A 52,992-nucleotide genomic window follows, 5' to 3' on the forward strand; every position below is an offset into this window, starting at 1 on the left:
CAAAAATCAAAACCCTGGGAGATGAATCTCCCAGACCCTCTCTTTTTTTTAAATAGTTGAATGGTTGGATGCCGCCGCTGCGTTCCGATGTGCGCGTTTATCCCGGTCCGGTTTCAGACGATGGGGCGCCCACCTGGACCCTCTGGGATCCCCTGCGCCAGAAATTTTTCCAGTTGGGCTGGATGGAACATACCATTGTCTCCTGCTGGTCCGCCGGGGATGCCGCGGCTGTCACCCAGGCGGCCCGCCGGCTGGCGGGAGACGCGGTGACCCGGGAACGGGTCGAAGCCGTGGCCCGTTTTCTGCTCGCCAACGAGTTGACCCAGGCCCGGGAACCCGCAGCCCTGCGCCATTTGCAGGCCAAAGCCGCGGCCCGCCGGGAATCCCCCCTGGTGTGGTTGTTCCATCGATACCTCTATTTGAAAATCCCCTTGTGGCGCCCCGATCGCTGGCTGGAACGCCATCTGCCCCTGGCCCGATGGTTCGCCAGCCGGTTTTTCCTGGGATTGTTGCTGATCGCCGGTGGCCTGGGCGTTCATCTGACTCTGCGCCAGTGGGACCGCTTTGTCCACGCCCTGCCGGATCACCCCACACCCGCCGCCGCGTTGACTCTGGCGGTGGCGGTATGGTGTTCCAAAACCCTGCATGAACTGGCACACGCGTTCGTGGCCCGCCACTACGGCTGCCGGGTTCCCGCCATGGGGGTGGCCTGGATCGTGCTTTGGCCGGTGCTGTACGCCGAAACCAGCGAAGTGTGGAAATTGACCTCCCGACGGGCCCGACTGATGGTGGGAGCCGCGGGGGTGGGGGCGGAACTGGCTTTGGCCCTGCTGGCGACCCTGGCTTGGCATTTCGTGGCGCCGGGTCCGTTGCAACAGGCGTTGGTGCTGCTGGCCTCGGTCACGTGGCTTGCCACCCTGGCGGTCAATCTCAACCCCTGCATGCGGTTTGACGGCTATTATCTGCTTTCCGACGCCCTGGCCATTCCCAATCTGGCCCCCCGGGCCTTTGCCCTGGCCAGTTGGCAATGGCGGGAATGGCTGTGCGCGCCGGGGGATCCCCCTCCGGAACCCTGGCCGTGGCGCCGGAAATGGGTGCTGCTGGTTTATGCCCAGGTTACCTGGGCCTATCGGCTGGTGGTGTTTTTGGGCATTGCGCTGCTGGTCTATCATGCCTTTTTCAAACTGGCGGGGATCGTGTTGATGGCGGCGGAGATCGGTTGGTTTCTGGTGCGGCCCGTGGTGGGATTTGTGCGCGCCATCCCCCTGGCGCGGGCGCGCAAAGGACGACTGGCCCTCACCCTGACGGTTGCGAGCGCCCTGGTGGGGGGGGCGGCCTATCCGTGGCAACAAAGCGTCGAGCTGCCGGCTTTGCTGGTGGCCCGGGAACATGCCCGCCTGTTTGCCCCGGAACCGGCACGGATCCGGGAGGTGCTGGTCGGCCCCGGCGCCACCGTGGAGCGGGGGGCGCCCCTGATGCTGCTGGACTCTCCGGAACTCGACCGGGCCGCAGCCGAGGCCGACTCCCGCATCACCCTCTTGCAACTGGAAATCGCCCAGAGCGGGTCGCGTCCTGCGGTGCTGGCCATGCGCTTTCCCCTGGAAGGACGACTGCTGGAAGCCCGGGACGCCAAACGGGGTGTCGAGGCCCGACGGGCCTTGTTGCGGATTGCGGCGCCGTTTGCCGGTCGTGTCACCATGCTGGGAGAGGGGGTGGCGCCGGGACGCTGGGTGGCCCGCAACACCCCGCTGGCGGAATTGATGGTGCCGGGCCATCCGGTGGTCGAGGCGTGGGTGCCGGAACGGGAACTGTCCCGACTGATCCCGGCAAGCACGGGCCGCTTCTATCCCACCCGGGGAGGGGGCGATCCGGTGGCCGTGGGCTTGGCCGCCGTGGACCGGGGGGCGGCCACGGTTCTGACCCGTCCCCATCTGGCCTCGGTGCATGGGGGGCCGATCCCGGTGCGGGCCGATCCCGCCGGTCGTCTGATCCCCGGCGAGGCGTGGTACGGGGCCATGTTCACCCCGTTGTCCCAGCAGGAATCCTCTTCCACGATGACCTCCCTCACCAACCTCCCGGGAACCGTGCGCCTGTCGGTCCGTCCGGAGGGGCTTTGGGAGCCGCTTTGGCAGACCGTGGTTTCGGTCTGGATCCGGGAAAGCGGCTTTTAGTCCCATTCGTTTCATCGGCACGATTTATGCTTTTTCAAGCTTTCAGCGTGAGATCCTTTTCACGGTGCGTCAATGGCTTGACATCAAGGAGCACGAGCATGGCCGATTTCGGTTTGTTGGGTAGCGATGGGGCTTTCAAGGCCAATCTGATGAATCTGAGGCAGCGGCGTCAGGAGATCATCGCCTCCAACATCGCCAATGTCGATACCCCCGGCTACAAGGCGCGGCGTCTGGAGTTTGAAGACGTGCTCCGGGACTCCATGCCCCTGGGAGACGAACTCCCCATGGCCCGCACCGCCCGTCATCATATGCCGGTCTCCATGCACATCCCGGTGGAAGGGGATCTTCAGGAGGTCGAAACCCCCATTCCCAAGGGCGACCAGAACAGCGTGGACATCGAACAGGAGATGGCCCGTCAGAGCGCCAATCAACTGCTTTACAACTACGCGGCCCAATCCATGAGCAGTCAGATCAGTCAGATGCGCATGGTCATTCAGGGTAATTCCCAATGATCGTGAGGGATGAGGGTGTGTTCCATCGTTTATTTCAGCAAGGAGAGCCATCATGGATGATTTCCTGACTTCGTTTCGCGTCACCTCCTCGGGATTATCGGCACAAAGGTTGCGTCTGAACATCATTGCCGAAAATCTTGCCAATGCCCAGACCACCCGTACCGCGGAAGGGGGGCCGTATCGGCGCAAGGATCCGGTCTTTTCGTCCAAGCCGTTCGACGAAATGCTCAGTCGGGAACAGATGGCCGCCACCACCGGTGTGGCCGTGGAACAGATCAAGGTGGACGAGCGGCCTCCCCGCATGCAGTACGACCCTTCCCATCCCGACGCCAACGCCGAAGGATATGTGGCCATGCCCAATGTGGATCCCATGGCGGAGATGGTCAACATGATGGCCGCCAGTCGCGCCTATGAATCCAATGTGACGGTTCTCAACGCCTCCAAGGCCATGGCCATGAAGGCGTTGGAGATCGGTCGATAATGAATTGAGGAGAACGCACCATGTCGATCAACCCGGTTGGACCCTCCCCCTTGCAGTCGCTCAATCTGTCCACTCCCGCCGTGATGGGTGGGGAAGGGGCGGGTGGCTGGGAGGATTTCTCCGTGACGCTGGCCCGCCAGATCAAGGAGACCGACAAAATGACCAAGGAAGCCAAGGATCTGAGCGACAAGGCTCTGCTCGGCAACGCCGGCGTGAGCATTCACGAAGCCCAGATCGCCGGTTCCAAGGCCGAACTGCATATGCGTCTGTTGATGCAGGTGCGCAACAAGGCTTTGGAAGTCTATCGGGAAATCATGAGCATGCCGGCGTAACCCGGAGCGTGGGGCCGGATGTGGCACGTTCTTGAAGTTGTCATTTTTTCTTGAGTAAGGAAACCTGATCATGGCAGAGGCGACGAGCGCGATGGCTGCCCGCTCCGAGGCACCAGCGGAAACATTTACGCGGTTTTTGGAACGCCTTCCCCTGGGAGGACGCAACGGCTTGATGCTTGCCGTAGCCGCCACGATCCTGGCGTTGACCGCCATCATTTGGTTTGCCACCCGGCCCAGTTACAAGGTGCTTTATTCCGGCCTGCCGGAACCGGAGGCGGGCAAGGTGGTGGCCCAGTTGACCCAGATGAACGTTCCCTATCAGTTGACCATGGGCGGTACCACCATCGAGGTGCCCTCCAACAGGCTGTACAACGTCCGTCTGGATCTGGCCAGCCAGGGCATTCCCAAACAGGGGACCGGCATCGGCTTCGAGATCTTCGACAAGACCAATCTGGTGGGCATGACCGACTTTCTGCAACGCATGAACTTTCAGCGTGGTCTGCAAGGAGAGTTGGCCCGCACCATCGAAAGTCTGGATGTGGTCAGCAAGGCCCGGGTGCATCTGGTGCTGCCCAAGCGCTCGCTGTTCGTCTCCGAAGAGAAAAAAGCCACCGCCTCGGTGGTGATGGAGATGTCCAGTCCGTTGAGCAGCAAACAGATTGAGGGCATCACCCATCTGGTGGCTTCGGCGGTGGAGGGGTTGGAGGAGTCGGATGTCACGTTGCTGGATCACAAGGGCAACCTGATCGCCGGCGGACGCACCCCCACGGCGGATGGTCGCATGCCCGCCGAAGAGAGCCTCTCTTTGCAAAGACAGGTGGAAAAAACCCTGGAAGATCGCGCCCAGGCCATGTTGGACAAGGTGGTGGGCGTCAACACCAGCGGCGTGAGCCGCAGCATTGTGCGCATCACGGCGGATCTGGATCTCAAGCGGGTGGAGCGCAACGAAGAGAAGTTCGATCCCGAAGGCCAGGTGGCCCGCAGCGAACAGACCGTCAACGAAAGCAGCAAGGGCAGCTTTGGCGAATCCGGCGTGCCCGGTGTGCGTCCCAACGACGCCAACGATCGCACCAAATCCTCCGGCAGCGGCTCGGAGCAGTCCCGCAGCGTGGAGCGGGAGACCATCAACTACGAAATCAGCAAGACGGTCAACAAGATCGTCCTGCCCGTGGGGACCATTCAACGGCTCTCCATCGCCGTGCTGGTGGATGGCCATTACGAGGCGGATCCCAACAACAAAGGCAAGGACATCTACAAAGAGCGCACCGCCGACGAGTTGGCCCAACTGCAAAAGATCATCGAGCAGGCGGTGGGTTTCCGCACGCAACGCGGCGATACCATTCAGGTGACCAGCGCGCCCTTCGAGCCGTTGACCGCCATGGCCGAACAGACGGTCAAGTTCTGGGAGCGTCCGGATTTCTATCTCCAGGCTGGTCTGGTCCTGGTGATCCTGCTGCTGCTCTTCCTGGTGCTCAAGCCCATGGTCAGCCGTCTGCTGCTGGGCGAAAAGGGTCCGGATTCCAGTGGCGTGCCGGCTGCGGTGGCGGAACTGGAAGCCCAGCTCATGGCCGAAGGGGTGGGAACCCTGCCCACCGAACAGCCCATGCGCATGCGTCTGCCGGATCGCAATATCAAGCTGACCCAGCAGATGATCACCGAACACGCCGACGAGGCACGGGAGATCCTGCGTTCCTGGCTGTTGCAGGATGACTGATCCTGGCATGTCGGACCTCATGACGCACGCATGACAAACGATTGGCGATTAGGATAGAGGGCACTTCCATGGCGGAAACGGCTGAAAATGAAGGTTGGATCGAGGGTGCGGGGGATGCGGTCCCCCGTCGCAAGATCAATTCCCGCACCCGGTTGTCCGGAAAAGAGAAGGCGGCGATTTTCATCCTCTCGTTGCCGGACGAGGATGTGAAAAAATTGCTGGATGGTCTGCCGGAGGAGGAGGTGCGGGAGTTGACCCGCAGCATCGCCCGCATCGGCAGCACGCCTCAGGATGTGGTGCGGGCCGTGCGTCAGGAGTTTTTGGATCGCTTCGAGCTGCAACAGTTCGACGTGCGCGGCGGCATGAACAAGGTCAAGGACATGATCACCAAGGCCCTGGGCAAGGAGAAGGCCCGCCAGTTCCTCAAGGAGCTGCAACAAGGCCCGAAGAATACCCCCTGGGAAATCCTCAACGCCATGGAGCCGACTCTGGTGGCCACCTTCCTGGCCAACGAGCATCCCCAGAGCATCGCGTTGATCCTTTCCCAATTGCAGGTGGAACAGGCCTCCTTCGTGATCGATTTTCTGGTCAGCGACGTGCAGCAGGAGGTGATGCTGCGCATGGCCAAATTGGGCAATCTGCCGCCGGGGGCCTTGGAAGATATCGAAGAGTCGCTGCTGACCGAACTGGAGGCTTTGGGCGCCACACGGGGTGGTTATGCCAAGGAGGGCGGTGGCGGGGTCAAGAAGGTGGCGGAACTCCTCAACATGATGAGCCGCGACCTCTCCGACAAGCTGCTGGCTTACCTGGACGAAGAGGACAACCCCCTGGCGGAGGAAGTGCGCAAGGAGATGTTCTTGTTCGAGGATCTGCTGCTCATGGACGACAAGAGCTTCCAGACCCTGCTGCGGGAGGTCAACAACGACGAGCTGCTTTCGGCCCTCAAGGGTTCCGACGACCGGCTCAAGGAGAAGTTCTTCCAGAACATGTCCGAACGGGCCGCCGAAATGCTGCGGGAGGACCTGGAGATGATGGGACCGGTGAAAGTCGCCGACGTGGAAGGGGCGCAACAGGCCATCCTCAAGGCGGCGCGTCGTCTGGAGGCCGAAGGCGCCATTGTCATCATGGGCAAGGGCACCGACGACGTGGTGCTGTAGTCTTTTTCATCAACGCATGACAAGGAAACCGTAAACCGTGTCCGAGACCATGGGTGAGATCATCAAGGCGGATGCCGCAGCCGGGGAGTTTCGTCGGGTGGGGATCCAGGAGCTGCTCGACGCTCCCCAGACCAGCAAGCGGGAACATTTCTTGCGTTTTCGTCCGGATGGTCGGCTGCCGGTGGTCACGCCTCCCAAAAAGGAGCCGGAAATCTCCCAGGAAGAGCTTCAGGCCCGTCGTCTGGAGCAGATGGAACGGGAGGTGTATCAACGGGTCTTCGCCGCCGCCGAGTCCGCCGGTCTGAAGGCCGGCGAGGAGCGCATGGAGCGGGAGATTCAGGCCATGCTGCCCCGGCTCGAAGGGGTGCTGGCCAACCTGGAACAACTGCATGTGCGGGTTCTGGCCTCCTCCGAACGTTATCTGGTGGAGACCGCCTTGATCGTGATCCGGGAGCTTTTGGCCACGGAACTGTCGATCCATCCCGAGGTGGTGGCTGCCCGGGTCAAGCGCATTCTCTCCCGCGCCGCCGGACGCAAACAGATCGTCATCCGGGTTTCGCCGGGCAATGCCCAGGTGTTGTCCCGTCTGAAAGGGTTCGCCAACCTGCGCATCGAGGCCGACGAACTGCTTTCTCCGGGCGCGGTCCACCTGGAAAGCGATTTCGGCGGCATGGAGGACAATCTGGAGCAGCAGCTCAAAGAGGTGGAGCTGTCCATGCGGGAATATCTGCAAGAGCGTCTGGACGCCATCGGTGTGGAGGAGATCTCCGCCCTGGCCCATGACGCGGCCACTGTCGCAGCGGCGCGCCAGCCACATCCCCTGGCGCCCGATCCGGGGAGCGAGCCCGTTCGGGTCGGGCGCGTCGCGCGACAGCCGGCCCCTTCTCCACCCCCCGTCCCCGCGCCGGAGTGGGAGGCCGGGAGCGATGACTCCTGGTCCACAACCGATGACGGGCATGACGGGGAGGAGATGGATTCTTCCCTGGAAGGCCTGTTGGGAGAGGTATCATGAATTTCTCCGTGGAACTGCCCTGGCGGGAGTATCAGGAGTCGGCCCTGCGGGGGGTGGGCATGCAGCGTACCGGCAAGGTCTCCCAGGTGCTGGGACTCCTGATCGAAGGATCCGGACCTTCGGCATCCATTGGCGATATGTGCGAGGTATTCCCGGATGACGGCTCTCCGGCCATCCGGGCCGAGGTGGTGGGATTTCGCAGCGACGCGCTGCTGCTGATGCCCCTGGGGGCCATCAAGGGGATTCATCCCGGCAGCCTGATCGTCTCCCGTGGTCGCACCGAAATGGTGCCCGTGGGGGATGGCCTGCTGGGTCGGGTACTCGGTCCCACCGGCGAGCCCATCGACAATGGACCCCCGTTGCACCTGTCCGAATTCACCGAGTTGCACGCCGAACCCATCAATCCGTTGCAAAGACGACGCATCACCGACACCCTGGATCTGGGGGTGCGGGTGATCAACGGTCTGTTGACCGTGGGACGGGGACAGCGCATCGGCATCTTTTCCGGTTCCGGCGTGGGCAAAAGTACTCTGCTGGGCATGATGGCCCGTTATACCGAAGCCGAGGTCAACGTCATTGGGCTGATCGGCGAACGTGGACGCGAGGTGGTGGAGTTTCTGGAAAAGGATCTTGGTCCGGAGGGCATGGCCCGTTCGGTGGTGGTGGTGGCCACATCGGATCAGCCGCCTTTGCTGCGTCTGCGGGCCGCCCATCTGGCCACGGCCATTGCCGAATATTTCCGCGCCCGCCAGAAACATGTCCTGCTGCTCATGGACTCTTTGACCCGTTTCGCCATGGCGCAACGGGAGGTGGGGCTGGCCCGGGGTGAACCCCCCACCAGTCGCGGTTATCCCCCGTCCACCTTCATGCTCCTGCCGCGCATTCTGGAGCGGGCCGGTCGGGACAGTGGCGTGGGCAGCATCACCGGACTGTATACCGTCTTGATGGAAGGCGACGACATTCAAGACCCCATCGTGGACGCGGTGCGTGGTATCCTCGACGGCCATATCGTGTTGTCCCGGGATCTGGCTTCGGCCAACCATTATCCGGCTGTGGACGTGTTGGGATCCTTGTCCCGTTTGATGTCGGATCTGGCGGGAGAAACCCAGAAAGCCTGGGCCGGTCAGTTGCGGGAATCTTTGGCTTCCTATACCCAGGCCGAGGACATGATCAACATCGGCGCTTACATCCAGGGCTCCAACCCCCGGATCGATCTGGCGTTGAAGCTGATCAAACCCATCCGCGATTATTTGCGTCAGCCGGTCTCCCAGGGGTGTTCCATGGAAGACAGCGTGCGTCAGTTGGGCCGCATCTTCGCCAACATCTCCCAATCCGCCCGGGCGGCTTGACGTTTCTTATTGCAGGGGTCCGGGGACCGGCACGGTCCCCGGCTAGAGGTTTGGAGACAGAGTCTCCAAAGATTTTGATTTTATCTTTATTCCGCGCAGCGAAAAAACGCCGTTACAGCATGCCCAACACCCCCGGCAGCCACAAGGAGAGGCCGGGCCAGTAGGTGACCAGAATCAGGAACGCCAACATGGCGATCATCCAGGGCAGACAGGCCACGGTCACTTCGGTGAGTCCCATGCGGGTGATGCCGCTGGCGATGTAGAGGTTCAGGCCCACCGGCGGGGTCACCATGCCGATTTCCATGTTGACGGTGAGGATGATGCCGAAATGGATCGGATGGATTCCCAGGCCCATGGCCACGGGAAACATCAATGGCGCCATGATGAGAATGATGGAGGACGGCTCCATGAAATCCCCGGCGATCAGCAGGATGATGTTCACGGCCAGCAGGAACAGCACCGGACCGAAACCCATACTCAGCATCCAGGCGCTCATGGCCTGGGGAATGTTTTCGTAGGTGAGCAGAAACGAGAACAGGATGGCGTTGGTGATGATGTACAGCAGCATGGCGCTCAAGTTGGCGGACTCCAGGAGCACCCGGGGGGTATCGGAGAGTTTCAGATCCCGATGGACGAACACCGCCACGAAAAACGAGTAGACCGCGCTCACCGCCGCCGCTTCGGTGGCGGTGAAGAGGCCGGAATAGATCCCCCCCATGACCACGAAGATCAGGGACAATCCCCACACGCTTTCCCGGAAGCTGGCCCAGCGCACGGCCCACGAAGCCTTGGGTTGACGGGGATAGCCGAAGCGTCGCGCCCGTTCCCATGTGACCGCCCCGAGCAGCAGGGCCAGCACTACGCCGGGGATCAGTCCGGCCATGAACAACGCCCCCACCGAGGTGCTGGTGGAGACGGCGTACATCACCATGACGATGGAGGGGGGAATCAGGATGCCCAGGGCGCCGGCGGTGGTGATGACGCCGGTACCGAATTCCACGGGAAAGCCGGCCCGGACCATGGCGGGGATCAGGATGGCGCCGATGGCCACCACCGTGGCCGGTGAGGAGCCGGAGATGGCGGCGAACAGGGCGCAGGAGAGCACACCCGCCAGACCCAGGCCGCCGTGCAGATGACCCACCATGGCGCTGGCGAAGCGGATCATGCGTCGCGCCACTCCCCCATGGGTCAGGAAGTTTCCCGCCAGGATGAAAAAGGGGATCGCCATGATCTCGAAGCGTTCGATGCCGGTGAACAGCTTGAGGGCCACCGCCTCGATGGGCACGTTGGTCAGGCCGAACAGGTAGATCAGCACCGTCAGCCCCAGGGCGATGGAGATGGGCATGCCGGTGGCCAGCAGCACGGCCAGCAGGCCGAAGATGATCATCGTGGTCATGGGCTGTCGGTCCGTTCGGGCAGTCCGGCCACGTGGACGTGGTCCGCATGGGGCAGGGTATGGGTAAGCTGAAAGCGGCGGGCCACCTGCAGGAAACGGAAGCACATCAGGTAGGATCCCAGAGGAATACAAAGATAGATCAGCCACATGGGAAGTTCCATGTCCGGGGAGGACTGATCGGTTTTGCTGATGGCCAGCACAAAATGGGCACCCAGTGTGCCGATGATGGCGGTGAACAGGGCACCGCTCCACAGTCCCAGCAGCACGATGCGGTGGTGCCAGGGTTCGGCCAGACGGTTGACCAGCACATCCACCCCCACGTGAACCCCGGTGCGTACCCCGTAGGCCGCGCCGAACTTGGCCATCCAGATGAACAGATAGATGCACAGTTCCTGGGCCCAACTGGTGCTGAACCCGGATAGAAAACCATGCAGGGCGGGGATCCCCATGGCATAACGATGCACCACCGCCACGAAGATGATCAACGTGGCGGCGGCCATCAGGACCATGATCAACCCTTCTTCCAGGTGATCCAGCAGGCGGGAGATGCTCAAGGTGCGAGGTCCGTTCAGGGGTGCGGATGAAGGGTCAGGTCATGGTTTGCCGGTATCGAAACCGGTCTCTTTCTGGATGGATTGGATCAGTTCTCCGCCGATGCGGCTGGCCATTTCCTGATGGACCTTGGCTAGTGACAGTTTCCAGGCGGTGCGTTGGGCGTTGGTCAAGGTGAGAATCTGGGTCTTGCCCGATTGACGTACCGCTTCCAGGGCTTTGTCGTTTTCCTGTTTGGCGATTTGGTTGGCGTAGACCGTGGCATCCGCCATGGCCCGGTCCAACTGGCTGCGGATGTCCGCCGGCAGGGCGTCCCAGAAGGGCTTGTTGACGATGACCGCGTAACCCAGATAACCATGATCCGTCAGGGTCATGAATTTTTGCACTTCATGCATTTTCTGGGTATAGAAGTTGGAGACCGGATTTTCCGTGCCATCCACCACGCCGGTTTGCAAGGCTTGATAGACTTCGGAGAAGGCCATGACCTGGGGGTTGGCCCCGAGGGCGCGCATCTGGGCATCCAGAACCTTGGAGGACTGGATGCGCATTTTGAGGCCATGCATGTCCGTCGGTTCTTTGAGGGATTTGTTGGCGCTCATTTGCTTGAAGCCATTGTCCCAGTAGGCCAGACCCAGAATCCCCTTGGCGGTGAGCTTGCCCAGCAGGGATTGACCGATGGGACCATAGGTCACCTTGTGCAACTGTTCGTAGTTGTCGAACAGGAACGGCAGATCGAAAACCTCGAACTCCTTCACCCCCAAAGGACCGAATTTGGCCAGGGAGGGGGCGAGCATTTGCACGGTACCCATTTGCAGGGCTTCCAGCTCTTCTTTGTCCTTGAAAAGTTGGCTGTTGGGATAGATTTCCACCTTGACCCGGTTGCCGGTGTAGCTGGCGGCCAGATCGCGGAATTTCTCGGCGGCCTTACCTTTGGGGGTGTCGATGGCCACCACGTGGCTGAATTTGATTTGAATCGGGTCAGCCGCCTGGGCCGGACCGCTGAACGCGACCCATGCCATGGCCATAACGCCGATGCCAATCTGCCATGCACGCATATTCAGGGTTCCTCTCGAAGGATATGTGGATGATGGGGCGAGATTATAAGTGCAGCATGCCGATAATCCGCACGTCCGTCAAGGTGATTACCAGGTCAATCGCATTTGGGATTTGTTTGACATAAAGGCAAAGGCTTGCCATAGGTCTCATGTTGTCAGATCAAGTCTTGATAAGTACACGGCATGGCACGCTTGATCGCTAGCGGTTGGCGGCGGAATGGTGTATCGAGCGACTTTGTCCGGCGTTTGATGCTGTCGGGCGGGTTTCCCACACTCGGAACCAAAATCTGTATTGTTGATTATGAACGGATACGTTATCTTTTCATTCCTGGTCGGAGGGGATGGCGTGGCCCCTTTCAATCACACCACGCGGAAATTCTATTCGGAGTCATAACAAGGCATGGACATTAAACAGATTCAGTTCCGAAAGCCGGTGTTTGATCGCCTGGTTCTGGAACCGTTGCTGCAGATGGATCCCATGTTGGTGCTCGTCTTTGCCGACAAGAAATATCTTATGGATCCCGCAGTCGTATCTGGGTTGAATGAAGCCTTTCTTGATGTGCCTTGTGTGGGTGTTTCGACCGCGGGTGAAATTTCCAATCAGGGGATGGGCAACGAATCGTGCGTGGTGACGGCCATGCGTTTTGCTCACGGCAGCGTGCGGGTGGCGACGGCGGAGGTCATGACTTTGGAGGAGTCCCGGCAGGCCGGCGTGACGGTTGGTAAAGGGGTGTCGGGGGCTGACTTGCGTGCGGTGCTGCTCTTTGCACCCGGATTGTCAGTCAATGGCTGCGCCCTGATCGACGGATTGTGCAGCATCGTGGGCGATGAGATGGAAATCGTCGGCGGATTGGCCTGCGAATCGGGCCTCATTCGACAAACCCTGGTGATGTCTTCGTCTGAGGTTTCCGCGCGGCGTGTGGTCGCCGTGGGACTGTACGGCGACCACTTGGCGATCCGTCGATGTTCCCAAGGCGGATGGGTTCCTTTTGGTCCCATGCGCAAAGTGACACGCTGCGAGGGTTCTGTGCTGCTGGAACTCGACGGAGAACCAGCACTGGATCTCTACAGTCGTTATCTGGGGGAATACGCCAGGGAATTGCCCGATTCCGGGTTGCGTTTCCCGTTCGAAATGCACCATGACAGACCCTGCTCCACGGATCCCGGCGTGATTCGTACGGTTCTCGACGTGGACCGATCCCGTGGCGGATTGATTCTGGGCGGGGATGTTGACCCGAACGGTTATGTGCGCCTCATGCATGTCACCAGCGCCAAAATGGTGAGCGGCGCCGGTCAGGCGGCAGATTGCGCGCAGGAGCCACAGATGATCAGGAGTCCTGGATTGGGCTTGTTGATCAGTTGCGTGGGTCGCAAACTCATCATGGGCGATCAAATTGTCGAGGAACTGGAGATGGTCCGTGACAGACTGGGTCGTCAGCATACCGTGACAGGATTCTATGCCCACAGTGAAATCGGTCCTTTGGGAGCCACCCGAACCTGTGCGCTGCATAACCTGACCATGACCATTGCCCTGATCACCGAGGATGTTTGAACGATGCATCGTCTTTTGCAACGGCAACTGCAAAAAGCCTTGGGATTGGATGATGATGGTGATGTCGATGCCTGGTTGGCACAAAGGACGGACTCGTACCAGGAAGACAGTCAGGCGCGGTTGTCGGGACTGGATGTCATGGGTTTCTTGCGCGGTGTCAACGCCACCTATGAACGTTATGAACGTGACATCGCCTTGTGTGACCGCAGCCTGAATCTCTCTTCGGAGGAGTTGCATCAACTCAACGAACGTCTGCATCGCGAGTTGTTGTCGCAATCCAAGGTGTTGGCATCGTTGCGTCAGACGGCCAACCAGTTGTTGATGGCCAGCGGACAGCCTCTGTTGGAAGAGGATTTCGGCGGGTTGGAATATCTCACCCAGTTGATGTCCCAAATGGTGCAACAAAGGGAGCAAACGCAAAAAGATCTGGAGGAGACCCTCTTCCAGATGAAACGTGTCATCATCGAGAAGGCGGCCAACGCCATTGTCACCATGGACGCCACCGGGAGGATACACTCTTTCAACGCTGCCGCGGAACGATTGTTCGGTTATGCCGCGGATCAGATCGTCGGACAAAGCGTCAAGCGGTTGATGCCCGCACACTATCATGCGGCCTACGATCAAAGCCTGACGAGCTACCTGGAGACCGGTATCCGTCACATCATCGGCGTGGCCACGGAGTTGGAAGGCTCCCGGTCCGATGGCAGCACGGTTCCCGTCGAGTTGACGGTCAGCGAGATGGTGGTGGGTGGTGCGCGCATGTTTGTGGGCATCATGATGGATATCACCTTGCGCAAACAATCCGAAAACCGTCTGCGTCACAGCGAAGCCACGGTCCGGGCGATTGTCGAAACCGCAGTCAATGGCATCATCACCATCGATGCGACGGGTACGGTACGTTTGTTCAATCCGGCGGCGGAAACCCTGTTCGGCTACCAAGCGGAAGAGGTCATCGGCCAGAACATCAAAATGCTCATGCCTTCCCCGTATCGAGAGTCCCATGACGGCTATTTGCGCCGCTATCTGGAAAGCGGCGCGCGCACCATCATCGGGGTCGGTCGGGAGGTGGAAGGGCGACGACGCGATGGGGCGACGTTTCCTTTGAATCTGGCGGTCAGTGAGTTGGGGATCGGCGATGAACGGATGTTCGTCGGCATCCTCACCGATTTGACCTCCCGCAAGGCGGTGGAACAGGCTCTGATCGATGCCAGGGAACTGGCGGATCAGGCCAATCGTCTCAAGGGAGATTTCCTGGCCAACATGAGCCATGAAATCCGCACACCGATGAATGCCATCATGGGGATGACCCATCTGGCCCTGCAAACCCATCTGACGGACAAACAGCGGGAATATCTGAGCAAGATTCAATACTCCGCCCGCAATCTGCTGGGCATTCTCAACGACATCCTCGACTTTTCCAAAATCGAGGCCGGCAAACTGACCATGGAGCATATCGAGTTCCGGCTGGATGAGGTGTTGGACAACCTGGTCAACATGATTGGCACCAAGGCGGAAGAAAAAGGATTGCTTCTGGAGGTCTCCCGTGCCGAGTCGGTTCCGGAGGTACTGGTGGGCGATCCGTTGCGTCTGGGACAGGTGCTGATCAATCTTGGCAACAATGCGGTCAAGTTCACCGAAACGGGTCACATCCGGCTCTCCGTGGCGCGCGTGGAAGACGCGCATGCACGGATTCGGCTGAGCTTCACCATTCAGGATACCGGGATCGGCATGAGCGAGGAGCAACGGGAAAAGCTGTTCCAGGCTTTCATCCAGGCGGACTCTTCCACGACGCGTCGATATGGGGGAACCGGTCTGGGGCTCTCCATCTGCAAACGGCTGGTTTCGCTGATGGGAGGTGAGATCCAGGTGGAGAGCCACCCCGGAAGCGGCAGTACCTTTCGTTTTACCGCGTTGTTCGATGGAGAGGGATTCGCCACGGGAAGCGCCGCCCGGGAAGCTGGACGATCCAGGCGTCACAAAAGTACCACCAAAAGATGGGACGGAGAGGCCATCCATGGCATTCTGGGTGCGCATGTGCTGCTGGTCGAAGACAACCGGATCAACCAGCAGGTCGCCACGGAGTTGCTGGAGTCCAACGGTCTGTTCGTGACCCTGGCCAGCAACGGCCTGGAGGCGCTGGAGTGGCTGGGCCGAAAATCGTTTGATCTGGTGTTGATGGATGTGCAGATGCCCAAAATGGATGGGTATGCGGTGGCACGGGAGATGCGCCGTGATCCCCGTTGGCACAACCTGCCCATTCTGGCCATGACCGCGCATGTCATGGCCGGGGATCGGGAAAAATGTCTGGCAGCGGGCATGGATGACCATATTGCCAAGCCGATTGATCCCGACCTGCTTTTCGAGGCGCTGGTGAGCTGGATTGCCGCAGGCAGGCGCGAGGGGCAACCCGGATGCCCTTCGCCCGACGCGGTGCCGGAAAAACGCTTGCCCAAGGGCCTGACAGCCATCGATATCACCGCCGGAGTCCGGAAAACCGGAGGGAAAGCAAGTTTCTTCAAGAAACTGCTACTGGAATTTTATAAGGATTATCATGATATTGCCTCTCGCATGCGGCATCTTGTGACTTGCGGGGATGGCGCCGGAGCGTTGCGACTGGCCCATACGCTCAAGGGGGTGGCCGGTTCCCTGGGGGCACTCCCTCTTGCCCAGGCGGCCATGGAATTGGAAACCTGTCTAAACACAGGACAATGCCATGCCGACGCGGCGGAACTGACCTTGCTGGAACAGCGGGCAACCGCGTTGTGGGCAGAACTCGCCCCTTGGGTACACGAACAGGTCTCCACTCCCGTCATCCCCACCCACCGCACGGAGACGATCCTTGTGAACATGGACGAGATGACCCACCGTGTTCAAGAGTTGGTCCGTCTGTTGCGTTCGGGTCATTCTAAAAGTAGCGCAAAACTGGCCGAATTGCGGGGCATGGCCGGTGATCCGACCGGCGGACCTCTGGTGGAGATGGCTGCCCGGATTGAAGAGTACGAATTTGACGCGGCGTTGGCATGTCTGTTGGATTGGGCCGGTTCCTTACAGATCAGAACCCCGGAAGGAGCGTGAATCATGGAAGAAAATCGCATGACCCTGCTGCTTGTCGATGACGAACCGTTCAATTTGCATCTGCTCCAGGAGTTGTTGGAACCGGATTATGATCTTTTGCTGGCCAAGAACGGCGAACAGGCCTTGCAGCGGGTGCGGGCCGTGCCGCCACCCGATCTGATCCTGCTGGACATCATGATGCCGGAGGTGGATGGCTATCAGGTCTTGGAACGGTTGCAGGCCGATCCGACCACACAAAAAATTCCGGTCATTTTCATCACAGCCATGGGAGATGTGGCGGACGAAGCCAAGGGGTTGTCGCTCGGAGCTGTCGATTACATCAGCAAGCCCATCTCCCTGGCGATTGTGGAGGCGCGGGTCAAGACCCATCTGGCCTTGCGGAAAAGCATGGTCGCTTTGCAAGAACTGAATGCCCAACTGGAGAGCAAAAACGACCAGCTTTCCAAATTGAACACCATTTTGCAGAACATGGCCATGCGGGATGGCCTGACCGGGATTCCCAATCGACGCCATTTTGATCAATATCTGGAGCAGGAGTGGAACCGTGCGTCGCGGGATCACGCTGACTTGTCATTGATCTTGATGGATATCGATTTTTTCAAACCATTCAATGACCACTATGGACATGCCGAGGGAGACGAGTGCCTCAAACAAGTGGCGCGGGCCCTGGCAGACGCCATGCCCAGGAGCGTGGATCTGCTGGCCCGTTATGGAGGCGAGGAGTTTGTGTGCGTGTTGCCTGACACCAATCTGGATGGCTTGATCGTGGTTGGCAACAAGCTGCGTGAGACCATCCATGCACTTGGTTTGCCCCACCATCATTCAAAAGTGGCCGATCATGTCACCATCAGCATGGGCGGTGTAAGTATGATCCCCTCCCGTGACCTCCCCCCCGCATCCCTGGTGAAAGCGGCTGACGACCGGTTGTATCAGGCCAAGGCGGCGGGACGGGACCGGTTGGTGTGCTGAGCGGAGGGCAACAGACTGCAAGGTATTGTAGGGCCTCCTCAAAAAGCCTCCGCCGCGATCATCGGCCTACCCTGTGGTAATCGCCGCCGATCCCCCATTTTTTGCACCAAAGCTTGCCAGGCGACCATTCGAGTCGGCAGGCTGGCGAATACCACGTTGAGAGATGGCCGATTCAGGGCAAAAAAGAACCTGACCAACAGGTTCAGGTTCATCACCAGGAAAACATCCAAACTGGCGCTCAATTTGGCACCAAATTCCACAGCCACACCTGCCTTGCCTCGGATATCCGACCGATCTTGGGCTGCTCAATGAGGCACGGGAGATCAGTGAACGTTTGATAGGGAGAAGGACTCCTTGATTTGGATGATCTCCGGCAAGATTGTGATAAATTTCAGAACCAGGTCAGGATCGAACACGGTGCCTGCGCCGCGCTGGATTTCGTTGATTGCCTCTTCCACACTCCAGGGTTGTTTGTAGGGACGCTGGGAGGTAAGGGCATCGAATACGTCGGTCACGCAACAGATGCGGCCCATGAGAGGAATCTTTGCGCCCGCCAAGCCATAGGGATAACCGTTACCATCCCATCTTTCGTGGTGGGTAACGGCAATAAGATGGGCGGTGTACAATAAAACGGAAGGCTCTTTGTCCAGAAGGTGCCCTCCCAGAACGGTGTGGGTTTTCATGATGGAAAACTCTTCGGCGGTCAGTTTTCCCGGTTTCAGAAGAATACTGTCCGGGATACCGATCTTGCCCACATCGTGCATGGGGGCGGCATTGAGCAATAGTTCCTGATCGTGGACGGACAGGCCTGCGGCCCGTCCCAGCAAGGCGGAATACTGGCTCATGCGTATGATGTGGTTTCCGGTTTCGTTGTCTCGGTATTCCGCAGCCTGACCGAGCCGCCGAATGATCTCCAACCGGGTGCGGAGCAGCTCCAGCTTGCTTTTCGTCAGTGCCTGGGCCGTGCGTGCACTGCGCAGGATATAGCGTGCCCGGTGGCCCAGCAGGCTCCAGTTGATGGGCTTGGTGATAAAATCGGTGGCCCCCAGCTGATAGGCCAGATCGATCGAGGTGACATCGTGCAGACTTGTGGCCATGACGATGGGCAGATGCTCCATGCCTTTGTGCTGACGGATGGTCTGACACAGGGCAAATCCATTCATTCGGGGCATCACCACATCGGAGATCACCAAGTCGGGATGATCGCTTTGCACCATCTCCCAGGCCTGCATGCCATCTTCGGCCTCTATCACGTTGAAGCCGTATTGCTCCAAGACCTCTCGCATAGGCAATCGTTGTACGTCCTCGTCATCGACGATCAATATGGAATGTTTTTTAATGCTAACTGTCGGTTCGCACACCGCATTCTCCTGTCCGTGTGGCTGCATAACAAGTTGTTCAAGGCATGCCTGGTTTCGGAAAAAACCGGACCGATTTGTTGCAAATGCCGATGCACCAGCGCCAGATTGCTATGGTGTTTTTCCATGTTCCATCCCAGTTCGGCCAACCGCGCCGCCCCCATGGTGAGGCTGGAGGATTTCAGGGTATGGGCCGTGGTTCTCACACTCTCCGGGTCGTTTCGTTCCAGAGCCTGTTCCAATGCGACCAGCAGTTTCGGTATGCTCGCCATGTAGTGTTTCACCATCTTGTGAAACAGTTGGTTATCTCTTTTCTGGACCAATTCCAGAATGCGCTCCAAAACAATTCGGTCCAAAATAGGAATGGCAGGTATGGCAGACCCATTGGTCGGGTTGTCGGGTTGCGGGGCAGACAGCAACGTCGCCTGTGGCGGCTTCGGATGTGGGTTGGAGGCTGATCTGGCGGTTGGCTTCTGCGTATTGGTGCCGTCGCGTGTCTGTGGCATCCAACGATGCAGGATGGCTCCCAGATCCGCTTGGCTAAAAGGTTTGCGTAAATAGTCGTCCATGCCGGCCTCCTTGCATTGCTGCCGACTCTGCTCCAACACGTGGGCGGTCAACGCAATGATGGGAGTGTGCGGATGCCCGGCATCGACTTCCCATTGACGCAGACGCCTGGTCGTCTCGAAACCATCCAGAATGGGCATTTCGCAATCCATGAAAATGGCATCGAAGTGGGGATCCGTCTCTCGCACGAGGTTGATGGCCCGTTGTCCATTGCTGACCACCATCACCTGGCAACCGAACAGTTCCAGGGTCGCCTGCGCCACCTCCTGGTTGACCAGGTTGTCCTCCACCAGGAGGACGCGACCTGTGAAATGGAGGTTGTCCGGGGTATACGGTTGTTGGATGGCATGCCAGCTTTCGATCTCCTGTCGATCACTCTGCTGCTGCTTGCCGAAACGGGCGGTAAACCAGAAGCACGAACCACGGCCAGGAACACTGTCCACCCCCAGTTCTCCATCCATCATGACTACCAGGCGCCGGGTGATGGCCAGTCCCAATCCGGTGCCACCAAATTTGCGTGAGATGGATGGCTCTTCCTGGGAAAATACCTGAAACAGATGCTGCTGGAACTCCGGAGAGATGCCGATGCCCGTATCGGTCACCTGGAATCGGAACAGGACATCCGCATCCCGTTCCTTCTCGACCTCCACCGACATGCTGACCGATCCATCTTCGGTGAACTTGATGGCATTACCCATCAGATTGAACAGGATCTGGCTAAGGCGGTAGGGATCCCCCAGCAGATGCGCAGGCAGACCGGTGAGTGGCTTGAGATGCAAGTCCAACCCCTTACTTTTGACCCGTTCCGCGAACATGTCGATGATGTCGTGGATCACTACGTCCAGGTCGAAGCGCAACAGTTCCAGAACCAATTGGCCCGCCTGGATTTTGGAGAGATCCAGGATGTCGTTGATGATGCGCAGCAAGGTGCGTCCGGAGCGATGGATGGTTTGCATATAATGATATTGTTGCTCCGTCAACGGGGTGGTTCTCAGGAGCAGGTCGGTCATTCCCAATATACCGTTCATGGGGGTGCGGATTTCGTGACTCATGGTGGAAAGAAAATCGCTTTTGGCCTGGGCGGCAACTTCCGCTCTCTGTCTGGCTTTGGATAATTCTTCTTCGATCTGTCTGCGCTTGGTGATGTCCCGGAAGGAGACGACCGCCCCGCGCACTTCTCCAGCTCGGTGGATGGGCGAGGCGATCATGGCCACCGGAAAGCTGTGGCCATCCTGATGCCAAAGCAACTCCTCCTCCGACGTGACCACCCGGCCTTGATGCAGCACTTCACGCAAAAAGCAGTCGGCCGGAGGATAGGGAGAACCATTGGCCCGCGTATGGTGAAACAGGGTATGGGAGGATTTTCCAAGCACCTCTGCCTCGCTCCACCCTAGGATCGTCAGGGCGGTGGGGTTGATGAAGGTGATCACTCCGGCCCAATCGACCACATACAGCCCTTCGCCCAGGGTGGCGGTGATTTCCCGCAACTTGTCCCGTTCCAGTTGCAGTTCGGATTGGATTTGCTCCCGTTCCTGGATTTCCCGGCTCAACAGGGCGTTGGTCTTCCGGAGGGATTCTTCCACTTCCATGCTTTTTCTGCGATTCCGGTAGCCTTCGATGATTTGCGCGCAGGCGGAAACGACCGGTCCCAGGTGCATCACCAGTTCTTGGTGATATCCTTGCGGCCGATTGGCCAACCCCAGCATCCCCACCAATTTTTCCCGGCGTTTGATGGGTATGCCCAAAAAGGCGTGGAACGTCGGATGGGCATCAAACAGAGCGGACCATTGTGGGTCTTTGGCCGGATCATTGATGATCAGTGGATGACCGTCCTGCACGCAGTCGCCATAAATCGCGCACATGCGGGTAAAAAGATCTTCCTCCCGGGGGTGGTTGGCCAAGCTCTGAAAGCAAATGGGGCCTTGCTCCTCCGACGTGATTTCAGCAATGCATCCGTGGGTGCTGCCGGTCAATTTCAGAATTTCCCGCAGGAGATCGTTAAACAGGGCATCAGGTTGCGATTCCTCGATGAACAGGTTCTGGATGCGGTTGATGCACTCCAGTTGGGTTTTGGCCGCCAGGAGTTCCAGAGCCATGGATCTTGGGGCGGTAATGTCTTGCATTTGCACCACGAAATGGCAGGTCTGATCCTCCCAATCCCGCACCAGAAAAACGCTCAACAGCACCTGCACGATGTGACCATCCTTGTGGAGATAGCGTATTTCCATGGGGTGTGGGGGGATGTCCTCTGTCAGTATTCGGTGCAAATATTTTTTGCCGAGGTGCAGATCTTCCTCATGGAGGATGCTTTGCATGTCGATGGACAGCAGTTCTTCATCCCGATAGCCGAGGATGGCACAAAGCGACTGATTCACTTCGAGAAAGCGGCCTTGTTCCGAGACGAGAGCCGTTCCCATGGTGGCTTTCTCGAAAAGCTCAAGAAAAATTTTATAGTTTAATGACGCACATCCATCATCATTCTTATAATTAATGTTTTGTATGCGAATGGACATTTTTCGTTAACTCCTTAGTCTAAAGTATAATAATCTACTTGTTGCAGCATGTTGAATAATTCGGACTTCTGAAATGGTTTGGAGAGATAGTGTGTGCTGCCGGCTTGCTGACTGCGCATTTTTTCTTCTTCCATGGCGTGGGCTGACAGTACGATGATCGGTATGGGATTTCGTCTTGAGGTCTGCTCCCATTGACGGATCTGCCGGGTGGCGGTGTGGCCGTCCATAATCGGCATCTGCACATCCATAAAGATCACATCGAAATGATCCTCCTTCACCCGATCGAGGGCCTCCTTGCCATTGTTCACCATGACCACCTGATGCGACGTTTGCATCAGATAGGCCTCGAACAGGACCTGATTTTCCTCGACATCTTCTGCCAGCAGGATGCGCAAGTTTTTTGTGTTGCTTGGCGGTAGGTGCGCCACAGACGTGACCGTGGCTACCGGAGAGGCCGCCCGTCGCATAGGCAGTGTGCAAAAGAATGTACTACCCTGATTGGGTTGGCTTTCCACCCAGATGCGTCCTCCCATCAGTTCCACCAGTCGCCGGCAGATCGCCAATCCCAAACCTGTTCCGCCATAGGAACGGCTGATCCGTGCGTTGGCTTGACTGAATTGGTCAAAGATGTGTGCCATTTGTTCCGGGGCAATGCCTATGCCGGTATCGACCACCTTGAACAACAGGCATTCGGGCTCCTGCGGATGGGGGAGCATGCTCACCGTCACGCCTCCCTGGTGGGTGAATTTGATCGCATTGCCCAGCAGATTGATCAAAACCTGACGTACCCGGCCATCATCCCCCAGAATGGTGTCCGGGATCTCCGCGCTCACCACCTCTTCCAGCGTCAACCCCTTGTCCATGGCGGGCATCCGCATCATTTGCATGGTTTCCTTCAACATTTGACGGGGGGAGAAGGGCGTGTCGACCAAAGCGATGCCTCCCGCCTCAATGCGTGAGAAATCCAGGATGTCGTTGATCACCACCAACAAGGCCTTGCCAGACTGATGCATGATCTTGGCAAAACGATGTTGTTGGGGGGTAAGTTTGGATTCCAGCAGCATTTCGGCCAAGCCCAGCACCACGTTCATGGGGGTACGGATTTCGTGGCTCATGGCGGCCAGGAAATCTCCTTTGGCGCGACTGGCCTCTTCGGCCTGTTGCTGGGCCTGAAGCAAGGCTTTTTCCATCAACCGACGCTCTGTGATGTTGGTAAAAATCCATACTCTGCCAACCATGCCGTTTTTGCACAGCAAGGGGGCGGAATAACGATCAAAAATTCGGCCATCCTTAAAGTGCAACGTGTCGCGATCGATGGTGTCGGACTGATTGATTTCCCGCACCCGATGCAGAAAAGCAGCCGGCTTTTCCACCTGCGAGAGCACACGTCTGAGCCATGCGTGATCCCGTGGTTTCGAGTCGGTATCGGCAAGCCGCCACATCTCCCGGAAACGGGTGTTGGCGCGCAAAATTTTGCCATTCGTGGATAGCATCAGCATGGCGTCGCGTGTGGATTCGAAGGCCGCTTTCATCAAATCTTTATTTTTGCATACTTTAATTTTATTTTTATCGTTTTTATGTGAATTTTGGATATTTCCGATCATGGGTGAGCAGTTCGGCAGATCCGTTCGCAAGGTCTTCATCCTCATCCTCCTCGGGTAAAACAAATTTTCTCTGTCATTTTTTGGGTTCGGTATTTGAGCTTCGTTAAATCAAGATATGCTGAAAAATGAAAACAAACAATCATAGGATCTATGATTTTCATGTAGAGGATATTCGATAAATATGTAGTACTTTATTCCGATATCCCCTCATTTTTTCGTTTTACGCGTAGATTTTTTTCAAGATGCCAATTTTGAGTCCCCCGGAAACAGTCGACTTTGGAGCATTTTTTGTCCTGCACGATGGCGGCGATTGTGGTGTTATCTATTCATAATTATATAATAAAAACAACGTTATATGCGCTGAATGTTCCGTTTGATGGACCGCCAAGTTCGTTTGGTTCAAACGCATTTCCGGATGCCGGATGAGCATCATCATCTTCCGCACGCAGGTGTTGCCAATGCTCCCAAAGGGTTATTTTTTCGAGCTATATTATGCCACACTGGGGCGTCCGAACACGCCGGGGCCATTCTGGTGCCGCATTCTGAGGCCGTGGGAGCGACCTTCGACGAAGTGACGACCAGATCATCAAGGCTCTTGGATTGAACAGGGGTCAGCAGTGGCAGGATTCGGCAGTTTTCCGCTCCAACATGGCTAATTTTGGCCTCATCAAAAAGCCCCTACCGCGATCATGGGCCTACCCTGTGGTAGCCGTGGCAGGCCCACAGTCACTTCGTTGAGCCGCCCAAGATCGGTCGGATAGCGAATGGTTTGTTCCGTCATCGATTGCGGGTTTATTCTCTTAATATTAATTGTATCTGTTATAGTATAATTTAAATTTTAATAAATTTGCATCCAAACTATAGATTGATACAAAGCCTTTAAAAATATTTATAAATATATTGACTTGATGTGTATTAAACAATAATTATATAGAGAAAGTGATTATTTTTTTGTTGATTCAATAATCGAGTACAGCTACTATTCTTCGTAAATATACAGAGAAATGAACAATTGCTCAGTAATTGACAGTTTTTTCTGTATTGTAATCTGTGAATTTGTAAATATTTACTCTGTCAATTGTAAGAAATTGTGTAACCGTTAAGCTCAGTAAAACGCTTCTGGCTGCTTGAATCTACTTGGGAAGTAGTGATGGGGCGGGTTGGCCTCGCAAATCCGCATCGACTGCTCAACAGGATAAGATATCCAACTCCGGCAACATCTCCCGCACCAAGTGGGCCGTGGCGGCGAAATGCCCCTGGTAAACCCGGAGATGGTGAAGCCAAAAAATATCAAATGTATATATTACTGATGATTGTTGTAATGTAGACATTGCAACTAACTATTAGTTTTTATTGTATGGAAATGAACAAAACTTAAATAAAATCGCAGAGGCTTGGAGGCAATATATGTTCAAAGTTTATTTAACTGACGATCATGCCATTCTGAGAGAAGGCTTGAAGGCTATGCTGAATGGTGATCCCGAACTCATGGTGACCAATGAAAGCGCAACCGGGAAAAAGACAATCCGCGATCTTTCCAAAGAAGAGTTCAATCTGCTGGTTTTGGACATCAAGTTGCCGGACATGGATGGCCTCGAAGTGTTGCAGCGGGTCATCCAGGCACAGCCCAAGCTGCGGGTGTTGTTTTTGACTTTGGTTGCCGACGAAACGTTGGCCATTCGGCTTGTGAGGGCGGGGGCTGCCGGTTATGCGACCAAGAAAATGCCACCAATGCAGATTGTGGATGCCATGCGGTTGGTGGCGCGCGGCGGACGCTTTCTGGCCCCGGAGCTGGCTGTCAAGGTTGTCGAGAAGATTTTCACGGGTCAGGAGGCGGATCTGCACGAACAGTTGACCAACCGTGAATACAGCATTTTTCTCAAGCTCGCCGCCGGTATGCAGATTACCACGATTGCCCGCGAGTTGAACCTCGCACCCAGTACAGTTAGCACCCACCGCATCCGTATTTTAGAAAAAATGAATCTGACCAACAACGCAGATCTGGTACGCTATGCCATCTTACGCAACCTGATGAATTGACTAAAATTCAATGGAGACTGCGCCATTGTTTGGGGAGCCGGTGCGACAAAAAGAGAAACAATGGGTGTGTAATAGGTAAGACTTGATCTGAGGTTTCTGGTAGGACGGATGGAAACCAACCCAAGGAGGAGATCAGCCATAAGAATCCGATCCTGAATTGTCGTTATTTGACCAATATCAATAAAATGTGTGAAAACTGAGCAGAAAGTCCGGACCAGAAAGTCCGGACCAGAAAGTCCCTGGTCCACAGGTATTGGAGAATTTAGGCCGAGAAAGAATAGAAACGCGGTTCTTAAGTGTGCGTGGGTCCGGGTTCAGATCAAAGAGAATTTCAAACCGGTCCCGCTAACCACTGGTAAAATAGAATTTTTCAGACGTAAAAAAGCTGCCCTTGAAGGCGGCCTTCATTTTGAGACTTTCTTGATAATTTTGATTGTTGTGTAATAGGCAAGACTTAATCTGACATTTCTGGTAAGATGGATGGAAACCAACCCTAAGGAGGATGTCAGAGATGAACGCGGAAGAGAAGATCATCAAGAACAAGGTCGGGCTGTTAAATTTGGCGGAGATGTTGGGGAGTGTGTCGCGGGCCTGCAAGGTAAGGGGCCTCTGGGGGCATTTCTGGGGGTAGGTCAGGTGCCCCCAGAAATGCCCCCCAAATTTTTGGCTGTCAACGCACTTCCTTGGGCTTCCTTGGACAATAAAAAAGCCCGTAAAGTTTGATTTTACGGGCTTTCTGGACTGTATTGGACTTCCTTGGATTCTGATTTGGTGGAGGTGAACGGGATCGAACCGATGACCTCCTGCTTGCAAAGCAGGCGCTCTCCCGACTGAGCTACACCCCCGTGGTTGGATGAGGCAAGAAGAAATTGAAGCGCTGATCCTGATGGTGCTGGCTTTTCTTTCTGAACGACGATCTTCTTCGTCTATTGTCGCCTGACATGGTCGGGAGCGCAAGTGATTTTCCATGGTGGCGTGTTGCATTCGCGCCGGAGGCGGCTTGACGTTTTGATCCAGGCGTCCATCGGGGGGCTGCGTCTTGCGCGCCAGAGGTATGCGGTGGGTGTCATGGGGGGATCAGGGGGCGTCGAAGCGCAGGGAATTGATGCGGTTGCGACCTCCGGATTTGGCGGCATATAGTTGTTCATCCGCCAATGCGATCACGTGCAGGGGAGACCGACCGGCGATGCAGCGGACCGTGACCACTCCCAGACTGGCGGTGACATAAGGGAAGACCGAGGATTTGGCGTGGGGGATCTTCAAGCCGCTGATGGACTCGCGCAATTTTTCCGTCAAGCGCAACGCCCCTTCGTAGCCGGTCTCCGGCAGAATGCAGACAAACTCCTCCCCTCCATAACGGGCTCCCAGATCGGCGGCGCGGGTGATGGTCTGCAACACCACGCCGCCGATGCGACGCAGGCAGTCATCTCCCGCCAGATGGCCGTAGGTGTCGTTGTAGGCTTTGAAATGGTCCACGTCGAACAGGATCATCGACAACAGACCCCGGGTGCGGGCCAGACGCAGGTATTCCCGTTCCAGTTCGGTATCGAAGTGGCGACGATTCGACAGACCGGTCAACGCATCGGTGACGGCCAGACGCATCAGTTGATCCCGGGCGTGTTTGAGTTCGATCTGATTGCGTACCCTGGCCCGTACCACCGGAGGACTCACCGGTTTGGTGATGTAGTCCATGGCGCCCAGTTCCAATCCCCGGGCCTCGTTGTCCACATCGCTCATGGCGGTGACGAAGATCACCGGGATGGTGGCGGTACTGCGTTCCTGTTTCAGACGGGCGCAGACTTCATAGCCATCCAGGTCGGGCATCATGACATCCAGCAGAATCAGATCCGGCTGGGCGGTCTTGGCCAGTTCCACGGCCTTGAGACCGTCCGTGGCAAAGAGAATTTCGTATTTGTCTTCGAGGATATCGGTCAACACCGCAATGTTGATCGGTTCATCATCCACGATCAGAATGATGCCGGGAAGCTCCACATTCATGCATGCCTCTCTTTTTGCAGACGCAAATGATTCATGACTTGATTCAGTTCCTGTCGGGCGGCGGGGAAGTCCAGGTCATCCACAGCCCTGCCCATGGCCTCCAGTTGCGGATCGCAACCTTTGCCGGCCACCAACTCGCGCCAGACAGGAAACCGCTTGCGGATCATCATGCTGTTGCGGTCGAGGAGCAGGGCGAGTTCCTCGGCCAAAGGTTGGACCTGTTCCCAGGAGATCGACTGATTTCCGGTGGGGATGGGATGTTCCACCGGTTCCGGGGCCATGCCCTGAATGGCGGTCAAGGCCTGGGTCATGGCTGCGTCCAGGGAGTCGAGCAGAGCGGGAAGGGAGGGTCGTCCGGAAGGGTCCCGGCAGGCCATTTCCAAAGCTCCGGCCGCCGCGTGGACCGTTTTGGCCCCCAAGGTGGCGGCCACCCCTTTGAGTCCGTGGGCCAGTTGACAGGATACGTCGAGTTCTCCCCGTTCCAGCAGCAGACGCAGACGTCTGGTGGTCTCCACATTCTGGGCGGCGAAGGACCGGAGCAGACGGCGCAACAGTAAAGGCTTGCCGTTCACCCGGGTCAGGGCGTCGGCCAGATCGAACGCGGGTCCCAGATCCGGCAGAATGGCCTGTTCCACCACCAGGGGTTGATGATGGGGCGTGCGGATGGATTCCGTGGGGCGGGAGCGGATCCAGCGTCCCAGTACCGCGTTTAAGATCGAAGGGTCGATGGGCTTGGCGATGTGATCCACCATGCCGGCGTCGAAACAGCGTTGCCGTTGACTTTCCATGGCGTGGGCGGTCATGGCGATGATCGGGGGTGCCTTGTTTCCCAAGGCGGAACGGATGCGACGGGTGGCTTCCAGTCCATCCATTTCCGGCATCTGCACATCCATCAGGATGGCTTCGTAGGCGGTGGGTCGGGCCGTCAGCGCCTCGACTGCCAGACGACCATTGCCCACCACTTCGACGATCAATCCCATCTCCCCCAGGAGTTCTTCGGCCACCTGTTGATTGATCTCGTTGTCTTCGGCGAGCAGCAGTCTGGCCCCCCGGATTCTGGGTGTGGTGGTGGTGATGGAGCCTTCTTCTTCCTTGTTTTTGCGACTGCCTCCCCGGAAGACCGAAACAATGGTGTCGAACAGCACCGAGGCGCCCACCGGTTTCATCAGGCAGGCCCGCGCCCCTTCCCGGGCGGCCTGGGCCACCACTTCCTCGGTGCCGAACGCCGTCACCATGAAGACCGTCGGCGTGGTGGTGAATTTGGGATTGGCCAGAATCCGACGGGTGGTTTCGATGCCATCCAGCTCCGGCATCTGCCAGTCCATCAACACCAGATCACAGGGTTCATCCCGTTCGGTCATGGCGTCGAGTTGGCGCAGCGCCTCCTGGCCACTGGTGGCGACCGTCACCGGCATGGACCAGTGGTGGAGCAGTTCGACCATGATTTCACGGGCCGATGGATTGTCATCCACCACCAAAACGTGAATGCTGGACAGATCGGTCCACACTTCCGACGGTTTGGTCATCTGGGTCGCCGACGGCGCGCCACGGCCAAACCGACCGATGAAGGTGAAGGTGCTGCCTTCTCCCGGTTGGCTTTCCACGGAGATGGTGCCATCCATCAGCGCGGCCAGACGGTTGCTGATGGCCAGACCCAATCCGGTACCGCCGAAGCGGCGGGTCATGGACATGTCGGCCTGGGAGAAGGACTGGAACAGGCGCGCCATCTGTTCGGGACTCATGCCGATGCCGGTGTCCCGCACGGCAAACGAGAGGGTCACCCAATCATCCAGGCTTTCCAGGGCGTTGACCGCGATCATCACCTCGCCGTGTTCGGTGAACTTGACCGCATTGTTGACCAGATTGAGCATGATCTGACCCAGCCGCAACGGATCGCCGATCAGATCCACGGGCAGGGCGGGGGGAATCGAGACCAGCAGTTCGATGCCTTTTTCGGCGGCGCGCAGCGCGGTGACATTGGTAACCCCATCCAGCACCTGCACCAGATTGAAGGGAATCTGTTCGATGGTCAGTTTGCCCGCCTCGATCTTGGAAAAATCGAGGATGTCGTTGAGAATCCCCAGTAACGACATGGCCGCGTTGCGGATTTTGTTCAGGTAGTCCTGTTGTCGGGGGGCCGGATCGTTTTTCAAGGCCAGATGGCTCAGGCCGATGATGGCGTTCATCGGGGTGCGGATTTCGTGGCTCATGTTGGCCAGGAATTCGCTTTTGGCCCGGGTGGCCTCTTCGGCGGCCTGTTTGGCCTGTTGCAGCGCTTCGGCGGCCTGTTTGCTTTCGGTGATGTCCACCATCAAACCGACGAAATTGCGCACCGCCCCCAGATCATCCCGGATGGCGCTGACGGTCAGATCCACCCAGACCGTGCCCCCCGAGCGGGTCATGAACCGTTTCTCCAGGCGATAGTCGTTGCGTTCCTTGTTGAGGATCTCCTTGTAATACAGGGTCTCGTCCAGCATGTCGTCGGGGTGGGTGAAGCTGGCGAAGTTGAGTCCCAGCAACGCTTCCGGGGAGTAGCCGAGCAACTGGGCGAAGCTGTCGTTGAATTGCAGCAGATTGCCCTGGGCATCGGCAAAGGCGATGCCGGCGTTGGCCCGTTCAAAGATGCTGCGGAATCGCAACTCCGAGTTGCGGCGCGCCTGTTCGGTCTGGATCTGGGCGGTGATCTCCTGCACGGTGCCCAGGGCCATTTGGGGTTCGCCGTGGTCATCGAAGGTGATTTCCGCCTGTTCCCGTACCCATTTGATCTCGTCGTCCACCATGACCCGATGCACGATGTCGTAGGGAGAGCCCTGCAACGCCGACTGCCAGGCCTCGTCCACATCCGCCCGGTCCTTGGGGAAAATGCGGGTGATGAACAATTCGTAATTCAAGGGTGTGCCCACCGGCAGACCAAAAATCCGATAGCTCTCTTCCGACCAGGTGAGCTGACCCGTGGCCAGATCCAGATGCCAACTGCCGATGCGGGCCACGGCCTGGGCCCGTTTCAGGGTTTGTTCGCTGTTGGCCAGGGCGGTTTCGATGCGGGTTCGTTCGGTGATGTCGTTGATGATGCCGTTCCAGATGCTTTCCCCGTTGGGCAGGAATTTGCCGGTGGATTCGATCCGCAGCCAGCGCAGTTCTCCGTTGATCAAAAATCGTCCCCGCCACAAGAAGGCCTGTTTGGATCGTTTGGCTTCTTCGTTGGCGGCGCGGAAGGAGGCCACATCCTCCGGATGCACCAATGAAAAAGGACGGGAGGCGTTGGCGAGGATTTCCGGGGCTTGCAGATCGAACATGGCGCAAAAACGGGCGCTGACGTATTCAAACCGTTTGCTGCCGTCCGCCAGAATCCGGAATTGATACACCCCGATGGGAATCCGTTCGATCAGATCGTTGTATTGCTCCTTGCTTTGTTGCAGCTCCCGGGTGCGGGCCGTGACCCGTTGTTCCAGGCCGGCGTTTTGTTCGGCGATGCGCTGATGGCTGTCGTTGATCTGGCGCATCAGTTGATTGAAGACTTTTTGCAGGGTATGAATCTCTTCGATGTTGACCGCGTCCAGTTCCACGAAACCGCCGTGGCCTTGATCCGCCAGCCGGGCGACCTGCTCGGTGAACCGGGCCAGGGGTCTGGCCACCAGGGATCCGGTGAGCAGCCACAAAATCAGCAGCAGGAAAAACATCAACGCCGAGGCCGAGATCGCGATGTGCAGCATGGTCTCTTTCAGACCGGCTGCGGTGCGGGCATGGCTGGAGGCGATGGTGATGGTGCCCAACGGTTTGCCCGGATCCGCGTCCCGGTACAAATCCCGTTTGATCAGCAGATCCTGGGCCGGTTGCTGACCATCCGAAGAGCGCCATTGGGCGCTCAGTTCCCCTTTGAGATCGCGGATGTCCACCTGCACCACCGCCGGATGGGCCCCCATGCCGTTGGCCAGCGCCTGCAACAGATGCTGTTGATAGTCCCAGATCGCCGAAGCCGCCCCGGTGGCCGAGATGTCGGCCAGGGAACGCAAGGTTTTCAGCACCTCGTGGCGGGAGTTGTGATAGGCCAGAGCCAGTTGCAGCCCAGTCAGGATCACGGCGAAGAGCAGATAGGCCAAAAAGAGCTTGCGCAGCAAAACCTTGGCGAGCGCCCGGGAACCGCTGCCCAGAAAGCGGGTCACCAGATTTTTGGGGGTCGAATCCGAATCCATCATGCGGTGCTCATGGAAGTTTTAAAAATCCAATAGAATGTTGGCTTCGTTTTCCGGCAGATAGCGCAGGAAAATTTTTTTCAGGGTGCCATCGTGTCGCATGTCGGCCAGCAGACTGCGCCACTGTTCCGCATCCAGGGAGTCGAAGCGGCTTTTGGCCAGGATCAGGCCATGGGGAACCCCTTTTTCTGTGGGGGTCCAATCCTGGATGCTTACCATCTTCGCCAAGGCTTCATCTTTCAGGAATTTGCGAAATACCGGGGGTTGGGAGAACAGGGCATCCACCCGTTTGCTTTTGAGCTTTTTGAAGATGGTGGCCACATCCGGGGTGTCTTGCACCCGCCCCGCCTGTCGCAGTTGATCGAGCCACTGGTCCTGTTCCACCCCGTGTTTGAAGGAGCGTACCACACCCATTTGCAAACGGGTCTGTTGCAGGAAATCCCGTGCGTTGTGTACCTGTGTGGCCACTTCGGCATGCACAAGGGCATAATTTTTCATGATGAGATAGTGGGCGAACCAGACGAAACGATCCCGTTCGGGATCGCTGAGCCCCGAGACGCTCATATCCAGATCCCCGGTGGCCAGATCGGCCCAGATACGCGCCCGGGTCATCACCTGGGTCTTGATGTCGCAACCGCTGCGCTTGATCAACTCCGAAACCACATCCTGATCGATGCCGGTTCCCTGGTTATACAGAAATCCGTGCTCATAGAAAGCCAGACGGATCGGTTGCTCGCCGCATTTGACCGCCCCGGCGGCGGCCTGGTCTCCGGGGGTGATGAGGCCGAACAGCAGGATCATCCCCATGACCCATCGGTGAACAAACCGTTTCATCGTTTGGTGTCTCTCCCCTGTTTTTTGGGCGCAACCATGTTCCAGAATGCAGGATCATACAACGAAACATTACCTGGAATGTTCATTTTTAATATTTATATGCAAAATTTTCAATATGGATTGAAGCCCCGGGGGGAAAGGATGGATGCGCGTGGCCGAAAAAACAGGGGAAATCGTGGGGATCGGGGGGTGAAAAGGGAGAGGGGGATGTCAGGGGCTTGCGCCTTTCAGGCATCGCGGGTGCTGGCGACGCCTGAAAGGCGGGACTTGTGCGGATCGCGGCGTCAGCCGATGGGGCGCAGGGTGGCCAGGGCTTCGGCGATTTTTTCTTCCGGATAGGCGTAGTCTTCCAGGTCGCCGGCGAAGTAGCGGTCATAGGCGGCCATGTCGAAGTGGCCGTGGCCGGAGAGGGTGAAGAAGATGGTTTTGGCTTCGCCGGTCTCTTTGCATTTCAGGGCTTCGTCGATGGCCACGCGGATGGCGTGGTTGGACTCGGGGGCGGGCAGGATGCCTTCGGTGCGGGCGAACTGCACCCCCGCCTGGAAGGTGGCCAACTGGGGTACGGCCACGGCTTCGATGAGTCCCAGGTGATGCAGATGGGAGACCAGGGGGGAGTCGCCGTGATAGCGCAGGCCACCGGCATGGATTCCCGGGGGGATGAAGTCGTGACCCAGGGAGTACATGGGCATCAACGGGGTGAGTTTGGCGGTGTCGCCGTGGTCGTAGGCGTAGCGGCCCCGGGTGAGGGTGGGGCAGGAGTCGGGTTCCACCGCCACCAGACGGACCGGTTTGCCGGCGGCCTTGTCCATGAGGAACGGAAAGGCGGTGCCGCCGAAATTGGAGCCTCCGCCGCAACAGGCGATCACCACATCCGGGTAGTCGTTGACTTTCTTGAATTGGGCGAGGGCTTCCAGGCCGATGACGGTCTGGTGCAAGACCACATGGTTGAGGACCGAACCCAGGGCGTAATGGGTATCCGGACGGCTGGCGGCGTCTTCCACCGCTTCGGAGATGGCCAGACCCAGGGAGCCGGGGGTATTGGGATCCCGGGCCAGGGCGTCGCGACCGCTTTGGGTGTGGGTGGTGGGGCTGGAGAACACTTCGGCCCCCCAGGTTTCGATCATGGAACGGCGGAACGGTTTTTGTTGATAGCTCACCCGCACCATGTAGACCCGCACGGTCAGTCCGAACATGGCCCCGGCCAGGGCGATGGAGGAACCCCATTGTCCGGCGCCGGTTTCGGTGGTGAGACGCATGCACCCTTCCTGCCGGTTGTAATAGGCCTGGGCCACGGCGGTATTGGGTTTGTGGGAGCCGGCGGGGCTGACCCCTTCGTATTTGTAGTAGATGCGCGCCGGGGTTCCCAACGCCCGTTCCAGTTGACGGGCGCGGAACATGGGGGCGGGCCGCCATTGACGATAGATGTCACGCACCGGTTCCGGGATGGGGATCCAGCGTTGGGTGGACATCTCCTGTTCGATGAGGGCTTCGGGAAAGAGGGGGGCCAAGGCATCGGGACCGATGGGCTGGCCGTCCGGACCCAGGGGTGGGGGCAGTGGGGTCGGCAGGTCGGCGGCGACGTTGTACCACTGTTTGGGAATTTCCGACTCATCGAGCAGTATTTTGACATCATCCATGGCGACCGGTCCTTAGTGCGAATTGAAGAAGAATGGACAACTCGTGATCCAAAAAGATTACCCCGCAAAACGTGTCAATGCAAGCGCTGCCACGTGTCACCGGCCAGTCGGCGGAGCCTGGAAAAGGGTGGCCAGGAAGGTCTTCAGGGCCTGCCAGGATTGCTGGTCCGCTTCGGGATGGTAGGCCACCGACAGCTTGAAACGTTGCGCCAGGGCGTCGGCTTCCGGATTGGTGAAGGCGTGGGTGGCGCCGGGATAACCGATGAAGCGGTAATCGGCGCCGGCCTTGTTCATCTCCTCTTGGAAGGCGGCCACCTTGTTCGGCGGGATCATCGGATCGTCATTGCCGTGCAGCACGAGGATTTTGGCGCGGATGCCGCCCGGTTGGGCCTGGACCATGGGGTCGAGTCCCCCGTGAAAGCTGGCGACTCCTTTCAGGGGCAAGCCCTGCCGGGCCATGTTGAGCACCATGCCGCCTCCGAAGCAGTAGCCGATGGCGGCCATTTGCTCCGCATCCACCCGGGGGTGTGTTTTCAAGAAGCCCATGGCCGCCTCGAAACGGGCCAGGGCGGTGGGAAAGTCCTGGCGCAAGGCCGCGGAGAACCCTTTGGCGTCATCCGGATGTGCGGCGAGTCGGCCATCGCCGTACATGTCCACCGCCAGGGCGGCGTAACCCAGTTCCGCGAGCATGCGGGCCCGGTTGCGGGCATAGTCGTTCAGTCCCCACCATTCATGCACCACGAGTACTGCCGGAAGCTTGCCGGGGCGGGCCTCGTCCAGGGCCAGATAACCTTTGAGCGTCACCCCCTGGGCGGTATAGGTCACGGCCTGACCGGAAATCTTCGTTTCCGCTTGCGCCTCACCCCCGATCCATACCATCCACGCCACCAGTACCACCCGCCAGATCGTTCCCATGTTCGCCTCCTGAGAAAAATGTCAAGCCGTCATTTATGCGTTGTTTGGAATCATTCTATACCAGAATGATCCGGTTGGCATGAGCGGGGATGCGGGGGAGGCTGTTTTTCAAGGGGACGTGATGAAGGGGTGCCCAGTGTGCTGGCATGGGGTATTTTATTGCTGCTTTTTTAGGCAATAACTGCCTGTCCTGGATTCATCCCAATCGGCAGCGTGACAGAAAAAAATCGGTTTTACAGTCTGTTACCGCAGATGCAACAAGTCAGCATGCATCTTGCAGATATTCCAGCATGAACCCACGCAGTGATGAAACAAAATGAACTTATGAATCAGATACAGAGTCTATAGGGGCAGCGGCACAGATGCAGGACGCAGGATGTGGCGTGATGGCAAGGAGCTGATTTTTTGTGGTTTCCTATCTCATCGGGCCCCAACTTCCACGGTCAAGACAGGAGAGTGCCATGATGGTGCGACACAACTGGACAAACGACTGGTTTCGCGGACCCGGATGTTATTTTTGGAGTTCGGATATCCGTCTCGTGGATTTGGAACTGGGCTATTGCGCCACTCCCCAGGAGTTGGAGCAGGCCATTCAGCATCACCGCATCGATCTGGGATGGGAAAACCAGGAGATGGGGGGGCTGGTCTATCGGACCCATCCGTCCACCGAGGAGGCGGTCGAGGCGTGGCGTATGTCGATTGCGCCGCTGACCGGTTGGAGCTATCGGGTCGCGTTTTCCGGCAATTAGGCTGGCAAACAGGTCCGTTCGGGCCGTATCGGTCGACAGGGTTTGGGAGCCGGGAGCACACCTGAAGCGGGGCAGCCCGCGTTTTGAGGGTCGAATTCTTTTCAGTTCCCGGCGTCGCCGGACCCCTCCTGATGGGGGTCCGGACGGACGCCGGAATTCAGCAAACGATGTTTGATCCAGGCGATCACGGCCCACAGTCCCCCCGCCAGCAGCAGGGCGTCCAGCAGGGTGATGCGTGCGGACATGGGATTTGGTTCCCGATCGTGATGGGGATCAGTGTTTGAAGTGACGCACGCCGGTGAACAGCATGGCCATGCCGTGTTCGTTGGCCGCGGCGATCACCTCGTCATCCCGGATGGAGCCGCCGGGCTGAATGATGGCCGTGGCGCCCGCCGCCGCCGCCGCGTCCACCCCGTCCCGGAAGGGGAAAAAGGCATCCGAGGCCATCACCGAGCCGGCCACCGGATTGCCTTCCCGTTGGGAGGCGACCGCCGCGTCGTTGGCCTTGGCGATGGCGATGCGGGAGGAGTCCACCCGACTCATCTGTCCCGCGCCCACGCCGACGGTGGTCAGATCCCGGGCGTAGACGATGGCGTTGGACTTGACGTGTTTGGCCACCTTCCAGGCAAACAGCAGATCCCGTCTTTCTTGTTCCGTGGGGGCGCGTTCCGTCACCAGTTTGAGGTTTTCCTCGCGCAATTCACCCACATCCGCCTGCTGCACCAGCAGACCCCCCACCACCCGTTTCAGATCCATGCGCACGATGCCTTCCCGGGCCGTGGCCGGGGTCACCGGCGACAGGGATTCCAGCAGACGCAGATTGCTTTTGCCGGCCAGGATGGCCCGTGCCGCATCGCTGAAACCCGGAGCGATGATCGCTTCGATGAAGGTGCTGGCGATCTCCTTGGCCAGGCGTTCATCCACGGGACGGTTGACGGCGATCACGCCGCCGAAGGCCGAAACCGGATCCGTATCCCGCGCCCGCAGATAGGCGGTGGTGAGATCCGGGTCCGAGGCCACGCCGCAGGGATTGGTGTGCTTGATGATGGCGATGGTGGGTTCGGCAAACTCCCGCACCAGTTCAAAGGCGCCGTTGGCGTCGTTGATGTTATTGAAGGACAACTCCTTGCCCTGGAGTTGCCGGGTGTTGGCGATGTTGCAGCCCGGCGGGGAGGCGTCTTTGTAGAAGGCCGCCTTTTGATGGGGATTTTCCCCGTAGCGCATTTCCTGATGCTTGTGGAATTGCAGGGTCAGCACCTCCGGGAAGAGGCCGGGTTTGTTCTCTTTGTCCAAGGCGGTGAGCCAGTTGGCGATGGCCGCATCGTAGGCGGCGGTGCGGGCGAAGGCCTTGCGGGCCAACTCCGCGTTGGTGCGGGCCGAAACCGCGCCGTGATTGGCGCGCATTTCCGTCAAGACCCGGATGTAATCTTCCGGATCCACCAGTACCGTCACCCAGCGATGGTTTTTGGCCGCGGAGCGGATCATGGCGGGACCACCGATGTCGATGTTTTCCACCGCCTCGTCCAGGGTGCAGCCGGGACGGGCCACCGTGGCCTCGAAGGGATAGAGGTTGATGACCACCAGATCGATCGGTTCCAGTTGGTTTTCCTTCATCTGGGTTTGATGCTTGCGATTGTCCCGCACCCCCAGCAGTCCGCCATGAATGCGGGGATGCAGGGTCTTGATGCGACCGTCGAGCATCTCCGGAAAACCGGTGAACTGGGAGACCTCTTCCACGGCGATGTCGAGGCTTTGCAGGGCCCGGGCCGTGCCGCCGGTGGAGAGAATGGAGACCCCAAAAGAGGCCAGTCCTTCGCCGAGGATCGTCAGTCCGGTTTTGTCCGAGACGCTGATCAGGGCACGTTTGATCGGGTTCATGCTCATGGTTAAAAAACCTTATCGGTTCCTCTGAAATAGGGCAGCGAAAAAACCGTCGCACCCGGCGACATGGGGCAAAAGCGTCAGATACGGTTGGGTCGAGTATATCCCTTCAAACCCCCGGCTTGCCAGGGCCGGAATGGCCGGAACGGGGCGAAAGTGAAGATTTTCATTAAGGAAACTTTCGACCACCGCCTGATTTTCCTGACGCAGCAGCGAGCAGGTGGCATAGACCAGCCGTCCTCCCGGACGCACCAGCCGGGAGGCGGCGTCCAGCAGGGCGCATTGGCGCACGTGAAAGGCGGCGAGTTGTTCCGGGGTCAACCACCATTTGATTTCCGGGCGACGGCGCAAGGTGCCGGTGCCACTGCACGGGGCATCCACCAGCACCGCGTCCGCCTTGCCCGTGAAGGGCTTGAGCTGGGGGTCTCCTTCGTGGCGCAGGGGGATTACCCGCACCAGATTGCTATGGTTCTTGAGGCGTCGCAGTCGCTGGGAGAGCTGGTGAAGTCGTTTCGGATCCGTGTCCGTGGCGATGATCCGACCTTTTTGTCCCATCCAGGCCGCCAGATGCAGGGTTTTGCCGCCACCACCGGCGCACAGATCCACCACGGTCTCTCCGGGACGGGGGGCCAACAGGGGGACGATCCATTGGCTGCCTTCGTCCTGGATTTCAAACAGTCCCTGGTGAAAGGCCTCCAAGGTGGTGATGGGGGGGTGTCCGTTGAGGCGCAGGGCGTCCGGGGTGCGGGGCAGGGGGGTGGCGTCGATTCCCTGAGCCGTCAGGCGCGCCTGGAGGGCTTCCCGTTGGATTTTGGCCCGGTTGACCCGCAGATCCGTGGTGGCGGGCTGGTTGAGAGCCAGCCCCAGGGCCAAGGCCTCCTCTTCCCCCCACTGGGCGACGAGGGACTCCCAGAGCCAGTCCGGCAGGGAGCAGCGTTCCTGTGGGGGTGTGGACGGGTCGGGGAGCGGTGGTTCCGATGCCGTCAGTCTGTCGGCGGCCAGGGCGACCAAGGCGGACAGCCGTTTTTCCACCGGCAGCAAGGGATCGAGGCGGCGTTCCAGCAGGCGTTTGTGGCGCAGTACCGTGAAAACCAGATCCCCGATGCGTCCCCGTTCCCCGGGGCCGGAGCCCCGTTGCTGAAACAGACGGCGCAAGGCGCCATCCGCCGGAGCGGCTTTGTCCAGAACCGCTTCCAGAACGCCGACGGCCATGAGGTGATGGGGATCGGCGCTCATACGGATTTCACCACCGGATCATCGGCCACGGTGACCTCCAGCACGCTTTTGACCAGCACCGCCAGGGGTACGGCGAAGAACACTCCGGCCACGCCCCATAGGGAACCGAAAAACAGCACCGCCAGCATGATGGTGGTGGGATGGACCTGGACCGTCTCTCCCAGGATCATGGGGGCGATCAGGTTGCCATCCACCAGTTGCAAGATGCCATAGACGATCAGGGGATGGGCCGCCTCCCAGGTGATGCCCCACTGGAGAATGCCCAGCAGGATCACCGGCAGGGTGACGGCGGCCAGTCCCAAAAACGGAATCAGCACCGACAGACCGGTCAGCACCGCCACCAGGAAGGCATACTGGAAGCCGATCAGCACAAACCCCAGATAGCTGGCGGAGCCCAGCAGCAGCATTTCCCAGAATTTGCCCCGGATGTAGCCGCCGACGCCGACATTGACCTCGCTCAACACCCGTTTGAGCAGGGTGCGTTCCCGGGGAAGATAGCGGGAGAAGGCGGTGAGCAGGGCGGTTTTGTCCTTCATGAAGAAAAAGATCAGGAATGGCACCAAAAAGAGGTAGATCAGCACCGAGACCAATCCCGGCAGTCCCCCTTTGAGGAGCATGGAGATGGAGTCCGCCGCCCATCCTTGGGATTTTTCCACCAATCCCAGCAGCATGCTTTCGGCAAAGGGGGAGTCGATCCAGCCTGAGGCCGAGAGGGTGATCTGTTGCATGAGGGCTTTGAGGGTTTCGGTGATTTTGGGAATTTCCGTGGAGACCCGGGAGAGTTCCCGGACCAACGCCGGGGTGAGAATGAGAAAAATGGCGCTGGCGATCAGTATGAACAGGCTGAAGACCACCATGACCGCCACCATGCGGGGCATGCGGACCCGTTCCAGGGGACGGACCATGCCTTCCAGGAGATAGGCCATGATCACGGCGGTGAAGTAGGGGGCCAGGGCCGAGCCGAACAGGTTGATGGTGAGGATGGCTCCCAGCAGGGCCAGGAGCAGTCCCATCAACTGGGGATTGTGGAATTTTTCCAGATAGGCGGCAATCAGTGGGGGCATGGTGGAACGTGGTTCTCCGTATGCGAGAAAATTTTCAAGGGGGTGGAAGAATGATCACCAGAGTGCCGATGGCAGCCCAGGAAAACAGCCGGATCACATCGGCGTCGCCCATGCGCACGCAGCCGGCGGAGGCGGGTTGTCCGAGCTGGTCGGTATGGGGCGTGCCGTGAATGTAGATGTAGCGGGCGCGGCTGTCGATGCCTTCTCCGCGGTTGAGACCTTCTTCCAGCCCGTCGAGCCAGAGGATGCGGGTGGTGATGAAATCCCCTTCCGGGTGTTGGTCGGGTTGGAGGATTTCGCCTGTGGGTTGCCGGCTTTTGAACACCGTGCCTGCCGGCGCCTGATCTCCGAAGGTGGCGCAGATGCGGTGCAGGCCCGTGGGGGTGCGTCCGCTCTCTTGCTGACAGCCGAAACCGGCTTTGCCGGTGGAGACGGGCCAGATGCGTTTTTTGCGTTTGGGGAGCGGCTGACCGTCGGGGGCGTTGCGACCGAGGAGAATCAGTCGTTGCGGACCTCCCAGTACGACGATGGCGGGCTGGATGTCATTCCAGCCCGCCTGACGCAGACGGATTTTGGCCTGTTTTAATGCCTTAATCGTCGCCTCCCAGGAAGCCCAGCAGACGCAGCAGGCTGGTGAAGAGGTTGACCACATTCAGATACATCGACAAGGCGGCCACCGAGGGGGACACTTCCCAGGGGCTGGCTTTGAGTTGTTGGGTTTCAAAGAGGATGTAGCCGGCGAAGATCACCGAGCCGGCGGCGGACATGGCGAACGACAGGGCCGAGGACTGGATGAACAGGTTGAGCAGTCCACCCACCACGATCACGATCAATCCGGCGAAGAGTATGCCCCCCATCATCGACAGGTCGCGTTTGGTGGTGAGGGAGTAGATCGACAGTCCGGTGAAGACCGCGCCGGTGAGGAAGGCGGCCTGACCCACCACGCCGGACATTCCCGCGCCCACATAATAGGCGATCAGCGGCCCCAGGGAGAGTCCCGAGATGCCGGTGAACAGAAACAGGGTGCCGGCGTTTTGGATCTTGAAGGCCAGAAACATGGCGCCGAACATCATGAACATGAGAATGATCGGATGTTCCCGGGCAAAGGGCAGGGTCATGCCCACATAGCCGGCGGCCACCGCCACAAGCAGGCTGGAGGCCAGCAGGGAGTAGACCTGTTTGAGATAGACCGACACGTCGCTTGAGACGCGGGACTTGACTTGGGTTGTTCCCCAGGGGGAGTCTTGGGAGGGATATTTCGGTTCGTTCAACATGGTTTAAACTCCGATAGATGTTGGCATGAACTGTCAACGTACAGTGCGGATGGTTCGCATTCTGTTTTGAGGTTACTGTAGCATGCAAGGTGGATAATACGCAAATGAATTGCAATGTCTGCGGGAATTGTGATATGCAAGATTGAGGGGGAGATGAGTGCAGCAGGGTGCGCGAGACCCGTGGCAACGCGGACGCGATTTTTTCTCTTTTAAAACCTCTTGTGGAGCTTCCATGTCCCTCACCGATGACCAGTCAACAGACAAAACCCGCGAAGAACCTAAAGTGGATCGCAGACGCCGCCCGGAGCGACGCATTGAAATCCTCAAGGCGGTCATGACCCTGCTGGAAAAGGGCAACCGTCGGGTGACCACCGCCGAGTTGGCCGCGGAGGTGGGATTGTCCGAAGCGGCTTTGTATCGTCACTTCACCGGCAAGGATGCCATTTTCCAGGCCTTGATCGATTTTTTGCGGGATCACCTGCTGCGATCTTTGGATCCCCCCTTCGACAGCGCCTTGCCCATGGAGCGTCTGCGGCGGCAGTTCGAGAATCATCTGCAATTTTTCGCCGAACATCCAGGTTTGTGTCGCATCTTTCTGGTGGAAGGGGTGATGACCCGTGCCGAAAGCATGGCCATGAACCGGATCGTGCGGGAGTATGGCAAGCAGGTTCAGACCATCATGGCCAATGCCCAGGAGTTGGGGGAGTTGCCGGTGGGATTGGATCTGGAGTCGGCGGCGGATTTTTATGTGGGACTGATTCAGGCGGCCACGTTGCGTTTTGTGATCAGCGGGTTCACCGCCTCCCCCATGGCGGATGCGGGTGCGGCCTGGAACTATTTTTGTCGGGGTGTGGGTGTGGTGGAACACAGATCCGCGGCTTGACCCCTTGAAACAGGGTTTTCGGGTCGCTTTGCAAGTCACCAAAAGAAAAGAGGGTCCAGGATTTGATCCTGGACCCTCTTTTCTTTTGGTGCGGATAGCCGGATTTGAACCGGCACGGCGTGAACCACTGCCCCCTCAAGACAGCGTGTCTACCAATTCCACCATATCCGCGTCTTGACAATCAAGCCTAGCAGAGGTTTTCATTCCTGGCAATGGTTTTCATCACCCGCTCCAATGGAGGATTCATTTCGATACCATGTTTGACGCGCGTCCGATCGGCATTTTTGATTCCGGGGTGGGAGGGCTGACGGTGCTGGAGGCACTGACACGGGCTTTTCCGGGGGAAAGTTTCATCTATTTGGGGGATACGGCGCGGGTGCCCTATGGGACCAAGTCGGCCCGCACCGTGGAGCGTTACAGCGTGCAGGTGGCGGATTGTCTGTTGCGTCGGGGGGTGAAAGGCTTGGTGGTGGCCTGCAATACCGCCTCGGCCCTGGGACTGGCGGCGTTGCGCGCCCACTGTCCGGTGCCGGTGATCGGGGTGATCGAACCCGGCTGCCGGGCGGCTGTGACGGTCTCCGCCGGAGGGGAGGCACCGGGTCGGGTGGGGGTGATCGGCACCCGTTCCACTGTGGCCAGCGGGGCCTATCCGTATCATCTGGCTATGCTGGATCCGCGCATTCATGTGGTATCCTTGGCCTGTCCGCTGTTCGTGCCGTTGGTGGAGGAGGGATGGGTGGATCATCCGGCGGTGCGCATGATCGTGGCGGAAACCCTGGCCCCCTTGTTCCCCCAGCGGTTGGACGCGTTGATTCTGGGATGTACCCACTATCCGGTCTTGAAAACGGTGATCGCCGAGACCATGGGCCCGGGGGTGACGCTGGTGGATTCGTCGGCGGCGATGGCCGAGGATCTGGGCCGGTATCTGGGAGGGGTGATCGCTCCGGCGCCACCGGGTCAGACCCGGCGCCTGGAGTTTCTGGTGACCGATGTGGCGGATCGTTTCAAGGAGACGGCGCGGCGTTTCATCGCCGGGGTGGAGGCCGAATGGGTGGAGATGGTGGATCTGTAGGCGTGATGGATCGTTATGACGCATTTTGACGAGGATTTTAAAGCGTATGTCTGACATGTCATGGATGGGAAACGTGGATGCCTCCACGTTCGAGCAAGAGGTGCTGGAACGCTCCCGGAGTGTGCCGGTGCTGGTGGATTTCTGGGCCACCTGGTGCGGTCCCTGCCGCACCTTGGGACCGATCCTGGAAAAACTGGCCGCAGAGATGAACGGACGGTTCTTCCTGGCCAAGATCGACTCGGATCGGGATCCGGAGTTGGCCCGTCGGTATGGGGTGCGGGGGATTCCGTCGGTCAAGCTGTTCGTGGACGGCGCGCTGGTGGACGAGTTCACCGGGGCGTTGCCCGAATCCCAGGTGCGGCGTTTTTTGGATCAGGCGCTGCCCGGCGAGGCGGACAAAGGGGTGGGGGCGGCCCGTCAGAATGAGGAGCGGGAGGATTGGGATCAGGCGCTGGAAGGCTATCAACAGGCGTTGCAGCTCGATCCCGGCCATGGGGGCGCCCTGCTGGGTCTGACCCGGGTTTGGCTGGCTTTGGGGCGCAACGAGGAGGCGGCTGCGGCCTTGGCCCGGCTCAAGCCCCGGGATCGGGAGAGTGTGGAGGCCAAAACCCTGGCGGCCCGCCTCGCCTTCACCGCCGGAGAGGCGGATCTGGAGACTCTGATGGCCGCAGTGGCGGCCCAGCCGGATCAACTGGAGGGGGTGATGAAACTGGGTGAGGCCCTGGTGGCCCGGGAGCGTTACGCCGAGGGCATGGACCGTTTTTTGGAGGTGGTGCGGCGGGATCGGAGTTTTGGAGAGGACGCGGGCCGCAAGGCGATGATCCGGGTGTTCGACCTGTTGGGACCGGGGCATCCCCTGATTCCGGTCTACCGCCAGCGGCTTTCCGCCTTGCTGTTTGCCTGACTGGACTTTGAGAGGGCGTCCCTTTTGGGTCGGACCCATGCCGGACGTGAGGTGGCTCCCAAATCAAGGACAGAAACCGGATCGAAATAAGCGACACCTCGTCCATGGATGAAGGCCGTTCCGGTTTGGCCTTTGATTTTTGAAAATCGTAAGAATGTTTTCAATCATCCTTCGGTTACCTGATGAGGAGAAGGGGGGCAAGCCTGTGGGAAACGGTTGTATCGTTTTTCACAGGCCTAGCCGGAGCGTCCCCCCTTCTCCGGGCTGATTGTGGCCTGAGCCTTCAGGCTGCCACCCTTTCGCCGATGCTGCTGCATCTTCAAGTGCCTCCACGCAAAAATTCGCATCCAGAGTATTGGAGAGCCGCCAAGCCAAAATTTCTCGGCTGTACCAGTCCATGATGACCACCAAATAAAGAAATCCCTGCGGCATCGGAATGTCGGTGATGTCCGACGCCCAAACTTGATTGGGACGATCAATCGGCAAACCACGCAACAGATACGGATAAATCCGGTGTTCCGGGTGGCGTTTGCTGGTATTTGGTTTTCGATAAATCGCCTGCAGCCCCAGCTTGCGCATCAGACGCTGAACTCGCTTCCGCCCGACTGTGTACCTTTCCTGCCGCAGCCACGCCCGCATCTTCCGCGTCCCGTAATAGGGCATTTCCGGGAATTGCTGGTCGATCCGCTTCAATTGCCCTGAGGTGATTCCCGGATCAATCCCGCAGCTCCCGCCCGGTCAGCTTGAGGAAAAGATCTTCCAGTCCCGCCGGTCGGGACAGACAGACCAGATCCCGGCGTCCCCGCAGATGCAGCATCACTTCCGAGGCGTCCTGGGAGTGGCAGTAGAGCGTATCCCCGGACTGCTCCAGTCGGCCGGGAAGATGGGCAAAAGCTTCCCGGTCCAGGGGCGGCATCAGGGGACGGATTTCCACCACTTCGGGTTCCAGGTGTTCCTGGATCAGGGCGTGGGGCCGGCCCATGGCCAGGATGCGGCCCGAGTCGATGATCATCACCCGGTCGCACAGTCGGGCTGCCTCTTCCATGTAGTGGGTGGTGAGAAACAGGGTGGTTCCTTTGGCCTTCAGGGCGGCGAGGCGTTGCCAGATCAGGTGTCTGGCCTGGGGATCCAGGCCGGTGGTGGGTTCGTCCAAAATGAGCAGCTCCGGCGTCGCCACCAGGGCGCGGGCGATCACCAGACGGCGTTTCATCCCCCCGGATAGAATTCTGACCGGATGATTGCGCCGCTCCACAAGCTGGGCGAACTCCAGCAGTTCCTCCACCCGGGTGCGGATCAGGGCGTTCGACAGACCGAAGTAACGCCCATAGATCACGATGTTTTCGGCAACGCTCAGGTCGTCGTCCAGATTGTCTTCCTGGGAGACCACCCCCAGACGACGATGCACCTCGGGCGCGGCGGGATCGGTGAACCGGTCGAACAGCCGCAACTGTCCCGCCTCCCTGGGGGTCAGGCCGGTGAGCATGCGCAAGGTGGTGGTTTTGCCCGCCCCGTTGGGTCCGAGCATACCGAAGCACTCTCCGGAGCGCACCTCGAAGTCGATTCCATCCACCACCACCCGGTCGTGGTAGCGTTTTGTCACGCCGGTGGCCAAAATCAGTGGAGGCGACATATCGCGGTTTCATCCTTTTGTGTTTTGTGAAAAAATGGACCCTGTTTTTTTGGTTTTCCGGTCCGGCGACCCTTTCAAAGAGGGAATCATAGGCCATGATGAACGGTTTGGGGAGGTCGGGCATGCATCGATTGTTGACCGGGGCGCAAATGCGGACGGCGGACCAGCGTACCATCGGGGCGTTGGGACTACCCGGGGTGGTGCTGATGGAAAACGCCGGTGCGGCGGTCACTGGGGTGTTGATGGATCGGGTGCCGGAGTGGCGCTCCCGTTTCGTGCTGGTGCTGGCCGGCTGTGGCAACAATGGCGGAGACGGTTTCGTGGTGGCCCGCAGGGTGTTGCAGGCCGGGGGTCGGGTGGGGGTGGTACTCCTGGGACACGGCGAGGCGTTGCGGGGGGATGCCCAGATCCATTATCGGGTTTTCTTGAACTCCGGTGGCCTGGTGCGGGAGTTGACCACCCTGGAGGCGCTGCCCGGAGCGCTGGATGGTTGGCTCTCCCACTGCGGGGTGGTGGTGGACGCCATGTTCGGCACCGGTCTGGCCCGTCCGGTGGCCGGGGTGGCCGCCGGGGTGATCCAGCGGGTGGCGGCGAGCGGCAAAGCGGTGTTGGCGGTGGATCTGCCTTCCGGGGTGTGCGGGGATACGGGGCGGATTCTCGGCTGCGCCTTGCCCGCCCGCTGGACCGTGACCTTCGCGGCGGAAAAGCTTGGTCACCGGTTGTATCCCGGTGCCGGGTTGTGCGGCGAGCGGATCGTGGCGCCCATCGGCATTCCGGATGATTTTCTGGCTATTCCCGAACACCGGGTGGCCCTCAATGGGCCGTATGATCTGGAGATTCCCCGGCGTTCCCCGGAGGCCCACAAGGGGGATTGTGGCCGGTTGCTGATCGTGGCCGGGGGAGTGGGCATGGAAGGGGCCGCCATCCTGGTGGCCCAGGGGGCCGCCCGGGTGGGAGCGGGATTGATCACCGTGGCCACTCCGGCCAAGGTTCAGCCGGTGGTGACCGCCGGACTGGTGGAGGCCATGACCGTGCCGTTGCCGGATGGGGATTCCGTGACCGGGGCGTTGGAAGTCCTTTTTTCCAGCCGGGTTGCTCCGGATCTGGTGGCCATGGGGCCGGGATTGGGGGATACGCCCTGGACCGCCGGCGTGGTGGCCGGCGTGCTGGAGTGGCGGGATCTGCCGGTGGTGCTGGACGCCGACGCCTTGAACGGCTTGGCCGGGCAGGGGGAACGCATCGCCCGGTGGGCCGGGTCCCGCTCCTCTCCATTGATCCTGACCCCGCATCCGGGGGAGATGGCCCGTTTGCTGGGGGTGAGCGTGGCCGAGGTCCAGGGGGATCGGTTGGGAGTGGCGCGGCGGGCGGCCCGGGAGTGGGGTGTGTGGCTGGTTTTGAAGGGGGCGGATACGGTGATCGGGGCTCCGGACGGGCGGGCCTGGATCAACGCCACCGGCAATCCGGGTCTGGCTGCCGGCGGCAGCGGGGATCTGCTCACGGGCCTGATCGCCGGGTTGTTCGCCCAGGGTTGGCCGGTGGAAAGCGCGGTGCGGGCCGGGGTGTGGCTGCACGGGGCCGCCGCCGATGCCAGCGCGGCTGAGTGCGGCATGGCGGGTCTGGTGGCCAGCGATTTGTTGCCCCAGGTGCGGCGTTTGCGGGATGGTTTGGGGTGAGTCCGATGGAAAAGCGCCGTTTCGGCAAGAGCGGGTTGCAGGTTTCGGTATTGACGCTGGGGGCCATGCGCCTGCTGCACGGTTGGGACGCCCCCCATGACCATCTGCCGGAAGACAGCCTGCAATCCACCCATGACATCGTTTCCGCCGCTTTGGCCGGGGGGATCAACCTGATCGAAACCGCCCGGGGTTATGGCAAGAGCGAGCGGCTGCTGGGTCGGGTGTTGTCTGGCCTCGGTCGGCCCCGGGACGACTACCTGATCATGACCAAGGCCCCTCCCGCCCCCACGGCACGGGAGATGCGTCTGTGGATCGACGACTCCTTGACCCGGTTGGGGGTCTCCCGATTGGATCTGTTCGCGTTGCATGGTTTGAATCAGGAGAGTCATTTTCAGGCGTTGCGGGGCAAGGGGAGTGTTTTGTCCGCGTTGCGTCAGGCCCAGGACGAAGGGGTGATCGGTCAGGTGGGTTTTTCCGGTCACGCGGCCTTACCGTTGTTGTTGAAGATCATCGCGACGGGTTGGTTCGATTTTGTCAATGTGCATTATTATCGTTTCCGGGCGGCCAATCATCCGGCTGTGGCCCTGGCCAACGCCCTGGACATGGGGGTGTTGATCATTTCGCCCAACGACAAGGGGGGGCGTCTGTATGAGCCTTCCGAGCGGTTGCGGCATTTGACCGCCCCTTATGCCCCGGCCCAGTTCAACGAGCGTTGGCTGTTGGCCCAGACCGGCGTGCATACGTTGAGCATCGGTTTGAGCGAGCCGGGACATCTGGCGTTGCATCTGGAGGGGTTGCGTCCCACCCCCATTTGGGGACAGGTGGAGCAGGAAATCGCCTGGCGTCTGGATGCGGTGGAGTCCCAATCGGTGTTGCGTGCATGTGGACGGGACTGTTTCGCCTGTCTGCCTTGTCCCCAGGCCATCGAGATCCCGGAAATTTTGCGCATGGACCATCTGGTGCGTTGTTTCGATATGGATCTGTTCGCCCGCTATCGTTATGGCATGATGCGGCCTGGGGATCATTGGGTGCCGGGAGCCCGTCTGGAGGCGTGCGACCGGTGCGGGGAGTGTCTGCCCCGGTGTCCCAGGGCGTTGCCGATTCCGGCGTTGTTGTCCGAGGCGCGCACCCGTATGGAGCCGCCCAATCCTTGAAGAAAAAGCGGGGGTCTGGGGGATTCCTCCCCCAGGATTTTGATTTTTGTTTGGCTTTTACCCACCATCAGGAGAACCCCAATGCCCGTGATGATTCTTTCCCACAAGAAGCTCTCCTATAAATGGCTCCGGTTTGCCGTCACCGGAATCGAGGCGTTGGATCAGCAGCATCAGGGATTGTTGGATCGCATGAACGCGCTGAAAGAAATTCTCACCCATGGCGCGGACCCCGGAGAGACCCAGGCACGTTTGCTGGAGTTGCGAACCTTGTTTGAGCAACATTTCGCCGACGAGGATCAACGGATGATGGCGTGGGGATTTCCCGGTTTTGCGGCCCATTTCAAGGCGCATCAGGCTTTTTTGGAGGGGCCGTTGCTCCAGACCATCACGGATGTGCAGGGACAAGAGGGGTATGATCTGGGGGCGTTGATCGATTGGGAGGCGGGTCACATCAGCCGGTTCGACCGCCCGATGGCGGAGTATCTGCTGGCCAATCCCGAAACCGATTGAAAATTATTGAAAAAAAAGAGAGGGTCTGGGAGATTCATCTCCCAGGGTTTTGATTTTCTGACTTTAAAAAACAAAATTTTAATTTTTTTAATAATATTATTATTTTTAAAGTCAAAACCCTGGAGGATGAATCCTCCAGACCGCCTCTTTTTTTTCAATAGTCAAATTTTTCTGTTTTCCCAGGGATAGGCCAGGGCGGAGAGGCGGAATCCGATATCTCCATCCGACCGGCCCGGATGATACCGATCCCTGGCCCCGGACCGCACCCGCCAATCCGGCGATAGCCACGATCCACCCCGCAACACCCGTTCGCCCGCTTTTTCTTCGTCGCAATACGGATTGTCCTGTGGCGAGCGGGCGTAGAAATCCGCCGCGAACCAGTCTCTCACCCATTCGTGCGCATTGCCATGCAGATCATATACCCCCCAGGCGTTGGGAGGATAACGATCCACCGCTGTGGTGCCCCCCTGTTGACCCGCGAAATTGGCCTCTTGGGAGGTGATCACCTCTCCGCCGTGAAAACGGGTCTCTCCCCCGGCCCGACAGGCCCGCTCCCATTCGGCTTCGGTGGGCAAACGCACCAGTCGGTGACAACGCCAGGAGAGCCATTCGGCAAACTCCAGCGCATCGTCGTGGGAGACATTCACCACCGGATGCTCATCCGTCTGCTCAAACCCCGGACTCTCCCAGTTGCTGCCCTCCCGCCGCTCGCACCGGCCCGACTCCGATACATATGGATTGGCCCATCCCTCCCGGTCCGCCGTGGTCTGATAGCCGGAATCCCGCACGAAAAATCGAAACTGTCCCCGGGTCACCGGAAAACGCGCCATCCAGAAACCATCCACCGTCACCGGGTGCCGTGGGGTGCAACGCTTTTCGGACGCTTGCGTCACCCGGTCCCCATGATCCGCATCCGCCGCGTGCAAACCCATGGCAAACCCACCCGGCGGAATCCAGACGAACTCCATGGAAAATCCCCGATAGCGGGCGATCCATATCCGTGGATGCGCTTCCGGGGTCCGGTCGATCCCCAGGGCAAGCAATCCGTCCAGCCGACACCGCATCTGCGCCAGTGCCTTTGCCAAGGGCCAACGCTTGACGTGATTCTTGGCCAACAGGCCCGCCAGCAGTTCCCGCAACGCCTCGGGACACCCTTCGGGAATCCATACCGGCTCTGGTGCCCGTTGCCCCCGGGCCACAATGATTGAAATGCCATTGTAGGCCGGCTGTCCAAACAACATGAAATATAATGTCATGCCCAGGGAATAGACATCCGACACCAGATAACGCCGTTTTTTCCAGACCTCCGGCGCGGTATACCGGGAGGTACCGGAAAAACGCGGGGCATGATGTCCCTTCCAGGACTCTGCCAATCCCCAATCCGCCAGAAACCAGTGAATGACTCCGGCCTCATCCTGGTGCCCCAGGATGTTGTCCGGTTTGATGTCCCGATGGACCAGCGGGGGTTGCAGGGCATGGGCAAAGGTGAGGGCCTCGGCCACCCGCGTCAGAATGGTCAACGCCTCGCGTTCGTCCAGAGCCCCCTTGGCGCGCACGTAGTGCTTCAGATCGCCACTGTCCAGAAACGGCGTCACCAGACAGGCGCAGCCATCCGGTTCGATCCAGTACTCCCGCATGGGCAGCACAAAAGGCGCGTCACGCAAGCGTTGCAGGTTTTCCGACTCCCAACGCAATACCCGCCTGCCCACCGCATCGGAGGCCCGTTTGACGGCAAAAAATCCTGTTTCCCCGACACATCGGGCTCGAAACACCTCGGCAAAGGCTCCCGCGCCGATTTTTTCTTCTAGCAGATAACGACCATTGCCCACCGTGGAGGATCCGGTGGGCGTGGCCGCGCCTTTTTTTGTGGTCAACACCAGGGCCATGACATCCGTACCTTAAAACCATGAAACCGCCCCATCAAGAGGCGGTTTCAGGTATTCATTCATCACCGGCTTTCATGCAGGAGGGGTGAGTCTCACCACTCGATCCGCTCCATGTTGTGAAATTCCAGCACCGATCCATCGTGCAAGGTGATGGTCCCGGAGGCGTCCCCATCCGAGAAGTCAATGCTGCCATCGTTGTTCACGGTATATTCGGCATCGGTCTGCAAGGTCCAATCTCCGGTATGCTCCAGGGAGGTTGAAGGTCCGCCTCCCACATCCTCCAGATTGACCGTATCCAGCCAACTGCCACCCTGACCGCCATCCGCCGTATCATGACCGCCACCGGAGCCGAACAGGAACAGATCATCTCCCTGACCGCCATCCATGGTGTCGTTTCCGACCCCGCCGTCCAGCACGTCGTTGCCAGTGCCGCCGCTCAACGTGTCATTGCCCGCGTCCCCATGCAGAATGTCGTTGCCGGTGCCGCCCGTCAGGTGATCGTTGCCGACACCACCGCTCAACGAGTCGTTGCCGGTGCCGCCATCCAACGAGTCGTTGCCTTTGCCACCATCCATTTGATCGTTTTTGGCCGATCCGCTCAACTCGTCGTCCTTGTTGCTGCCGGAGGTGGTCTTGTCGTAACTTCTCGACTCTTCATGATAGTCGTGAGTGCCCTTGATGTCGCTGTAATCGTGAGAGGTGTGGTCATTCTGGTCATGACCGCCGGCAACCCCTTTGGAGGCTCCCGGGTTGCTCTCATCGAAACCATCGGCATCATTGCCATGGCCGTTGTCGTCGTGAACCTTGGCCCCCGTTGTGGTGTGGGCGTCGGACGACTTGGAAGCGCCACCTTTGGAAGCGCCGGTTGTGGTATGGGCGTCGGACGACTTGGAAGCGCCACCCTTGGAAGCGCCGGTTGTGGTATGGGCGTCGGACGACTTGGAAGCGCCACCTTTGGAAGCGCCGGTTGTGGTATGGGTGTCGGACGACTTGGAAGCGCCACCTTTGGAAGCGCCGGTTGTGGTATGGGCGTCGGACGACTTGGAAGCGCCACCTTTGGAAGCGCCACCTTTGGAGGCGCCAGGATTGCTTGGATCGACTTTGCCAGGATCGTTTCCATGACCATTATCATCGTGAGTCTTGTCTGACTGCCCCCCCTTGGATCCGGAACTCTTGGAAGAGCCTCCCTTGGAAGATCCGGCTTTTGAAGAAGCGCCCTTGGAAGAGCCTCCCTTGGAAGATCCGGCTTTTGAAGAAGCGCCCTTGGAAGATCCTCCCTTGGAAGATCCTCCCTTGGAAGATCCGCCCTTGGAGGATCCGGCTTTGGAGGCGCCAGGATTGCTTGGATCGACTTTGCCAGGATCGTTTCCATGGCCATTGTCATCGTGAGTCTTGTTGTCTGACTGCCCCCCCTTGGATCCGGAACTCTTGGAAGCTCCATCCGTTGAAGCGGCATGCATCTTGGGTTCCGGCACATCCACCGTGATGGATCCCTTGGCCGTATGCAAATGGCCATCGTCCTGGGTGGTGACCTGAATACCCAGTTTGAAGTCAGCCGTCGTTCCCGCAGGCGGCGTGATAGTCAAATTGGGGATCGTCCAGGCAATCGCATGTCCTCCCTCGTTATGGGCGGTCGCCGCCAGATCTGCGCGTGGAATCACCCAGGTTCCGGGCTGGTCGCCAGCGTGTCCAACACTCAATGTCGCACCGTCCGGCACGTTCGTGAGTTGGATATCGCCTGCAAGCGATTCGGAGCCATCCTTGTCATGCAGGGCAAAACCGATTTCCAGAACCACTTCGCCGGAATCGGCACTGGTGTCTCCAGCTTTGGAAGCCCCGCCCTTGGAAGCGCCACCTTTAGAGCTTCCGTTGCCTCCAGCTTTGGAAGCCCCGCCCTTGGAAGCGCCACCTTTAGAGCTTCCGTTGCCATGAGCCGTATCTGTCTTCGATCCGCCGCCCTTGGAAGATCCGCCCTTGGAAGCGCCACCTTTAGAGCTTCCGTTGCCATGAGCCGTATCTGTCTTCGATCCGCCGCCCTTGGAAGAACCACCCTTGGAAGAACCACCCTTGGAAGAACCACCCTTGGAAGA

At 59.0% G+C, this 52,992-nt stretch carries 41 protein-coding genes and 2 tRNA genes; 19 read left to right on the top strand and 24 right to left on the bottom strand.

From position 1 onward, the window contains the following. Nucleotides 1–68 precede the first annotated feature (68 nt). The 8 genes from HQL98_06555 (at nt 69) to HQL98_06590 (ending at nt 8,728) form a co-directional block, all read left to right on the top strand. Nucleotides 69–2,171 carry a hypothetical protein gene (locus HQL98_06555; protein MBF0271704.1) on the top strand — a complete coding sequence of 701 codons (2,103 nt, stop codon included), beginning with the start codon at nt 69–71 and terminating at the stop codon, nt 2,169–2,171. A 98-nt stretch (nt 2,172–2,269) separates the two neighbouring features. Next, nucleotides 2,270–2,683 (top strand): flagellar basal body rod protein FlgB, encoded by a 414-nt coding sequence (flgB, locus tag HQL98_06560; protein MBF0271705.1) that lies wholly within the window; start codon nt 2,270–2,272, stop codon nt 2,681–2,683. 52 nt (nt 2,684–2,735) lie between these two features. Continuing rightward, nucleotides 2,736–3,164, top strand: a complete 429-nt coding sequence (gene flgC / locus HQL98_06565) for a flagellar basal body rod protein FlgC (protein MBF0271706.1) — start codon at nt 2,736–2,738, stop codon at nt 3,162–3,164. Nucleotides 3,165–3,184: 20 nt separating this feature from the next. Continuing rightward, nucleotides 3,185–3,496 (top strand): flagellar hook-basal body complex protein FliE, encoded by a 312-nt coding sequence (fliE, locus tag HQL98_06570; GenBank protein MBF0271707.1) that lies wholly within the window; start codon nt 3,185–3,187, stop codon nt 3,494–3,496. A 70-nt stretch (nt 3,497–3,566) separates the two neighbouring features. Further along, entirely contained in the window at nt 3,567–5,210 is a 1,644-nt protein-coding gene (gene fliF / locus HQL98_06575; GenBank protein ID MBF0271708.1) for a flagellar M-ring protein FliF, read from the top strand. Nucleotides 5,211–5,278: 68 nt separating this feature from the next. Continuing rightward, nucleotides 5,279–6,367, top strand: coding sequence for a flagellar motor switch protein FliG (gene fliG / locus HQL98_06580; GenBank protein ID MBF0271709.1), 1,089 nt, complete (start codon nt 5,279–5,281; stop codon nt 6,365–6,367). Nucleotides 6,368–6,404: 37 nt separating this feature from the next. After that, nucleotides 6,405–7,379, top strand: a complete 975-nt coding sequence (locus tag HQL98_06585) for a hypothetical protein (protein MBF0271710.1) — start codon at nt 6,405–6,407, stop codon at nt 7,377–7,379. Beyond that, nucleotides 7,376–8,728, top strand: coding sequence for a FliI/YscN family ATPase (locus tag HQL98_06590; GenBank protein ID MBF0271711.1), 1,353 nt, complete (start codon nt 7,376–7,378; stop codon nt 8,726–8,728). Before HQL98_06585 ends, HQL98_06590 begins: the two co-directional genes overlap by 4 nt. A gap of 112 nt (nt 8,729–8,840) precedes the next feature. Here the strand turns inward: HQL98_06590 and HQL98_06595 are convergent, their stop codons facing one another. From HQL98_06595 to HQL98_06605, 3 genes are all read right to left on the bottom strand, one after another. Continuing rightward, complete coding sequence (locus tag HQL98_06595) at nt 8,841–10,124, bottom strand: TRAP transporter large permease subunit (GenBank protein MBF0271712.1); 1,284 nt, start codon at nt 10,122–10,124, stop codon at nt 8,841–8,843. Then, nucleotides 10,121–10,633: a TRAP transporter small permease gene (locus HQL98_06600; GenBank protein MBF0271713.1), complete on the bottom strand. Its 513-nt coding sequence runs from the start codon at nt 10,631–10,633 to the stop codon at nt 10,121–10,123. Before HQL98_06600 ends, HQL98_06595 begins: the two co-directional genes overlap by 4 nt. Before the next feature lie 84 nt (nt 10,634–10,717). After that, a complete protein-coding gene (locus tag HQL98_06605) occupies nt 10,718–11,731 on the bottom strand; it encodes a TRAP transporter substrate-binding protein (protein MBF0271714.1) in 1,014 nt (337 codons plus the stop codon). Nucleotides 11,732–12,131: 400 nt separating this feature from the next. Here HQL98_06605 and HQL98_06610 point away from each other — a divergent pair, with 400 nt between their 5' ends. The 3 genes from HQL98_06610 to HQL98_06620 are packed head-to-tail and all read left to right on the top strand — an operon-like array spanning nt 12,132 to nt 17,327. Further along, nucleotides 12,132–13,283: an FIST C-terminal domain-containing protein gene (locus HQL98_06610; protein ID MBF0271715.1), complete on the top strand. Its 1,152-nt coding sequence runs from the start codon at nt 12,132–12,134 to the stop codon at nt 13,281–13,283. 3 nt (nt 13,284–13,286) lie between these two features. Continuing rightward, nucleotides 13,287–16,358 carry a PAS domain S-box protein gene (locus HQL98_06615; GenBank protein MBF0271716.1) on the top strand — a complete coding sequence of 1,024 codons (3,072 nt, stop codon included), beginning with the start codon at nt 13,287–13,289 and terminating at the stop codon, nt 16,356–16,358. Nucleotides 16,359–16,361: 3 nt separating this feature from the next. Further along, entirely contained in the window at nt 16,362–17,327 is a 966-nt protein-coding gene (locus tag HQL98_06620) for a diguanylate cyclase (GenBank protein ID MBF0271717.1), read from the top strand. Between the two features lie 38 nt (nt 17,328–17,365). Here HQL98_06620 and HQL98_06625 read toward each other — a convergent pair whose 3' ends face one another. From HQL98_06625 to HQL98_06640, 4 genes are all read right to left on the bottom strand, one after another. Then, a complete protein-coding gene (locus HQL98_06625) occupies nt 17,366–17,569 on the bottom strand; it encodes a hypothetical protein (protein ID MBF0271718.1) in 204 nt (67 codons plus the stop codon). Between the two features lie 81 nt (nt 17,570–17,650). Next, nucleotides 17,651–18,715: a response regulator gene (locus HQL98_06630; protein MBF0271719.1), complete on the bottom strand. Its 1,065-nt coding sequence runs from the start codon at nt 18,713–18,715 to the stop codon at nt 17,651–17,653. After that, nucleotides 18,646–21,669: a PAS domain S-box protein gene (locus tag HQL98_06635; protein ID MBF0271720.1), complete on the bottom strand. Its 3,024-nt coding sequence runs from the start codon at nt 21,667–21,669 to the stop codon at nt 18,646–18,648. Before HQL98_06635 ends, HQL98_06630 begins: the two co-directional genes overlap by 70 nt. A gap of 110 nt (nt 21,670–21,779) precedes the next feature. Continuing rightward, a complete protein-coding gene (locus HQL98_06640) occupies nt 21,780–23,297 on the bottom strand; it encodes a response regulator (GenBank protein ID MBF0271721.1) in 1,518 nt (505 codons plus the stop codon). Between the two features lie 1,425 nt (nt 23,298–24,722). On the opposite strand from HQL98_06640, the gene HQL98_06645 reads away from it, so the two are divergent. After that, nucleotides 24,723–25,409, top strand: coding sequence for a response regulator transcription factor (locus HQL98_06645; GenBank protein ID MBF0271722.1), 687 nt, complete (start codon nt 24,723–24,725; stop codon nt 25,407–25,409). A 769-nt stretch (nt 25,410–26,178) separates the two neighbouring features. Here the strand turns inward: HQL98_06645 and HQL98_06650 are convergent. From HQL98_06650 to HQL98_06675, 6 genes are all read right to left on the bottom strand, one after another. Further along, nucleotides 26,179–26,254: transfer RNA gene (locus HQL98_06650), tRNA-Ala, on the bottom strand. Between the two features lie 232 nt (nt 26,255–26,486). After that, the gene (locus HQL98_06655) at nt 26,487–27,407 is read right to left on the bottom strand and encodes a diguanylate cyclase (protein ID MBF0271723.1); all 921 of its coding nucleotides are present in this window, start codon (nt 27,405–27,407) and stop codon (nt 26,487–26,489) included. Continuing rightward, on the bottom strand, nt 27,404–31,603 hold the full coding sequence (locus tag HQL98_06660; GenBank protein ID MBF0271724.1) for a response regulator: 4,200 nt from the start codon (nt 31,601–31,603) through the stop codon (nt 27,404–27,406). Before HQL98_06660 ends, HQL98_06655 begins: the two co-directional genes overlap by 4 nt. 18 nt (nt 31,604–31,621) lie before the next feature. Continuing rightward, complete coding sequence (locus HQL98_06665) at nt 31,622–32,434, bottom strand: transporter substrate-binding domain-containing protein (GenBank protein ID MBF0271725.1); 813 nt, start codon at nt 32,432–32,434, stop codon at nt 31,622–31,624. A 284-nt stretch (nt 32,435–32,718) separates the two neighbouring features. Beyond that, complete coding sequence (locus HQL98_06670) at nt 32,719–34,071, bottom strand: TrpB-like pyridoxal phosphate-dependent enzyme (GenBank protein ID MBF0271726.1); 1,353 nt, start codon at nt 34,069–34,071, stop codon at nt 32,719–32,721. Nucleotides 34,072–34,167: 96 nt separating this feature from the next. Beyond that, nucleotides 34,168–34,986 carry a dienelactone hydrolase family protein gene (locus tag HQL98_06675; GenBank protein MBF0271727.1) on the bottom strand — a complete coding sequence of 273 codons (819 nt, stop codon included), beginning with the start codon at nt 34,984–34,986 and terminating at the stop codon, nt 34,168–34,170. A 461-nt stretch (nt 34,987–35,447) separates the two neighbouring features. Between HQL98_06675 and HQL98_06680 the strand changes: the two genes are divergently transcribed. Next, nucleotides 35,448–35,735 carry a hypothetical protein gene (locus HQL98_06680; protein MBF0271728.1) on the top strand — a complete coding sequence of 96 codons (288 nt, stop codon included), beginning with the start codon at nt 35,448–35,450 and terminating at the stop codon, nt 35,733–35,735. A 101-nt stretch (nt 35,736–35,836) separates the two neighbouring features. On the opposite strand, the gene HQL98_06685 is transcribed toward HQL98_06680, so the two are convergent. Genes HQL98_06685 through HQL98_06710 form a run of 6 tightly spaced genes read right to left on the bottom strand, consistent with a single transcriptional unit; the run spans nt 35,837 to nt 41,190 of the window. Beyond that, nucleotides 35,837–35,980: a hypothetical protein gene (locus tag HQL98_06685; GenBank protein MBF0271729.1), complete on the bottom strand. Its 144-nt coding sequence runs from the start codon at nt 35,978–35,980 to the stop codon at nt 35,837–35,839. 28 nt (nt 35,981–36,008) lie between these two features. Continuing rightward, nucleotides 36,009–37,613 carry a bifunctional phosphoribosylaminoimidazolecarboxamide formyltransferase/IMP cyclohydrolase gene (purH, locus tag HQL98_06690; GenBank protein MBF0271730.1) on the bottom strand — a complete coding sequence of 535 codons (1,605 nt, stop codon included), beginning with the start codon at nt 37,611–37,613 and terminating at the stop codon, nt 36,009–36,011. Between the two features lie 18 nt (nt 37,614–37,631). Beyond that, the gene (locus HQL98_06695) at nt 37,632–38,852 is read right to left on the bottom strand and encodes an RsmB/NOP family class I SAM-dependent RNA methyltransferase (GenBank protein ID MBF0271731.1); all 1,221 of its coding nucleotides are present in this window, start codon (nt 38,850–38,852) and stop codon (nt 37,632–37,634) included. Further along, complete coding sequence (locus HQL98_06700; GenBank protein ID MBF0271732.1) at nt 38,849–39,916, bottom strand: AI-2E family transporter; 1,068 nt, start codon at nt 39,914–39,916, stop codon at nt 38,849–38,851. Before HQL98_06700 ends, HQL98_06695 begins: the two co-directional genes overlap by 4 nt. 34 nt (nt 39,917–39,950) lie before the next feature. After that, nucleotides 39,951–40,568 (bottom strand): L,D-transpeptidase, encoded by a 618-nt coding sequence (locus tag HQL98_06705; GenBank protein MBF0271733.1) that lies wholly within the window; start codon nt 40,566–40,568, stop codon nt 39,951–39,953. After that, a complete protein-coding gene (locus HQL98_06710; protein MBF0271734.1) occupies nt 40,507–41,190 on the bottom strand; it encodes a Bax inhibitor-1/YccA family protein in 684 nt (227 codons plus the stop codon). Before HQL98_06710 ends, HQL98_06705 begins: the two co-directional genes overlap by 62 nt. 232 nt (nt 41,191–41,422) lie before the next feature. On the opposite strand from HQL98_06710, the gene HQL98_06715 reads away from it, so the two are divergent. Further along, on the top strand, nt 41,423–42,073 hold the full coding sequence (locus HQL98_06715) for a TetR family transcriptional regulator (protein ID MBF0271735.1): 651 nt from the start codon (nt 41,423–41,425) through the stop codon (nt 42,071–42,073). 86 nt (nt 42,074–42,159) lie between these two features. Here the strand turns inward: HQL98_06715 and HQL98_06720 are convergent. Continuing rightward, a tRNA-Leu gene (locus HQL98_06720) sits at nt 42,160–42,244 on the bottom strand. Nucleotides 42,245–42,329: 85 nt separating this feature from the next. Here HQL98_06720 and HQL98_06725 point away from each other — a divergent pair. Further along, nucleotides 42,330–43,145: a glutamate racemase gene (locus HQL98_06725; GenBank protein MBF0271736.1), complete on the top strand. Its 816-nt coding sequence runs from the start codon at nt 42,330–42,332 to the stop codon at nt 43,143–43,145. A gap of 46 nt (nt 43,146–43,191) precedes the next feature. Continuing rightward, on the top strand, nt 43,192–44,049 hold the full coding sequence (locus HQL98_06730; GenBank protein MBF0271737.1) for a tetratricopeptide repeat protein: 858 nt from the start codon (nt 43,192–43,194) through the stop codon (nt 44,047–44,049). A gap of 228 nt (nt 44,050–44,277) precedes the next feature. On the opposite strand, the gene HQL98_06735 is transcribed toward HQL98_06730, so the two are convergent. Further along, complete coding sequence (locus tag HQL98_06735; GenBank protein MBF0271738.1) at nt 44,278–44,742, bottom strand: IS3 family transposase; 465 nt, start codon at nt 44,740–44,742, stop codon at nt 44,278–44,280. A gap of 22 nt (nt 44,743–44,764) precedes the next feature. Then, nucleotides 44,765–45,679 carry an ATP-binding cassette domain-containing protein gene (locus tag HQL98_06740; GenBank protein MBF0271739.1) on the bottom strand — a complete coding sequence of 305 codons (915 nt, stop codon included), beginning with the start codon at nt 45,677–45,679 and terminating at the stop codon, nt 44,765–44,767. A 122-nt stretch (nt 45,680–45,801) separates the two neighbouring features. Here HQL98_06740 and HQL98_06745 point away from each other — a divergent pair, with 122 nt between their 5' ends. The 3 genes from HQL98_06745 to HQL98_06755 all read left to right on the top strand — a co-directional run bounded on the left by HQL98_06745 (nt 45,802) and on the right by HQL98_06755 (nt 49,016). Continuing rightward, nucleotides 45,802–47,352: an NAD(P)H-hydrate dehydratase gene (locus HQL98_06745; protein ID MBF0271740.1), complete on the top strand. Its 1,551-nt coding sequence runs from the start codon at nt 45,802–45,804 to the stop codon at nt 47,350–47,352. After that, entirely contained in the window at nt 47,349–48,506 is a 1,158-nt protein-coding gene (locus tag HQL98_06750; protein ID MBF0271741.1) for an aldo/keto reductase, read from the top strand. Before HQL98_06745 ends, HQL98_06750 begins: the two co-directional genes overlap by 4 nt. 81 nt (nt 48,507–48,587) lie before the next feature. Continuing rightward, nucleotides 48,588–49,016, top strand: a complete 429-nt coding sequence (locus tag HQL98_06755) for a hemerythrin domain-containing protein (GenBank protein MBF0271742.1) — start codon at nt 48,588–48,590, stop codon at nt 49,014–49,016. Nucleotides 49,017–49,177: 161 nt separating this feature from the next. Here the strand turns inward: HQL98_06755 and HQL98_06760 are convergent, their stop codons facing one another. Next, nucleotides 49,178–50,902: an SUMF1/EgtB/PvdO family nonheme iron enzyme gene (locus tag HQL98_06760; GenBank protein MBF0271743.1), complete on the bottom strand. Its 1,725-nt coding sequence runs from the start codon at nt 50,900–50,902 to the stop codon at nt 49,178–49,180. Between the two features lie 92 nt (nt 50,903–50,994). Further along, complete coding sequence (locus HQL98_06765; GenBank protein MBF0271744.1) at nt 50,995–51,582, bottom strand: hypothetical protein; 588 nt, start codon at nt 51,580–51,582, stop codon at nt 50,995–50,997. Nucleotides 51,583–52,992 lie beyond the last annotated feature (1,410 nt).

The organism is Magnetococcales bacterium (genome assembly GCA_015231755.1).
Taxonomy (GTDB): Bacteria; Pseudomonadota; Magnetococcia; order Magnetococcales; family Magnetaquicoccaceae; genus Magnetaquiglobus.

Bases quoted from the DNA above. Each gene is read 5' to 3' on its own strand.
- HQL98_06555 (MBF0271704.1), top strand. From the start codon at position 69: ATGCCGCCGCTGCGTTCCGATGTGCGCGTTTATCCCGGTCCGGTTTCA.
- HQL98_06600 (MBF0271713.1), bottom strand. From the start codon at position 10,633: ATGGTCCTGATGGCCGCCGCCACGTTGATCATCTTCGTGGCGGTGGTG.
- HQL98_06635 (MBF0271720.1), bottom strand. From the start codon at position 21,669: ATGGGAACGGCTCTCGTCTCGGAACAAGGCCGCTTTCTCGAAGTGAAT.
- HQL98_06705 (MBF0271733.1), bottom strand. From the start codon at position 40,568: ATGTGGTCAACCTCTTCACCAGCCTGCTGCGTCTGCTGGGCTTCCTGG.
- HQL98_06670 (MBF0271726.1), bottom strand. From the start codon at position 34,071: ATGGATGATGTCAAAATACTGCTCGATGAGTCGGAAATTCCCAAACAG.
- HQL98_06730 (MBF0271737.1), top strand. From the start codon at position 43,192: ATGTCTGACATGTCATGGATGGGAAACGTGGATGCCTCCACGTTCGAG.
- HQL98_06630 (MBF0271719.1), bottom strand. From the start codon at position 18,715: ATGCAGCCACACGGACAGGAGAATGCGGTGTGCGAACCGACAGTTAGC.
- HQL98_06725 (MBF0271736.1), top strand. From the start codon at position 42,330: ATGTTTGACGCGCGTCCGATCGGCATTTTTGATTCCGGGGTGGGAGGG.
- HQL98_06615 (MBF0271716.1), top strand. From the start codon at position 13,287: ATGCATCGTCTTTTGCAACGGCAACTGCAAAAAGCCTTGGGATTGGAT.
- HQL98_06740 (MBF0271739.1), bottom strand. From the start codon at position 45,679: ATGTCGCCTCCACTGATTTTGGCCACCGGCGTGACAAAACGCTACCAC.
- HQL98_06660 (MBF0271724.1), bottom strand. From the start codon at position 31,603: ATGATGGATTCGGATTCGACCCCCAAAAATCTGGTGACCCGCTTTCTG.
- HQL98_06760 (MBF0271743.1), bottom strand. From the start codon at position 50,902: ATGGCCCTGGTGTTGACCACAAAAAAAGGCGCGGCCACGCCCACCGGA.
- HQL98_06745 (MBF0271740.1), top strand. From the start codon at position 45,802: ATGCATCGATTGTTGACCGGGGCGCAAATGCGGACGGCGGACCAGCGT.
- HQL98_06595 (MBF0271712.1), bottom strand. From the start codon at position 10,124: ATGACCACGATGATCATCTTCGGCCTGCTGGCCGTGCTGCTGGCCACC.
- flgB (MBF0271705.1), top strand. From the start codon at position 2,270: ATGGCCGATTTCGGTTTGTTGGGTAGCGATGGGGCTTTCAAGGCCAAT.
- HQL98_06620 (MBF0271717.1), top strand. From the start codon at position 16,362: ATGGAAGAAAATCGCATGACCCTGCTGCTTGTCGATGACGAACCGTTC.
- HQL98_06610 (MBF0271715.1), top strand. From the start codon at position 12,132: ATGGACATTAAACAGATTCAGTTCCGAAAGCCGGTGTTTGATCGCCTG.
- purH (MBF0271730.1), bottom strand. From the start codon at position 37,613: ATGAACCCGATCAAACGTGCCCTGATCAGCGTCTCGGACAAAACCGGA.
- HQL98_06700 (MBF0271732.1), bottom strand. From the start codon at position 39,916: ATGCCCCCACTGATTGCCGCCTATCTGGAAAAATTCCACAATCCCCAG.
- HQL98_06680 (MBF0271728.1), top strand. From the start codon at position 35,448: ATGATGGTGCGACACAACTGGACAAACGACTGGTTTCGCGGACCCGGA.
- HQL98_06640 (MBF0271721.1), bottom strand. From the start codon at position 23,297: ATGAAAGCGGCCTTCGAATCCACACGCGACGCCATGCTGATGCTATCC.
- fliF (MBF0271708.1), top strand. From the start codon at position 3,567: ATGGCAGAGGCGACGAGCGCGATGGCTGCCCGCTCCGAGGCACCAGCG.
- HQL98_06655 (MBF0271723.1), bottom strand. From the start codon at position 27,407: ATGAATGTGGAGCTTCCCGGCATCATTCTGATCGTGGATGATGAACCG.
- HQL98_06755 (MBF0271742.1), top strand. From the start codon at position 48,588: ATGCCCGTGATGATTCTTTCCCACAAGAAGCTCTCCTATAAATGGCTC.
- HQL98_06605 (MBF0271714.1), bottom strand. From the start codon at position 11,731: ATGCGTGCATGGCAGATTGGCATCGGCGTTATGGCCATGGCATGGGTC.
- flgC (MBF0271706.1), top strand. From the start codon at position 2,736: ATGGATGATTTCCTGACTTCGTTTCGCGTCACCTCCTCGGGATTATCG.
- HQL98_06695 (MBF0271731.1), bottom strand. From the start codon at position 38,852: ATGAGCGCCGATCCCCATCACCTCATGGCCGTCGGCGTTCTGGAAGCG.
- HQL98_06590 (MBF0271711.1), top strand. From the start codon at position 7,376: ATGAATTTCTCCGTGGAACTGCCCTGGCGGGAGTATCAGGAGTCGGCC.
- HQL98_06675 (MBF0271727.1), bottom strand. From the start codon at position 34,986: ATGGGAACGATCTGGCGGGTGGTACTGGTGGCGTGGATGGTATGGATC.
- HQL98_06665 (MBF0271725.1), bottom strand. From the start codon at position 32,434: ATGAAACGGTTTGTTCACCGATGGGTCATGGGGATGATCCTGCTGTTC.
- fliG (MBF0271709.1), top strand. From the start codon at position 5,279: ATGGCGGAAACGGCTGAAAATGAAGGTTGGATCGAGGGTGCGGGGGAT.
- fliE (MBF0271707.1), top strand. From the start codon at position 3,185: ATGTCGATCAACCCGGTTGGACCCTCCCCCTTGCAGTCGCTCAATCTG.
- HQL98_06715 (MBF0271735.1), top strand. From the start codon at position 41,423: ATGTCCCTCACCGATGACCAGTCAACAGACAAAACCCGCGAAGAACCT.
- HQL98_06710 (MBF0271734.1), bottom strand. From the start codon at position 41,190: ATGTTGAACGAACCGAAATATCCCTCCCAAGACTCCCCCTGGGGAACA.
- HQL98_06685 (MBF0271729.1), bottom strand. From the start codon at position 35,980: ATGTCCGCACGCATCACCCTGCTGGACGCCCTGCTGCTGGCGGGGGGA.